Annotated in this window: 49 protein-coding genes and 3 pseudogenes (2 of these 52 only partly in view); 19 read left to right on the forward strand and 33 right to left on the reverse strand. The window is 43.9% G+C overall.

Annotated features, from left to right (window positions below):
* The 3 genes from CP943_RS19595 to CP943_RS19605 form a co-directional block, all read right to left on the reverse strand.
* On the reverse strand, window positions 1–686 hold the 5' portion of the coding sequence (locus tag CP943_RS19595) for an N-acetylmuramoyl-L-alanine amidase (RefSeq protein ID WP_105981258.1). It extends 802 nt beyond the left edge of the window; the window shows 686 of its 1488 coding nt (coding positions 1–686); the start codon lies at window positions 684–686; its stop codon lies off the left edge, out of view.
* 84 nt (window positions 687–770) lie between these two features.
* Entirely contained in the window at window positions 771–2915 is a 2145-nt protein-coding gene (locus CP943_RS19600) for a SpoIID/LytB domain-containing protein (RefSeq protein WP_105981259.1), read from the reverse strand.
* A 29-nt stretch (window positions 2916–2944) separates the two neighbouring features.
* Window positions 2945–3265: a hypothetical protein gene (locus tag CP943_RS19605; RefSeq protein WP_026580185.1), complete on the reverse strand. Its 321-nt coding sequence runs from the start codon at window positions 3263–3265 to the stop codon at window positions 2945–2947.
* Between the two features lie 197 nt (window positions 3266–3462).
* Between CP943_RS19605 and tagU the strand changes: the two genes are divergently transcribed.
* Window positions 3463–4383 carry a polyisoprenyl-teichoic acid--peptidoglycan teichoic acid transferase TagU gene (gene tagU, locus CP943_RS19610; protein ID WP_026580186.1) on the forward strand — a complete coding sequence of 307 codons (921 nt, stop codon included), beginning with the start codon at window positions 3463–3465 and terminating at the stop codon, window positions 4381–4383.
* 30 nt (window positions 4384–4413) lie between these two features.
* Here tagU and wecB read toward each other — a convergent pair whose 3' ends face one another.
* Window positions 4414–5553 (reverse strand): non-hydrolyzing UDP-N-acetylglucosamine 2-epimerase, encoded by a 1140-nt coding sequence (gene wecB, locus CP943_RS19615; RefSeq protein ID WP_026580187.1) that lies wholly within the window; start codon window positions 5551–5553, stop codon window positions 4414–4416.
* Window positions 5554–6390: 837 nt separating this feature from the next.
* Between wecB and galU the strand changes: the two genes are divergently transcribed.
* Entirely contained in the window at window positions 6391–7269 is an 879-nt protein-coding gene (galU, locus tag CP943_RS19620; RefSeq protein ID WP_026580188.1) for a UTP--glucose-1-phosphate uridylyltransferase GalU, read from the forward strand.
* Window positions 7270–7319: 50 nt separating this feature from the next.
* Here galU and CP943_RS22905 read toward each other — a convergent pair.
* The 6 genes and pseudogenes from CP943_RS22905 to CP943_RS22910 all read right to left on the reverse strand — a co-directional run.
* Window positions 7320–7619 (reverse strand): annotated as a pseudogene (locus tag CP943_RS22905) (hypothetical protein); the annotation flags it as partial.
* Window positions 7620–8131: 512 nt separating this feature from the next.
* Window positions 8132–10834, reverse strand: a complete 2703-nt coding sequence (locus CP943_RS19635; protein WP_026580189.1) for a poly(glucosyl N-acetylgalactosamine 1-phosphate) glucosyltransferase — start codon at window positions 10832–10834, stop codon at window positions 8132–8134.
* Window positions 10835–10930: 96 nt separating this feature from the next.
* Window positions 10931–12271 carry a glycosyltransferase family 2 protein gene (locus tag CP943_RS19640; RefSeq protein ID WP_026580190.1) on the reverse strand — a complete coding sequence of 447 codons (1341 nt, stop codon included), beginning with the start codon at window positions 12269–12271 and terminating at the stop codon, window positions 10931–10933.
* A 533-nt stretch (window positions 12272–12804) separates the two neighbouring features.
* Entirely contained in the window at window positions 12805–12888 is an 84-nt protein-coding gene (locus CP943_RS22865) for a hypothetical protein (RefSeq protein ID WP_257007265.1), read from the reverse strand.
* A gap of 115 nt (window positions 12889–13003) precedes the next feature.
* Window positions 13004–13183, reverse strand: coding sequence for a CDP-glycerol glycerophosphotransferase family protein (locus tag CP943_RS22870; RefSeq protein ID WP_245117679.1), 180 nt, complete (start codon window positions 13181–13183; stop codon window positions 13004–13006).
* A 181-nt stretch (window positions 13184–13364) separates the two neighbouring features.
* Window positions 13365–13563 (reverse strand): annotated as a pseudogene (locus tag CP943_RS22910) (hypothetical protein).
* Window positions 13564–14076: 513 nt separating this feature from the next.
* Here CP943_RS22910 and CP943_RS19650 point away from each other — a divergent pair.
* Window positions 14077–14476 (forward strand): annotated as a pseudogene (locus CP943_RS19650) (sugar phosphate nucleotidyltransferase); the annotation flags it as partial.
* 71 nt (window positions 14477–14547) lie between these two features.
* On the opposite strand, the gene tagH reads toward CP943_RS19650, so the two are convergent.
* On the reverse strand, window positions 14548–16131 hold the full coding sequence (tagH, locus tag CP943_RS19655; RefSeq protein ID WP_026580191.1) for a teichoic acids export ABC transporter ATP-binding subunit TagH: 1584 nt from the start codon (window positions 16129–16131) through the stop codon (window positions 14548–14550).
* 19 nt (window positions 16132–16150) lie between these two features.
* Window positions 16151–16978, reverse strand: coding sequence for an ABC transporter permease (locus CP943_RS19660; RefSeq protein ID WP_026580192.1), 828 nt, complete (start codon window positions 16976–16978; stop codon window positions 16151–16153).
* A 105-nt stretch (window positions 16979–17083) separates the two neighbouring features.
* Between CP943_RS19660 and CP943_RS19665 the strand changes: the two genes are divergently transcribed.
* Entirely contained in the window at window positions 17084–17332 is a 249-nt protein-coding gene (locus CP943_RS19665) for a hypothetical protein (protein ID WP_035337816.1), read from the forward strand.
* Between the two features lie 30 nt (window positions 17333–17362).
* On the opposite strand, the gene CP943_RS19670 is transcribed toward CP943_RS19665, so the two are convergent.
* Complete coding sequence (locus CP943_RS19670; RefSeq protein WP_026580194.1) at window positions 17363–19477, reverse strand: CDP-glycerol glycerophosphotransferase family protein; 2115 nt, start codon at window positions 19475–19477, stop codon at window positions 17363–17365.
* 142 nt (window positions 19478–19619) lie between these two features.
* Entirely contained in the window at window positions 19620–20009 is a 390-nt protein-coding gene (gene tagD, locus CP943_RS19675; protein ID WP_026580195.1) for a glycerol-3-phosphate cytidylyltransferase, read from the reverse strand.
* 364 nt (window positions 20010–20373) lie between these two features.
* Here tagD and CP943_RS19680 point away from each other — a divergent pair, with 364 nt between their 5' ends.
* Together CP943_RS19680 and CP943_RS19685 are read left to right on the forward strand one after the other, a co-directional pair.
* The gene (locus CP943_RS19680; protein WP_026580196.1) at window positions 20374–21153 is read left to right on the forward strand and encodes a WecB/TagA/CpsF family glycosyltransferase; all 780 of its coding nucleotides are present in this window, start codon (window positions 20374–20376) and stop codon (window positions 21151–21153) included.
* A gap of 19 nt (window positions 21154–21172) precedes the next feature.
* Complete coding sequence (locus tag CP943_RS19685; protein ID WP_026580197.1) at window positions 21173–22336, forward strand: CDP-glycerol--glycerophosphate glycerophosphotransferase; 1164 nt, start codon at window positions 21173–21175, stop codon at window positions 22334–22336.
* Between the two features lie 19 nt (window positions 22337–22355).
* On the opposite strand, the gene CP943_RS19690 is transcribed toward CP943_RS19685, so the two are convergent.
* The 8 genes from CP943_RS19690 to CP943_RS19725 all read right to left on the reverse strand — a co-directional run bounded on the left by CP943_RS19690 (window position 22356) and on the right by CP943_RS19725 (window position 32705).
* Window positions 22356–24995, reverse strand: coding sequence for an N-acetylglucosaminidase (locus tag CP943_RS19690; RefSeq protein ID WP_105981260.1), 2640 nt, complete (start codon window positions 24993–24995; stop codon window positions 22356–22358).
* Between the two features lie 128 nt (window positions 24996–25123).
* Entirely contained in the window at window positions 25124–26074 is a 951-nt protein-coding gene (gene manA, locus CP943_RS19695) for a mannose-6-phosphate isomerase, class I (RefSeq protein WP_039073051.1), read from the reverse strand.
* A 375-nt stretch (window positions 26075–26449) separates the two neighbouring features.
* Window positions 26450–26896 (reverse strand): anaerobic ribonucleoside-triphosphate reductase activating protein, encoded by a 447-nt coding sequence (gene nrdG / locus CP943_RS19700; RefSeq protein ID WP_075212721.1) that lies wholly within the window; start codon window positions 26894–26896, stop codon window positions 26450–26452.
* Complete coding sequence (locus tag CP943_RS19705; protein WP_103749400.1) at window positions 26893–28761, reverse strand: anaerobic ribonucleoside triphosphate reductase; 1869 nt, start codon at window positions 28759–28761, stop codon at window positions 26893–26895. The genes nrdG and CP943_RS19705 overlap by 4 nt, the downstream gene beginning before the upstream one ends.
* A 158-nt stretch (window positions 28762–28919) precedes the next feature.
* Entirely contained in the window at window positions 28920–29915 is a 996-nt protein-coding gene (gene kdgT, locus CP943_RS19710; RefSeq protein WP_023857166.1) for a 2-keto-3-deoxygluconate transporter, read from the reverse strand.
* Window positions 29916–30000: 85 nt separating this feature from the next.
* Window positions 30001–30615 carry a bifunctional 4-hydroxy-2-oxoglutarate aldolase/2-dehydro-3-deoxy-phosphogluconate aldolase gene (locus tag CP943_RS19715; protein ID WP_020453160.1) on the reverse strand — a complete coding sequence of 205 codons (615 nt, stop codon included), beginning with the start codon at window positions 30613–30615 and terminating at the stop codon, window positions 30001–30003.
* A gap of 5 nt (window positions 30616–30620) precedes the next feature.
* Window positions 30621–31586 carry a sugar kinase gene (locus CP943_RS19720; protein WP_105981261.1) on the reverse strand — a complete coding sequence of 322 codons (966 nt, stop codon included), beginning with the start codon at window positions 31584–31586 and terminating at the stop codon, window positions 30621–30623.
* A 102-nt stretch (window positions 31587–31688) separates the two neighbouring features.
* Window positions 31689–32705 carry a LacI family DNA-binding transcriptional regulator gene (locus CP943_RS19725; protein WP_023857164.1) on the reverse strand — a complete coding sequence of 339 codons (1017 nt, stop codon included), beginning with the start codon at window positions 32703–32705 and terminating at the stop codon, window positions 31689–31691.
* A gap of 255 nt (window positions 32706–32960) precedes the next feature.
* Between CP943_RS19725 and kduI the strand changes: the two genes are divergently transcribed.
* Complete coding sequence (kduI, locus tag CP943_RS19730) at window positions 32961–33788, forward strand: 5-dehydro-4-deoxy-D-glucuronate isomerase (RefSeq protein WP_020453163.1); 828 nt, start codon at window positions 32961–32963, stop codon at window positions 33786–33788.
* A 15-nt stretch (window positions 33789–33803) separates the two neighbouring features.
* Entirely contained in the window at window positions 33804–34568 is a 765-nt protein-coding gene (kduD, locus tag CP943_RS19735; protein WP_023857163.1) for a 2-dehydro-3-deoxy-D-gluconate 5-dehydrogenase KduD, read from the forward strand.
* A 42-nt stretch (window positions 34569–34610) separates the two neighbouring features.
* On the opposite strand, the gene CP943_RS19740 is transcribed toward kduD, so the two are convergent.
* Complete coding sequence (locus CP943_RS19740) at window positions 34611–35744, reverse strand: zinc-dependent alcohol dehydrogenase (protein ID WP_026580202.1); 1134 nt, start codon at window positions 35742–35744, stop codon at window positions 34611–34613.
* Between the two features lie 141 nt (window positions 35745–35885).
* Between CP943_RS19740 and CP943_RS22530 the strand changes: the two genes are divergently transcribed.
* Window positions 35886–36023: a hypothetical protein gene (locus tag CP943_RS22530; protein WP_023857161.1), complete on the forward strand. Its 138-nt coding sequence runs from the start codon at window positions 35886–35888 to the stop codon at window positions 36021–36023.
* A gap of 71 nt (window positions 36024–36094) precedes the next feature.
* On the opposite strand, the gene CP943_RS19745 is transcribed toward CP943_RS22530, so the two are convergent.
* Window positions 36095–37453 (reverse strand): sugar porter family MFS transporter, encoded by a 1359-nt coding sequence (locus tag CP943_RS19745; protein ID WP_026580203.1) that lies wholly within the window; start codon window positions 37451–37453, stop codon window positions 36095–36097.
* Between the two features lie 298 nt (window positions 37454–37751).
* Here CP943_RS19745 and CP943_RS19750 point away from each other — a divergent pair, with 298 nt between their 5' ends.
* The gene (locus CP943_RS19750) at window positions 37752–38708 is read left to right on the forward strand and encodes an LCP family protein (protein ID WP_026580204.1); all 957 of its coding nucleotides are present in this window, start codon (window positions 37752–37754) and stop codon (window positions 38706–38708) included.
* A 188-nt stretch (window positions 38709–38896) separates the two neighbouring features.
* Window positions 38897–39757: a Cof-type HAD-IIB family hydrolase gene (locus tag CP943_RS19755; RefSeq protein WP_026580205.1), complete on the forward strand. Its 861-nt coding sequence runs from the start codon at window positions 38897–38899 to the stop codon at window positions 39755–39757.
* Window positions 39758–39795: 38 nt separating this feature from the next.
* On the opposite strand, the gene CP943_RS19760 is transcribed toward CP943_RS19755, so the two are convergent.
* From CP943_RS19760 to pgsB, 5 genes are all read right to left on the reverse strand, one after another.
* Window positions 39796–41040 (reverse strand): C40 family peptidase, encoded by a 1245-nt coding sequence (locus CP943_RS19760; protein WP_035337836.1) that lies wholly within the window; start codon window positions 41038–41040, stop codon window positions 39796–39798.
* A gap of 444 nt (window positions 41041–41484) precedes the next feature.
* Window positions 41485–41652: a hypothetical protein gene (locus CP943_RS22535; RefSeq protein ID WP_023857159.1), complete on the reverse strand. Its 168-nt coding sequence runs from the start codon at window positions 41650–41652 to the stop codon at window positions 41485–41487.
* A complete protein-coding gene (locus CP943_RS19765) occupies window positions 41649–42818 on the reverse strand; it encodes a CapA family protein (protein ID WP_105981262.1) in 1170 nt (389 codons plus the stop codon). The genes CP943_RS22535 and CP943_RS19765 overlap by 4 nt, the downstream gene beginning before the upstream one ends.
* 19 nt (window positions 42819–42837) lie before the next feature.
* A complete protein-coding gene (pgsC, locus tag CP943_RS19770) occupies window positions 42838–43287 on the reverse strand; it encodes a poly-gamma-glutamate biosynthesis protein PgsC (RefSeq protein ID WP_003185831.1) in 450 nt (149 codons plus the stop codon).
* 15 nt (window positions 43288–43302) lie between these two features.
* The gene (pgsB, locus tag CP943_RS19775) at window positions 43303–44484 is read right to left on the reverse strand and encodes a poly-gamma-glutamate synthase PgsB (RefSeq protein ID WP_023857157.1); all 1182 of its coding nucleotides are present in this window, start codon (window positions 44482–44484) and stop codon (window positions 43303–43305) included.
* Window positions 44485–45303: 819 nt separating this feature from the next.
* On the opposite strand from pgsB, the gene CP943_RS19780 reads away from it, so the two are divergent.
* From CP943_RS19780 to rbsB, 6 genes are read left to right on the forward strand one after another with little or no spacing between them, the layout of a single operon-like run.
* Complete coding sequence (locus CP943_RS19780; protein WP_023857156.1) at window positions 45304–46284, forward strand: LacI family DNA-binding transcriptional regulator; 981 nt, start codon at window positions 45304–45306, stop codon at window positions 46282–46284.
* Window positions 46285–46286: 2 nt separating this feature from the next.
* Complete coding sequence (rbsK, locus tag CP943_RS19785) at window positions 46287–47168, forward strand: ribokinase (protein WP_023857155.1); 882 nt, start codon at window positions 46287–46289, stop codon at window positions 47166–47168.
* Complete coding sequence (gene rbsD / locus CP943_RS19790; RefSeq protein WP_023857154.1) at window positions 47165–47560, forward strand: D-ribose pyranase; 396 nt, start codon at window positions 47165–47167, stop codon at window positions 47558–47560. The genes rbsK and rbsD overlap by 4 nt, the downstream gene beginning before the upstream one ends.
* Before the next feature lie 37 nt (window positions 47561–47597).
* A complete protein-coding gene (locus CP943_RS19795) occupies window positions 47598–49079 on the forward strand; it encodes a sugar ABC transporter ATP-binding protein (RefSeq protein ID WP_023857153.1) in 1482 nt (493 codons plus the stop codon).
* Window position 49080: 1 nt separating this feature from the next.
* Complete coding sequence (rbsC, locus tag CP943_RS19800; RefSeq protein ID WP_020453175.1) at window positions 49081–50043, forward strand: ribose ABC transporter permease RbsC; 963 nt, start codon at window positions 49081–49083, stop codon at window positions 50041–50043.
* Window positions 50044–50057: 14 nt separating this feature from the next.
* Window positions 50058–50972, forward strand: a complete 915-nt coding sequence (gene rbsB, locus CP943_RS19805) for a ribose ABC transporter substrate-binding protein RbsB (RefSeq protein WP_020453176.1) — start codon at window positions 50058–50060, stop codon at window positions 50970–50972.
* An 8-nt stretch (window positions 50973–50980) separates the two neighbouring features.
* On the opposite strand, the gene CP943_RS19810 is transcribed toward rbsB, so the two are convergent.
* Window positions 50981–51922, reverse strand: coding sequence for a LysR family transcriptional regulator (locus tag CP943_RS19810; RefSeq protein WP_026580207.1), 942 nt, complete (start codon window positions 51920–51922; stop codon window positions 50981–50983).
* A 110-nt stretch (window positions 51923–52032) separates the two neighbouring features.
* On the opposite strand from CP943_RS19810, the gene CP943_RS19815 reads away from it, so the two are divergent.
* On the forward strand, window positions 52033–52800 hold the full coding sequence (locus CP943_RS19815; protein ID WP_095291491.1) for a class I SAM-dependent methyltransferase: 768 nt from the start codon (window positions 52033–52035) through the stop codon (window positions 52798–52800).
* 88 nt (window positions 52801–52888) lie between these two features.
* On the opposite strand, the gene budA is transcribed toward CP943_RS19815, so the two are convergent.
* On the reverse strand, window positions 52889–53650 hold the full coding sequence (gene budA / locus CP943_RS19820; RefSeq protein ID WP_023857150.1) for an acetolactate decarboxylase: 762 nt from the start codon (window positions 53648–53650) through the stop codon (window positions 52889–52891).
* A gap of 52 nt (window positions 53651–53702) precedes the next feature.
* Complete coding sequence (alsS, locus tag CP943_RS19825; protein WP_023857149.1) at window positions 53703–55421, reverse strand: acetolactate synthase AlsS; 1719 nt, start codon at window positions 55419–55421, stop codon at window positions 53703–53705.
* Window positions 55422–55581: 160 nt separating this feature from the next.
* On the opposite strand from alsS, the gene alsR reads away from it, so the two are divergent.
* The gene (gene alsR, locus CP943_RS19830) at window positions 55582–56460 is read left to right on the forward strand and encodes an acetoin biosynthesis transcriptional regulator AlsR (RefSeq protein ID WP_023857148.1); all 879 of its coding nucleotides are present in this window, start codon (window positions 55582–55584) and stop codon (window positions 56458–56460) included.
* A gap of 85 nt (window positions 56461–56545) precedes the next feature.
* On the opposite strand, the gene ggt is transcribed toward alsR, so the two are convergent.
* Window positions 56546–57671: the 3' portion of a gamma-glutamyltransferase gene (gene ggt, locus CP943_RS19835; protein WP_105981264.1), read on the reverse strand. The gene runs 452 nt beyond the window's last position; only the last 1126 of its 1578 coding nucleotides appear in the window; its start codon lies beyond the right edge, outside the window; the stop codon is at window positions 56546–56548.

Here is a 57671-nt window from a genome sequence, read left to right on the forward strand (position 1 = left end):
TTGCTGCCGCCGATTCGCGTCGGAGAAGCAAGCTGTTTATATACGGTGTTGGAGATGCTGACTTCACCGCCTACGACAATGGTCGATGTTGTTCCTTTGCTCTTCATTGCATTTTTTGTCGCTGTCGGGATGGAATTGGACGATGTTAAAAGGATCGGGATGCCGTTTCTCGCGGCATATGCGCCGATCGCAAGGCTGTCAGCATAGGCCGTTCCGTTGGCGATGACAGCTTTTGAATTGCTCGGCAGCTTATTCGCAATATTTGCCGCAACCTCGTAGCGATTTGCCCCGCCGATGCGTTCGACAGATGACACACCAAGCTTTTTAATCTCGCTTACGACGCCGTTTTGAACGCTGACGGTTCCGCCGATTACAATCACTTTGCTAGGTTTTAACTGACTGATTCGGTTTTTAGTGGCCGTTGGCAATTTGGACGCTTCCGTTAATAGGACAGGCGCGTTGTTTCGGTAAGCAAATGGAGTCGCTGAAAGGACGTCGGCATATGCCTTTCCATTTGCAACAATGACTGTGCTTGCACTTGACCATCCCTGCTTGGAAACATTCACCGCAACCTCATAACGGTTTGCACCGTCTAATCTTGTGACAGAGTTGGCTGCAAATACATTAGGTACAAACAAAAAGAACCCTAACAACAACATAGGTACAGCTTTAAGAAAGACCCTCAAAAAAATAACCTCCAAAAATGTAAATGTTATGTTTTCCCCTGAACATGAACAGAGGAGGCACTGCTGCCTCCTGTTCTAACTCTATTAATAGCTTGATAGAGTCGTATTTGGATAATAGAAACTTAAGATTTTCTTGTAATCGTGCCCGGCAGCAGCTCTGGCATTTGCTCCGTACTGACTCATGCCGATGCCATGGCCGAATCCTTTACCGCTGAGAACAAAAGCGTTCGTAACGTTGGATACCGAAGCATACGTGCTCTTCATATTCATGCCGCCCAGCATCGATCTTAATTGAGTCGTCGTCACGGAAATCGTCGCTGTTTTTTCTGAGAGATTTCCGTTTGACAGAACATAGCCGTTTGATTTTTCTTTGACAAAGTAAGAAAACTTCACCTCTGCTGTTTTCGGCCGCTGACCGGCAGTTTTCGCGCTGCTCAAGGTCAGGCTTGAGATTTTCGTGATCTTAATGGATTCTGCACTAGGATATTTATTGGTAATAAACCAGCTTTTCAGCCCAGACAAATAGGCAGAGTTCGTTTCATTTGTCGTATTCCACCATGTGCCAGGGCTCTTTAGGTTTAAGCCGCTGGTATTGATCTGCGTTTTATTCAAGGATATCGACCAGCTGTTTTTCGGGTCGTATGTATCCGCTTTGGCGATTAAATATGGAACATTGCCGCCCCATACCTCTGCGCTTGCTTCCGTATATCCCCCGTTGCTCGATGAGTAAACAGCCGAAATCAAGTTGCCGTTATATTTTAAAACTTGTCCTTTTGTTGTATTTACAACGCTGGATGTCTTCGAATTCCAGTCGTATCCCCCGTAAACCTGAAACGCTTGCGTATCGGCCACTACTTTTCCTGCGGAACCGACCGAATATGTTCTCGCTGCCACCGCTTGGGCTTTTAACGCTTCCGTCTGCCAGCTTGCCGGCATTTCGTGCGGCACAACACCTTTCAAATAATCTTCGAACGGAATGTTTTCGTTTATCGGCCGAACATATTTGCTTGATTCAATCGTAAACTTCATATTGCCTAAATAAGGCCTTCCGTTGATGCTGATGGAATTTGATGTCGAGTATTTTTTAGGTGATGCCGTAAATGTCGTTCCAAGCGTTTTGACAGCTTTATTATTTTTGTAGAGTACAAGCTTTCCGCTTGATAGATTAACAGAGTATCCATCTCCGGTAAGCATGTCTGCCAGACTATTTTTCAATGAATCCGTGATTGAAGTGGTCCCCCCAAGCAAAGCAAAAGACTGGGTTCCTTTTTTCGCGACTACATCTGCTACAGGAGTCGGCAGGCTGCCCGATTGGACAAGCAGCAAAGGATGCTTTTGTTTGGCTGCAAGAACGGAACCGGCCAATGCATCTGCAAAAGTCGTTCCGTTAGACATGAAAACCTTTGATGCGTTCATGTTAAGCGTGTTGACAATATTCGCCGACACTTCGTATCTGTTCGCTCCGCCGATGCGGGTAACAGACGCTTTTTTCTTTAATGTGTTTTCAACGCCTGTGCTGACACTCAACGGACCGCCGACGATCGTAACCTTGCTCGGAATATTGTAATCGCTTCGGATCGTATTATTCCCTGAAAGCAGTATCGGATAACCGTTCATTGCCGCATAAGGCGCGATCGACAGAGCGTCGGAGAAGACTAGACCTGTGGCAACAATCGCCTGGCTGTAGGACCCCATCCGGCTCGCGATGTTTTTGGACACATCATAGCGGTTGGCGCCGCCGATGCGGTCAATGGCCCCATACTTTTTCAGCGTGTTTTCAACATTTTTGGAAACGCTCGCCGTTCCCCCGATAATTAAGATGTTATCAGGCTTCATCTTGGCAATTTGAGTTTCGGTTTTCGCCGTCAGCGCGCCCGCATCAGTTAATAGAATCGGCGCATCGTACTTCTTTGCAAGCGGAGATGCAGAAAGCGCATCCGCAAAAGCGTCCCGATTGACAATCACGACAGTGCTCGGGTTCGTCCATCCGGCTGATGCAACATTGTTTGCCACATCGAAGCGGGTCGCCCCGCCGTACCGCTCTGTCGCGGAAATTCCCGAGCCCGGAATTTCGTATGCGCCGGTAATGCCGACATCAACGCTTGATTTATTGCCCAAATAATTGCTTAATTTTACCGAGATTGTTTTGTCGGCAGCCTGGGCAGATTGTGTAAACATCAGAGCTGCAGCAGTTACTGACGACAGAAGCAGAAGCTTCATTTTTTTCAAAACGTTATAAACCCCCTTGATTCAGCTCTTTATTTTGTTTCGATGCTTTTCAGCTCCAAAACGCCATTTCCGCCTTTTTTATATTGGACTTCTACTTTTTTGCCTTCTTCAATGGAATTGACTTTATCCTGAAGATCTTCATCGACTTGAAGCGTTGTTTCTTTGCCATCGATGTTCACCGCAATTGTGTGGCTGTCAGCCAACCCCACGAATGAGCCTTCTTTAGTGACGGTTTCTTCAGATGCCGCATTTTTATTGTTTGTGCTTGACTTGTCCTCCGATTGGCCCGAAGTGCCGCAGGCTGACAACAAAAGCAGCATTGATAATGTTAGAACTATGAGTTTTTTCATCTTCTTCACCTCTCCCTTTTTATCGACAAATTCCAACAGATTCTTTAATTATAGCGAAAAATTTTGCAGATTGATTGGTTTTTTTGAAACATTTTTCTAAGGATTTCGTCTATCCAAAAGGACACATATAACTTTTTGTTGTTTTTGAATTTTAAGAAACTTATAATCAAAGTAGAACATTAAAAGGTGAGGGCTATATGAGAGCTGAAAAGAGGAAGAAAAAGAAAAAAATTTTTTATACAATTATCGCTTTGATTGGTATTTTTGTTCTCAGTACAGGCAGTTACGCCTATTACTTATGGCATAAAGCGGCATCTACAGTAGCGAGCATTCATGAAAATATTAACAAATCAAAAAAACGCGATTCAGCTGTTGACATTGATAACCATGACCCGTTTTCCGTGCTTCTCATGGGTGTCGATGAACGGGACGGTGATAAGGGGCGCGCAGACTCCCTCATCTATATGACGGTGAACCCGAAAACGAAAACGACTGAAATGGTCAGCATCCCGCGGGATACGTATACTGAAATTATCGGCAAAGGCAAGTTGGATAAAATCAACCATTCATACGCATTCGGCGGTGTTCAGATGACGGTAGACACGGTTGAGAACTTCCTCGATGTTCCTGTCGACTACTTTATCAAAGTCAATATGGAAAGCTTCAGGGATGTCGTAGATACGCTTGGCGGCATTACCGTGAACAGTACGTTTGCTTTCAACTATGACGGATATTCATTTGGCAAAGGCGAGATTACGCTGAACGGAAAAGAAGCGCTCGCTTATACGAGAATGAGGAAAGAAGACCCGAACGGCGACTTCGGACGCCAGAACAGGCAGCGTCAAGTCATCGAAGGAATCATTAATAAAGGCGCCAATATATCGTCTATCACGAAATTCGGAGATATGTTCAAAGTGATCGAAAACAACGTTAAAACGAATCTCACGTTTGACGATATGTGGGATATTCAATCCGGCTATAAAGAAGCCCGCTCAAAAGTCATCCAGCATGAGCTGAAAGGCGACGGCACAAAAATCAACGGAATCTATTATTACAAAGCTGACGAAAGTTCCCTTTCCGACATTACAGCCGAACTGAAAGAAAGCCTTAATAAATAAAAAAAGCTTCCTGAAAAGGAAGCTTTTTTATTAGTCTTTAAACACGTCAGGCCGCGCGCTTCGATATCCGTACCGATAAAGCAGCGCCTCTGCAATTCGCCGCGAAGCCTGTCCGTCCCCGTATGGGTTTGAAGCCCGTGACATTTTGCGATATTCATCTTGATCGGTCAACAGCTGTTTAGTCAGCTGATAGATCTTATCTTGATCCGTGCCTGCCAGCTTAAGTGTCCCGGCCTGAACGCCTTCGGGCCGTTCCGTCGTATCTCGAAGCACGAGGACCGGCTTTCCGAGCGACGGCGCTTCTTCCTGCACCCCGCCCGAGTCAGTGAGGATGAAATGAGCTTCAGCCGCAAAGTTGTGAAAATCAATGACTTCAAGCGGCTCTATCAGATGGACCTTCTTCAGATCACCGAAATGCTTTGCAGCCGCTTCACGAACAGCGGGATTGAGATGAACGGGATAAACAACCTGTACGTCGTCAAATTCTTCGACGATCCGCCTGATTGCTTTAAACATATTTTCCATCGGCTCACCTAAATTTTCACGGCGGTGGGCGGTAAGCAAAATCATCTTGTCATTTCCTATTTTTTCAAGAATGGGATGTGAATAGCCGTCCCTCACTGTTGTGTGAAGCGCATCGATTGCCGTATTTCCAGTGACGTAAATCGTCTCCTGGTCTTTATTTTCACGGAGCAGATTCTTTTCGGCCTGCTCTGTCGGCGCAAAATGAAGATCGGCAATCGATCCCGTCAGCTGCCTGTTCAGCTCTTCGGGAAACGGCGAGTATTTGTTTCCGGTCCTGAGTCCCGCCTCTACATGGCCGACGGAAATCTGGTGATAATAAGCGGCAAGACTTCCCGCAAATGTCGTTGTCGTATCACCGTGAACAAGCACAATGTCCGGTTTGATAGACTGAAACAGCTCGTCCAGTTTCACAAGTGCATTAGACGTAATTTCAGCCAGCGTTTGCCTTTCTTTCATGATATTCAAATCAAAATCAGGCTTTATATTAAAAGCTTCAAGCACCTGGTCAAGCATTTGCCTGTGCTGTGCTGTAACCGTCACATAAGACTCAATTTCGGGGTGTTTTCTTAATTCAAGCACAAGCGGCGCCATCTTAATGGCTTCAGGGCGCGTGCCGAAGATGGTCATGACTTTTAATTTTTTCACTATTGTCACCTTTTTCTTAAAGTAATTGTTTGTTAAATAGAATATTGAATCCTTCTCTTTAATAAGTTTACTTACTTTTATTCCTATTAAAGAGAAGCTTTTTTTCGATTCAGGGTGCTATTAAAACGGCGGAACATGCCCTTTGTTCTAACAGCATAAAATACTCGACCAAAACCTTTCAGGATCCTTCGAAATAAAACACACCGTTCCAATCATGATAAAATATCTTTGAGCTTCTTCACACTAGAATGGGAAGATTAAATAAGGAGACATCCTCTCCCTGTTTATACACCTGTCCAAACAGCATAAAAATCGACAAAAACTGCATAAAGGAAGAATACTCTTCTTGTGCCACCTTCGGAAAGCGATTCAAGCTTATTATGTACGTACGGAGGTTAAAATAATTTGTCCAGCTGAAACAATGTCCTCTTTTTGTTTCTAGGTCAAAAAAACAACCGTTTTGCCGGCTTTCCGCTGTTTTGCAGAAGGTAATCGACCTATTTACAGCCAAACTTTTCTCTTACTGAAGAGCTGCAACAGCGCGCCCTTCTCTAACAGGTCAGGTGAATCAATACTATTATATAGAATCTTTATTTACACTATCTTTTTATCGTTTCAAGCATGTTGACGTTTATCATTCGCATCCATTACCATAGCAATCCTCTCTATTGATTTCAAGTTTTAGTACTACCCTATATTACTTGTTTAAAGTTCGTTTTTCTTATATGATAAAAAGTGTTAACAATATGAAAAATGGGTATGTTCAATAAAGACATTAAAATACTTGCGATTCATTGAATTTGATCGTAGACATTGTATAAGGAAGGTGTACTGAACATGAAAAAAGTACGTAAAGCCATAATCCCTGCCGCGGGTCTCGGAACGAGATTCTTGCCGGCTACAAAAGCAATGCCGAAAGAAATGCTCCCTATCGTTGATAAACCAACTATTCAATACATAATTGAAGAAGCTGTTGAAGCAGGTATTGAAGATATTATTATCGTCACAGGTAAAAGCAAGCGTGCGATTGAGGATCATTTTGATTACTCTCCTGAGCTTGAAAGAAATCTAGAAGAAAAAGGTAAAGTAGAACTCCTTGAAAAAGTGAAAAAAGCTACGAATCTGGCTGATATCCACTATATCCGCCAAAAAGAGCCTAAGGGACTTGGGCACGCTGTATGGTGCGCTCGCAACTTTATCGGTGATGAGCCGTTTGCGGTTCTGCTTGGAGACGATATTGTTCAAGCTGAAAAACCCGGATTGCGCCAGTTAATGGATGAATACGAAAGAACGCTTTCTTCTATTATTGGTGTTCAGCAAGTGCCAGAAGAAGAAACACACCGCTACGGCATTATCGATCCGCTGACAAGCGAAGGCCGCCGTTATCAGGTAAAAAACTTCGTTGAGAAGCCGCCTAAAGGCACAGCTCCATCTAATCTTGCCATCTTAGGCCGTTACGTATTCACGCCTGAGATCTTCATGTACTTAGAGGATCAGCGGGTTGGAGCCGGCGGAGAAATCCAGCTGACAGACGCCATTCAAAAGTTGAATGAAATTCAAAGAGTGTTTGCGTACGACTTTGAAGGCAAGCGTTATGATGTTGGTGAAAAGCTTGGTTTTATCACCACAACTCTTGAGTTTGCGATGCAGGATAAAGAGCTTCGCGAGCAACTTGTTCCATTTATGGAAGGTCTACTAAACAAAGAAGAAATCTAAACAAAAAGGCTATTGGACATTCATCCAATAGCCTTTACTTATTTCGATATTAAGGTCGGCCTGTCGCTTAAAGACAATGAGGCTGGAGTAACGAGAGAAATGTTATAAAAAACAAGCTCTGATGCTTTATCATTCTCCAGTACATAGCTGCATTTTTTCATTATCTAAATCCAGCGTCCTGCTGCCGTCAGCTTCCGCTTTGAATCTTGATCCTTTCAAACAGATGCGTTTTCAAATGCAATAAACTCTTGCTTGTTGTCTGCGAAGAAGCGTTCCTCTGTCTTGTCCTTTGCATCGCCATGATGGTTCTACACTTCATTTTGCGGAAAAGCGCCAAACGAAGTGAATGAAAACATAAATACAATCATACAAATTAAATAGGAAATATATTGTATCCATGGGTAAACACCGCTTGCTAAAAAAGCGACATAAACACTCATCATTACAAAATTAACTAAATAAATTTGAAGTAGCCGCGACAGAAGGCATTGAACTGGTTGGGCAACTACATTGATCCACTTAAACACACTGTTTGATCCATCAAGAATAGTCGGTCTAATAAAAAGCCACGGAATCAAACCAGCCATCATCCAAACAATAAAAGGCACTTCTCCGATACCTATTATGACTTACTTACTGTCGCAGATTCCCATACCAAATACAAACAAACAGTACGCCAGTATTTTAAAAACCGCCATAATATCCCAAAGATAACTTTTTGGATCTTTCGGTAAAAGAAATTTGAAAGCACCGGTGAATATTGTAAGAGATGTTGAGTCTTTTTCCCTTTTAAAAAAGTAAGGAGAAGTTCCGCAGAACTTCTCCCATAATTTTAAAGTGTCATTAAAGATCAAATTTAAGCTCATTTAGCAATTTTGCTATTGTCTAATTGCAATATTGCATTATAAATCCGATCCCTATTATTTTTATCAGTATATGCAAAGAAGTTATCCACTCTTTTTCTATACTTATCTTCCATACGACCATTATTTTTCATATAATAGATAACTTTATCAATTAAGCTGTTATGATCTTCTATTACATCGCCAAATCCCATTTTCTTATAATCATAGTAATCAAGTTTAAAATGGTATGACTTTTCGTATTGATAATAGATCACAGGCTTTTTCTCGTATGCAAAATCAAATGCAACAGATGAAAAATCAGTAATCATTATATTAGAAGAATTAAATAACATTTGATAGCTGCTATTATAATCTGCAAACTTTACATACTCATGTTTTTCAAAATCTACGATCTGTTGTTGAATGTCCGGATGCGGGAAAAAGGTTATCTTATAATTATTATCCTTAGCAAATTGAATTAGCCGTTCATCATTAATCAAAGCATTATACCTAGCAAAGTATTCACTTTCTTTAAATTTCGGATTGTACGGTCTTACTCCTTTTGCCTGATCTTTAGGTAATACAATATCTTTTCTCCATGTAGGCATGATTAGAAGCTGCTTTTCCCCTTTACTCTTCTTAAGATTATCATATCTTGGAAATCCACCCAACAAGATATTTTCTTTATTATAATTGTAATTCCCTTTCACAATAGACTGATATTCTGGTTTCGCTGAAGTTACTAATAATTTGATATTCTTGCTGTATTTGTTTAACCATTTAGAATGATCTGCCATTGTTATTCCATGTTGTAAAAAGACAAACTCAAAATTAAATAAATCTCTAAAATAAATCTCCATATTGAAAAATGGATTTACAACCCAATTATCCGCATGTGTAGATATTACCTTGGAGGAGGATAAGGTTAAAATTTTATGTCTAAAAGATCTGTATGGTATAACCTTTCCGTATTTTTTAATTCTGACATAATCCTTGCTATCTTTTTTTATTATAAAGTATTTTTTTACCCCATCATTCTTGTTGGTTGCGTATTTAAAGAGGTGCTCGGCATTATCATCAGCTTTGTCTTGTCTGTCTATGAATAACCATACTGGTTTTCTATTAAAAATCGTGAAAACATGGTATGCCATTCTTGCCACCAATGCCTTCTTAATAGCTGATTTTCGTTTCTTTGATTTCCCCCCTGATTTATGAAGAGATTTTAAGAAACGAAACTCTTTTATAAATCTATTTTTAATATTGTTTTTTTCATACATTAATTTTTTGTAATTATAATAAAAAATATAATCTTTTTTAGCTGTATAAGAATTATATAGATTGCTTGACAAACCTGAATACTTGAAAAAGCGAAGTTTTGTTATCTTCATTTTTTCACCCTTAGCTATATAAAATTCAATATGTTGATTGTCTGCTAGATAGCTTTTGGGAATATCTATAGAAAAACCAGGATATTTTTTTATTACTTCTCCTAAACTTATATAGTCATTATGCGGTCTTTTTATATGCTTTGCTTTTATTTTTGTTTCGCCAATTTTAGCATAAAAATTAAAACCTTCGGAATCAAACAAAGAGCTCCAAAAACCTTCTACGTGAATAAAATTCTCATTTTCTTCTAAAATCTCAATAGTTAGAGTTTGATCCGATAATTTCGAAACAATTTTATCTTCTCTGTATAAATAATAATCATATTCGGTTTCACTTTTATATACATACCTACTATAATTTTCACCGTGTTTTAATTTTAAAGCATGATATAAATAGAAATGGCTGATACTTTTTGTTTTAATGATGACATCGTCGTCGATATACGATAATACTTCTCGAATCAATGTTAAAAATTCGCGGTATTCATTTTCGTCTAAAGGTGTTTCACTAATGTCTTTAACCAATAATTTCCATTTCAAATCATGCATAATCATATATTGAAGAAACAAAGGTATTTTCTGTTCATGGTTTTTTGTGATATCGATTAAATTCTTAGAGAAAGTGATAAGTGAATGGTTAAACCAATTCTTATTTGCTTTAGCAGTCTGCATGGCAGATGATCCATCTTCTCTAACTCTATAATGGTATTTTGCCTCTTTAACTAGACCATACTTTTTCTTTTGCGATATGATTAAATTAACTAGTTTGGCATCTTCTCCTATTTTACAATTTTCATCAAACCTGATATTTTTCAAGGCATCTTTTTTTATAAATGTAGAACAGCAATGAGTTAATATATAATGCGGTTCTTTTTCTACATCCAATATTCTTGTAGAAGAAAACTTATTATTTAGATTGTGTTCTCCTGTTCTTCCTTCTGCAAAAAAAATAGGGATTGCTACAATATCAATTTCATTCTTATGCTGGTCAAAGAAGTTTAAAACATTTTCGAAGGTTCCTTCTGAAACAAAATCATCCGGATCCAAAAATTGAATGTATCTACCTTCAGCATATCTTAAGCCATAATTTCGAGCACTGCTCACTCCGCCATTCTGTTTTTTTACATATACAATGTTATTGGGATATTTTTGTGCATATTCTTTACAGATGATTTCACTTTTATCGGGGCTATCATCATTCACAAGTATTAACTGAATATTCTCAAAACCTATAGTCTGGTTAATGATACTTTCTATAGCATCAGTTAGATATAACTCAACATTATAAATCGGCATTATAACACTGAAATCATAGTTAAAACTCTTTTCATTCATAAAAGATCACTCCTAAACAAAATGTTTATATGAATAAGAATCCGAGTAAAAAAGAAAAACCAAAGGGAGTGCCACTCTTAAAAAACAGGTTTAAATCTACCTTTTTTTAAAAACCCTTGTAAGCAAACTTTTAAAAATGTTTACATGGTTAAGTTCTAAAACATCATTTGGTGTTTTAAGGACAAAGTCAAATGCAAAAGCCCAAATTGGTATTTCAACAACAAAGCCAGCATATCTAAAATCTCTTAATTTATATCCCCATACTTCAATCGTTTTTTTCAGTTCTTCTCGTTTGCATTTTTTTAATCTATTAAAATATCTTATATAAATTTCATCGTTTTCTTGCATCTCATAATACTGGTTAATAAAGTGCCCTGTTAATTCAAGCTTAAATCCTTTTATTTTTGTCGAGGTAATAGTACATGAACTTTGTAGTACTCTTTCTTTTTTTATGTTTTCAAGAGCTTCTGTATTTGCTTCTAATAAGTGATACATAAATTCTTTATAATACATGGGCATATTTTGTTCTTTTATAATTTGTGGTTTAATATATCTTAAAATTTTAATAAAATCATCAACAAATTTTTTTTGTTCTTGTTGATCTAAAACAGACTTATAAATATCTCTATAGTTCTGATATAAAAACAGTTTCATATGATATACAATTAAAAATTGCAAATAAGGCAGAACTATATCATATTGTTTAATTGAATCCCTCAACAAAGTCATATAACATGTATTCAACAAATATGTGTACCTTTTTTTGTTAAACCATGAACGATCAACTAATGAGTTCTTTTCCTTTCGTTTTCTATAATAATACTTTCCTTCTGCAACTGCTCCGTATCTTTTTTCTTTCAGCAATAACTGGTTAAAAAAGATAGCGTCTTCCCAAAACTTTATAGTTTCATCAAACTTGGCGGTACTATTTAGTATATGTTTTCTATAAAAAGTGCCGCCAATATAAAAATGAATAGCCTTATAATCGTTGAGGATATTTATAACTCTTGTTCCTTTTTCAAATCTATTATTTAATTTATGTCCGCCTTCTTTTTTACCTGTGTAATAAACAGGTAATACCGCAATGTTTACATCTTCGGAATCACAAAAAAAATTATAAACACTTTGCAGCGCATTTTGAGAGAATGTATCGTCAGAATCAAGAAAACCAATGAATTTGGATTTTTCACTTACATTTGATAACCCACAATTTCTTGCAGCAGAAGGTCCGGAATTTTCAATTCTCAAGATTTTAATATTATTAGGATATAGATCTTTAAAGAATTCACAAATTTGAGGACTGCTGTCAACGCTGCCATCATCTATTAATATCAGTTCTATATTCTCCTTAAATCCAATTGACTGGTTAATGACACTCTCTATTGAGTCCCTTAAATAATTCTCAGAATTATATATTGGCATTATGATAGAAAACATGTAGCACCTCTTTATTTAGAAGTTAAAGGATTGTTTCAATTACTCTTTTAGAAGCCTTGACATCTTCTAAATTATAAAAAGCTCATAGTTAGATCTATATAGATTATGTGTAACAACTTTTTTACTGTTTTTATAAGTTCTGCCTTGTTTGAACTAAGTTTTCTGATGTTTTCTGTTGAAAATTAAAGTAGAAAATATTTAAGGGAATCCGATAAGCCGAAAGATCAAATGCAAAAAACACAATGGGTTTTTTAATTAATATATCAGATCATGTATTCTAAGAAGAATAACCACAGAGTCTCCAAGATTCCCTCTTCATTTCCCCTAAATCATTGGAGTTTAAATTTATACTGGCCAGCTTTCTTAAATTCATTATCCCTCCAAGTTGGTGCACATATAAAATTTTTTTATTTTCTCTAATCTGACGAAAATTGAATGTCATTTATTGTATAACCAACTTTAGAAATTTCCATTTTGAATATTGAAGAGCACAGCACGTTTGAAAATTTCAGTCGAGTATGCATTAGAGAAATTCAATAATCCCATTTGCTGGCTTGCTGCAGAACATTCTGTTTATACTTTTCAGTTGTGGTTCCGGGTATGTGCACTTCATCCATATCATTAGCTAGTTTTTTTAGCGGAGTGCCGTGCCACGTTTGCAAATACTTGTGTAATCCATAAGAGGCAGTCAGCTGTTTGTAATTCAATACTTAGCTGTAGGCAAGTACCAAATCATTTAAGAGAAAAACTTTTCAAATATGCATCAACGCCGTCTAATGCCGACAGATATCGTTTATCAATGCTCCATATCAGTTTGTGACCATATTGGTCTTTATTTTCATACATATATTCGTAAATTGCTCGAGGGTTGCAGTGAAACTGTTTTCCAGAATAGCTTTCAAATAAAATCAATTTATTGTTTCTCGGAAGAAGAGCAAAAATCTTAATCAGAACTGAATAAGCCCTAACTTATAAACTTCTGCATTTGGTTATCATAAAAAAATTCCATCATGAACTCCTTAAAGAGTGAAGATTAATACTTGCGCAAACAAGAAAAAAAGAAGCAACTGAATTTACTTCAAGCCTCTTTTAGTTAGAGCTTCATTAAACTAGCCATGTCTTTTTTGACTTGGGTAGTTGAAATGCCTTCTGTTCTCGGAAGGTAAATGATCTCACAATATTCCTTTGTAGATCTTACGATAAAGTAATCACCCCGATTTTTTGCTCTCTCCGGCAGCTTCATATATCCGTAGTGAAATAAATCAATGTTCCATACGTATCACTTTCTTCATTAGATAACATCACCTTCTAACCGTTTTCAACTAACAGATTGTTTATCATTTCGACATATTTTTTACGCATCATTAATAATAAACAATAATAGCATAAGTTCCTATAAAAGTTAAGGCTCTTTCAAAATGTCAATCCTCAGTATTTTTTGGTATCACCGTTGTATTGATATATATTTTTTTTCAGGTCTAATATCTTAGCTATACCTATTATAACAAGTTTTCTATTTCGGAAAATTCGATTCTTTTATTGCGTTTTTAAGTGTAACGATTTTCTTTCTGCTGTGTTATTTATTTTGTACGCCTTCCTCATATTAATTCATCGTCAAAACGTGAAGGAATTGTGATATTAAAGTTAAAAATGTGTTCCTAAAAACTTGGTGGTAAGGTAGAGTAAAATCTTTTCAGGTTACTAAGAGGCTCTAATCCAACTATACGATGACACATGTTTTTTATAGTAGAATTAATACGATACAAGCGAAACTCATTAATCAAATTAGAAAAAGTGAAAAATGAAAAAAGCTTTCTAGCCTGGATGATATTAACTATATCCGCCAAAAAGAGCCTAAGGGACTCGGGCACGCTGTATGGTTCGCGCGCAACTTTATCGGTGATGAGCCGTTTGCGGTTGTTTTTAGAGACGATATTGTTCAGACAGAAACACCAGAATTGCGCCAATTATGAAAGAACCTTTCTTCTATTATCGGTGTTCAGCAAGTGCCAGAAGAAGAAACACGCCACTACGCCAATACTGACACGCTGACAAGCGAACGCCGCCGTGATCAGGTAAAAAACTTCGTTGAGAAGCCGCCTAAAGGCAAAGCGTTATGATGTTGGTGAAAAGCTTGGCTTTATCACCACAACTCTTGAGTTTGCGATGCAGGATAAAGAGCTTCACGAGCACCTCCTTCCATAAATGGAAGGTCTACTAAACAAAGAAGAAATCTAAACAAAAAGGCTATTGGACATTCATCCAATAGCCTTTTCTTATTTCGATATCAAGGTCAGCGTATGCTCTTCGTTATCAACTGCAAAGACCCGATCAGCTGTATTCACAAGAAAACGATCCTTGCTGCTGTCATACAGTACATCACTGTCTCTTAAAGACAATGACGCCGGAGTAATGGGAGAAATGTTATAAAAGACAAGCTCTGATGCTTTATCATTCTCCAGCACATAGCTGATTTTTTTATTATCATAATCCAGCGTCCTTCTGCCGTCAGCCGTATTACCTTCAGTATAGCCTTTCAATTTCGATTGAATGCTGGTTCTGCTGTCTCCCAGGAAGTCCAGGAAGTATTCATAGGTAGAAGTTCCCGTTTGCGGAACATAAGGCGTAAAGGCCGCAGCATGCAATTCAGCATGTTTCATATTTATTGCAATAGCGCTCTGTTTTACAAAATAAGAATGCTTGTTAAACTTTATTTTTGCTGTTTTTTTGCCTTTTGAAGCTACCATCACCTCGGTACCGAATGGAAGAGTAATGTCAGTCTTCTGTTTTAAAGCTTGATCCTTATAAACAGACACTTTTTCATCTACAATAAACCCCTGCTTATTGACTTCAGTTAAGCGTTCCTCTGTCTTGTCCTTTGCATCGCCATCATGGTTCTTCACTTCGTTTTGCGGAATAGCGCCAAACGAAACAATGGTACGAAGCGGGGTGTTAGAGAACATTGTTCCTGCGGTAAAAACCGTCAGGATAGACAAAATAGCAATTTGAATGGCATTAGCCAGTGATTTCGGCTTTTTTTTCTTTTTGCGAGAATGGGCAAACGCTTCAGGATCTTCTTTCTTCCGTTCTTCGGTTTGCTCTTTTTTATATGTTTCTTTTTCTTTTTTCGACAGCTTATTAAACCAATCAATAAACGCTTTGTACTCTTTGACAACCGTTTTTGTTTCACCAAACATGCGAAGCTCGCCGTAGTGCATCCAAGCGACGCGATCACACATCTTTTCAATCTGGCCGATGGAGTGACTGACAAAGAAAATGGTTTTTCCTTGCTTTTTAAACTCATTCATTCTGTCTAAACACTTCTGATAAAACGTTTGGTCCCCTACGGAGAGCGCTTCGTCAATAATTAAAATATCAGGATCCATATGCACTGAAATCGCGAAACCGAGACGTGATTTCATACCGCTGGAATAGTTTTTAACCGGCTGATTAATAAAATCGCCAATCTCGGCAAATTCCACGATGCTGTCATACATTTCATCAATTTCTTTATTGGTTAACCCCATCATCAAACATTTGAGCCGGACATTGTCCCGGCCCGTCAATTGATTATTTAAACCAGCCGCAATCGCAATCAGCGACGGCTGGCCGTTCATTTCAATTTCACCGCTGGTCGGCGGAATAATTTTAGCCAGCAGGTTAGACATGGTCGATTTTCCTGACCCGTTTATCCCTACAAAACCGATTGTCTCTCCCTCATACACGTCAAAGGAGACATTCCGCACAGCAAAAAAACCATTATCCTTAGCCGGAAAAAACAATCCTTTAATCTTGTCCGATTGTTTTTGATACAAATGATACTGCTTTGAAACATTTCGAAACGAAACTTTTAGTTTCATCGTACAATCTCCTTACGTATTAAAGAAAGTCAACAAACTTGTCTCTGAATTTCATATGCAGGATAGAACCTACAGTCAAGATCAATAATGTCAAAGCCCAGAAATACAGCGTGTAAGTTACATCTTCGAAAAACCAATCTCCGCCGAAAAAACTATTTCTGAATCCATCGATAATATAAAAAAGCGGATTCAGCTTAATCACGCTCAACATTGTCGGATGCTTGTCCCCCAGCTGCGTAGAAATATCCCAAAAAATCGGCAGCAGGAAAAACATCAGCCTTGTCGCCGATTGCAGCAGGAACTGATAATCTCTGACCAGTACACTGATTGTTGAATTAAACAAACTGAAAGCGAACATAAAAACAATCATGCAAAACAAATAGTAAATATATTCAAGCCAGTGAAGATTTGGATAAATCCCAAACCCAAGCAGCCCAATGACATAAACCACTATCATCACAAAGTAGCTGAACAGGTTAGCCGCAATCGCCACTGAAGGAAGAGAGCTGATTGGAAAATTCATTTTGGCCACCATGTTGATTCGCTTATATACACTGTTTGAACCGTCAAGAATCGTCGGACTGATAAAAAACCAAGGGATCAAACCGGCAAGCATCCAGATGATGAAAGGCACTTCACCGACGCCCGTAACCACCTCACTGCTCTTTCTGATTCCGATCCCAAATACAAACCAATAAGCCAGCATCTGAATGAGCGGATTCAAAAACTGCCATAACACGCCCAAATAGTTCATTTGATATTTTGATTTTGTTTCATATGCCGCCAACCTGATGATTAAAGGCAGCGATAAAAACTGTTCTTTTAACACTCTTAGTAATGCTTTCATGATTTATCTTCCTTAGCCTAATATAATAGCTGTTACCTCGTGCACCGATTAATTGTAACAAATTTTATTCGTTATTGCTATTCAAACAAATATCTAAGAGAATGCGTGCCTGTTATAATAGGAAAAAAACGACACAAATGGTTATTCCCAAAACAAGCAGCACGAGGATTTCGCCCCAATATTATCGGAGTGCTTGTTGAAAATATCGAAGAAGCACTTACTGAAGCTATGAAGAAATATATCACCGAAGGTATTGAATATCGCACTTTGATTATGAATCATATAACAATCATGCACCGCAGCCCTTTTATAAAAATGTGTGTCAGTCCTAGCTCCACACAAAAAACAGCTTGAGTATAAACTCAGGCTGTTTTTTCATGAAGATTAAAATATAGATTTGACGACCCGCTCAGAAGCTTTGCCATCTTCAAACGAACAAAATTTTTCATAAAATGACTCGTAATTCTTGTGTAATTGAGGGTTCCTAAGTACCCTTTCGATCTCTTCCATAAGCTCGGATTCATTGTAGACCAATGTCCCAGGTGCTTCTCTTTCAAGATCAAAATAAAATCCTCTTAAAGTGTCCCTATAACTTTCGATATCATAAGTATAGAAAATGATAGGTCTTCTTAAATTTGCATAGTCAAAAAATACAGACGAGTAATCCGTAATTAAAATATCACTGATGACATACAGCTCTCTAATGTCGGGATACATTGAGGCATCGTATATAAAACCTTCATACTGTTCAAAATCAAAGCTTTCAGCTACTAGATAGTGCATTCTCAACAGAATAACAGAATCTTTCCCAAACTTTTCTTGCATCTTGTCTAGATCCATTTGAAGTTGGAATTTGTATTTTCCCTTAGCATAAAATTCATTATCCCGCCATGTCGGTGCATATAAGATGACCTTTTTATTCTCGGGAATATTCATTTTTCTCTTTATGGCCTTCATCGTTTCTGGGCGGTTGTCTGTATACAGAAAGTCATTCCTCGGGTAGCCGGACTCAATCATTGTTTTGTTAAATTGAAAAGCGCGGGCAAAGATTTCGGTTGAATAACGATTCGGGGATATTAAATAGTCCCACTTCGATGCTTCTTTAGTGAAATTTTGCTTGTACTTCTCAGTGTTGGTACCCGGCATGTGCACTTCTTCCATATCGACGGCAAGCCTTTTCAGCGGAGTCCCGTGCCATGTCTGCACATATGTCGTGTGCTTTGGTTTAGGAATCCATAAAGGAAGCCGGCTGTTTACAACCCAATACTCCGCTCTTGCCATGGCAAACAGCCACTTCAGGGTGAATCGGTGAATATAAGGAACGTTTTTTTCTTCGAAAATCTCTGTATAACTCGGGTTTACACTCCATATTAAGTTGTATTCCGGATGATGTTCCTTCATATATTCGTAAATGGCTCTCGGATTGCAGCTGTACTGCTTGCCGGCAAAGCTTTCAAAAATGACGGTTTTCTTTTTAACAGGCAGTTTGCCGGCCAGTCCAAAAGTAAAATAGTAGGCTCTCTTCACAATGCCCGAAATCTTTTTCTTTACTTTATTCTTGTCTCTGCGAATGACTGACATCAGCCTTTTGCTTTTTCCTTTAGCAAAATAAACTGCACGGGTTTTGATCGTATAGTCGTTCATTCTTAGGCGCATGCCCCTTTTTCGTTTCTGCGGATAGATGTGAAAACGGGCAGGTCCTTTTTTTGTGTCAATAATTGAAAAACAGTCTATATCATCTCTAAGCCTGAATGCCCTGCTTTTTATAACGATTTCCTCCCCTGTTGCAGCATCTTCACCTACGTATTCTATAAAAAATTGAAAGAAAGCAGGCATCCTGTTCTCTTCATAAAGCTTTTTCAAATCAATTTCCGCCTCGAATCCAACGGCATGACCTGAATCACCGCGCTGAACGTCTTTTAAAGGAAAATCAAAAACCCTTTCCTCATCTTTTTGACTAATTTCCTTTAAAACCAGCCTTCTGCTTTTTATCATCGAACGTTCTTCCGCATCTAGCAGAAAAGTATAGCCTTGGATCATTAGTTTTCCTTCGGAGCTTAACTTAATGCCTTCCGCCTCCGCCACTGCTTTTCTTCGTAGAACATCAAGAGCGAAATGGCCTTTACGGGTCGTATATGGCAAATAAATGAACTGATTGGCTCGATCCCGATGCCAAGACAGCTCTATTGGTTTTGAGGCTGTGTAAATCCTCTTTTTACATTGATTTTTTTCATTATTTTCATATATCACATAAAAATCAATGAGCGTTTCGTCTATCATCAGATTAGATAGATCATCTAAAGATATCTCCACTGCTTTTAACTGCTTTGAATCGTTTATTTTGTTACAAGTTACACGCATCTCTTTTTTCGAATTGCGGTTAACTGCCAAAACACCGACATGTTCAAGAGAGGCAGAACTTTCGAACGCAAAATAGAGGCAAGCATCGTTAATTTTTATTTCCCGCAGCTGAAATTCTATCGGAATTGCACTATCCATAAGATCAGTCTACTCCTCTTTTTTTATTCAAAAGCAAAGCTGTTCATACTTATTATATTAAAATGACTCGTATACGAAACAAAAAGCACTTCTTATCTTTTTTAAGAAGTACTTTTTGAATTTTTATAAAGCTAAGCTTACATTAAAGGTTCGCGATTTCCTCTTTAATCTTCGTCGTGGAAATCCCTTCAGTTCTCGGAAGGTAAACAACTTCGCAGTAATCCTTCAGGAAATCAAATTTTCCTTCCCAGTCATCCCCCATGACAAAAACATCGATGTCATGGTCGATCACATCTTGTACCTTTTGATCCCAGTTTTTTTCCGGGATGACTTCGTCTACGTAGCGGATCGTTTCAAGAATGAACTTGCGGTGCTCATAGCTATGATATGCTTTTTTCTGCTTTTGAAGATTGAATTCGTCAGTCGAAATCGCGACGACGAGATAATCCCCCAATTGTTTTGCCCGTTCCAATAACTTGATATGTCCCCAATGCAATAAATCAAACGTTCCATATGTGATGACTTTCTTCATTGTCATGCGCTCTCCTTTCTAATCTTAAGGCGAAAAGCTATATTGACATGTAGAAAACAATCGATAAGTTACATTCATTTCACAGGTCTTTACTGATCATTCATTATAGCACATCGCCTATCAAACGTTAAGTATTGTTTACGGTAAATGGCATTCCAAATTTTCCCCTAAGAAATCGATCCCTTTCTAAATAAGACGTAAAAAATCTTAATCTATTGTAAAGATATTGTTAAGCTTTTATGAATGATCTATGCTAAAATATACGTTAGACCTCCTGAATTTTTGGGCTGGTCTCTTAAACTTCGACTTTCATACATTTCGTATATACTTACACTTCTTAACCGGAAGGAGGAAAAAAACTATGCTGCAAACGGAAACGGTTCATCATCTTGCATATGTTAACGGGGATTTGCCCGGATTTTTGAATCATCTTGAAGAATCCTTTATCGACCGCAATGAGGGGGCATTTATCGCAACGGTAAACCCTGAGATCGGGTACGCGGCTGCAAAAGACAAGGATTATTATCAAACAGTTTCATCTGCTGACTTTATCCTGCCGGACGGAATCGGCATCGTCCTAACGTCAAGGCTGATCAACAGCAGATTAAAATCGAGGATCGCGGGGTACGATGTATTTATTAACCTCTTGAGCCTGGCTGACCGCAAAAAGAAAAGAGTCTTTTTATACGGGGCCAAACAAGAGGTTATTCAAGCGGTTGCCGATCGGCTTTCAACCGAGTATCCCGGAATTGAGCTGGCCGGGTACTCACACGGCTATGTCAAAGACAAAGGCAAAGTTGCCAAGCAAATCGCGGCAGCCAAGCCCGACATGGTTTTTGTGGCTCTCGGATATCCGCATCAGGAAAAGTTTATTTATGAACATAAGCATTTATTTCCTCAAGCGATTGCGATCGGCATCGGCGGGAGCTTCGACGTGTTCAGCGGAAAAGTGAAAAGAGCACCGAAAATGTTCATCAAGCTGAATCTTGAATGGATGTACCGTCTGCTGACCAATCCGACGAGGTGGAAGCGGATGCTGAACATCCCGAAATATGTCCTTTCCGTTTTGAAAGAGGAAAGAGTTCAAAAACAGCGGCACTACTATCCGGAGCAGATCAAAGAGCAATCCAAAATCGATTTGTAGAAAAGAGTCTGGGTAACGAATGAATATACGTTCTTTATTGGTTATGATTTACTCGGCCGGTCTCGCTTTGACCGGCTTTATTTTCAAAAGGATAAAAGCACGCGACAGAGCTTTGTTGCTCGTTTCCTTTCCGGATAATGCGCGCGCGCTGCTGGATGAGTATGTCAGCAGCAGCAGGCCGTTTGAAATGGAAGTCCTTTATACAAGGCACGCCGTTTCCCTTGCAGATGAATATCCTTCCGTTCGATCGCAAGTGATCAACGAGAAAAATCCGATTCATCTCATAAAGGCCGTATACCGGATGTTTAAGTGTAAATTCGTGTTAACGGATAATTATTTTCTGCTGACAAGCGTATTGAATAAACGCCCTCAGACGACGTGCATTCAAATTTGGCATGCGTCCGGCGCTTTGAAAAAGTTCGGACTCGAAGATATCGGAAACCGGTATCGATCCGCCGCCGATATCAAGCGGTTTAAAAAGGTGTATCGTTCTTTTGATTACATCGCCGTCGGCTCGGAGAAAATGGCGGATATTTTCAAGCGGTCATTCGGCGTGAAAGATGACCGTTTTTTGCGGACGGGTGTTCCGTTAACTGATGAATATTTTCATGCCGGAAGACAAACAGCGGACCGTCCGGACCAAAAGATTATTCTGTATGCGCCGACATACAGGGACTATTGTTTGACGTCCGTTCGCCTCCCTTTCTCTAAGGAGCAGCTCTCCGGGGAACTGAAGGGAGAATTTCTGCTTTTGGTCAAACTGCATCCGGCCGTGCGGGAACAGGTTACTTTTGAAGAACATGAAGGGCTGATCAAAGATGTATCAGACGTTCCGCTAAAGGATCTGCTGATGGAATGCGACATTCTGATTTCCGATTATTCGTCAGTCGCCTTTGAGTACGCTTTGTTAAATAAACCGATTTTGTTTTTCACGTATGATATGGCAGAATATAATGAAAAGCGCGGACTGATCGATGATTTTGAAGCAGTGATTCCCGGCAAAGCCTGCATGGACAGCGACATGCTGCTGAAAGAAATCAAAGAAATGTCCATCACAAAGGAAGAGATCAAGAGGTTTGCACAAGAATGGCATCAATATTCAACAGGCGATGCCAGCATGCGCCTGTTGAACTTTTTAAGCGAGCATATGACGGCAAATGAAAAAAGACCGGCCGGTTCCTAATGGAACATGGCCGGTCTTTTTATGATGATGACCGATAAACCGGCACATCATAGTACAGCGTATATTGATCGAGCAATGTATAAAGACTGTACATTCTCCCCACCTGCTTATAAGCCCAGCCGACATCTGTCGCATATTGGTGAAGGGCGTTCGGAGACCATCTCATTTTATAGAGGGTATCCTGTTTGTAAGTCGGGTGGTGAATGTATTTTTCACCGATGAATTTGGCTCCGCCCATAATGGCTGCCTCAGGTGTGAACCACCCTTGTTCATAGGCGTATTTTGCACCGTAGTAAAGCGGATTGCTGTCGTAAGCCCCGACGCCGTACATATTGTAAACCTTTTTGCCGTTGAACATCGTTCCTTTTGCCAACTCGGAAGTTCCGTTGCCCGTCTCAAGGAGCGAGTGCGAAATGAGGTACAGTTCATTGATGCTGTATGCTCTTGCCGCGTCGATGAACGCTTGGCCTTTGCCTGTCAAAATCCCTTTATTATAAAGGATTTTCGCATTGACTTCGGCGGCATTCAAGCCGGCCGTTTGCGAGAGTTTTAAAAATTGGAAGTATGCCGAGCTGTCTTGTGTAAAGTTTTGCGGGTTGACATATTTTTCGACTTCTTCTCTGCTGGCATTACGCCAATTCATTCTGATTTTTGCCCAGCCGTTTTCCTGGGAGATGATATTGACTTTATCCCCTTTTTGCAGCTGTCCAATGATGTTCCCGCTTGTCACAAGGGGGCTTGACCTGATATTCAGCAGATCAGCCGTAACGGTTTGGTTCGCCGTATTGATGTAGCTTAATGAAACATAAGCCGGCGCATCCGTTTGCGGGCTGACTTTCATCTGTTTGTCGACCATCTGGCTGAGCGTGATTCCGTAGTCAGTCGTTGTGATTTGCGGGCCGTTTTTCACTTTGATGACATTCACCGGCCAGCCGTAATTCGTTTTAATCCGATTGGCGGCAGCATCCGCACGGTCTTTCCCTGTAAATAGTTCATTGATTGAGATATGAAACAGGCTGACCGTCTTTGTTTGGTAAGTTGCGCTGATATTGTTCTTTTTAAAGACATTCAGTCCCTTGTCGAGATCTGCTTTGCTTGTAATCTGACCTGTCGTCACCCGGTACTGCCTGTAGCCGTACTCACCCGTTTGTTCAATCTTGCCCGGTATACTCCGCTTGCTGAAAAATTCAAGCGCATGCTGTAATTTCTCCGAGCCGATCAGAGCTTCCGAACTCAGTTTGTACCGGCTGTAATACTGGCCGGTCTTGACGGCCTCTGCGTGAATGCCTGTTTCTTTAAAGAAATTGAGCGCCTTCGTCACTTTGTCCTGTTCGTATACGGACTCCGTTGTCAGCTGATAATGGCTGTACACTTTTTTTCCCGTCGGTCCGGACGTTCCCGCCGCACCGTTTTTCTTGAAGAATTCCAGCCCTTTATTGATTCGCGCTTGGACGGCTGTTTCGCCGGACGCGATCCGGAAGCGATTGACGGTCGTACCGCCGGCGTTTTGGGCGGAAGCCTGAATGTTTTTGTTTTTAAAAAACCGGATGCCGTCGTTTGCTTTCTTTTGATCTGAAACCGGGACGGAAACGATTCTGAAAGATGTCTGCTTTCTCCCTGCCTTTGCAGCAGTATAACGCCACGTTTTCTTTTTAAAAAAGGCGTCGACTTTTTTAAGGTTTTGGCTGTCTACGCTTTTCATGCTGACGATCCAGAAACGCGTGCCTTTTACCTTTTCCGTGCTTGAGGTGAGACCGGTATTCTTTTTAATTTGGCCGGCGGCATTTTTCGCGGTCTTTTCGTCATTAAAATATCCCGATTTCACATTGTAAAGCTGCGCCGGCTGACCGGCGGCTTCATATGCCCCTTTGACCTTGAGCTCTTTTTCAAACTGCTTCAGCAGATTTTTTGCGTTTGTTTCGCCTTGTATCGCACCTGTCACAATTTTATATCTGGGCTGTTGTTTCTTTACTGTTTCTATCGTTCCTTTAAGAGCGGTTTCTTTTTCAAATTGGACAAGCAGGCTTTTCGCTTTGCTCTCATCTGCGATTTCTCCTGAATAAAGCTTGACGATCGCTTGTCCCGCTCCGTATGGTGCGTACGACGCTTTGAGGCCGGTCGCTTTTTGAAAACGATCGAGGATGGCTTTCGTGTTGTCTTCGCCTTCGATTCCTCCGGTGGCAACCTTCACGTATGCTTCCCTGTTCCCTGCAAGTGTATATGTTGCTTTCAGCCCCGTTTCTTTTTCAAATTGGAGCGCCCATTCCTTGGCTTTTGCTTCACCGGCAAATTCCTTTGATACCGCTTTGGAAAACGGTTCTTTCTGTCCAATCGGACCATAGGACGCCTTCAAACCGGTTTCTTTTTCAAACTGCAAAAGCAGATTTTTTGCTCTGCTCTCCCCTTCTATCCCCCCTGTTGTCAAAACGTAAGTTGTGCCGTTTTTCCCTGAAGGTTTGACCTCGGCTTTCCATCCCGTTTCCTTTTTCAGTTGTTCGGCTACTTTGAGCGCCTCGCTTTCGCTATTAAACTCTTTTGTTGTTTCGATTTTGTAGACGGAAGTATCGGTATATGCTGCTAAAGCAGGGATTGCCGGGACGGCCGTATGTATGAGCAAAATGATTGCAGCAAAAATAACGGTTTTTCTAATGTTTTTCACATTCTCTACTCCCCTCGACTATAAGCCTCCTAATTTCAAAAACTTGCTTTCTCTTTTTATCGGCGAGCCGGACTATTTTTTCACAATAAAAAAGCTTAACGGCCTTCTTTTGAAGACCGTTAAGCTTTTTATATGTGAGACACGATTAATTCGCATGTTCCTTCTATCGTAAAGTCATTCGTTTCCGCCGGCAGGATAAAATTTGCTCCTTTGCTGATCGGAAATAATTCTCCGCCCTGAGTGAGCTTTCCTTCTCCTTCAATCACACTGCATAACAGGAAAGGGGCATCCTGGGTCAGCTCAACGGCACCGTCGATCTCCCATTTGTATACGGAGAAGTATTCGGCTTCTACAAAAGTCTTAATGGTAATCCCTTTTTGAGTTTCTGTCGATTCGTCAACATAGCTGTCAACGTGCGGTACTGTTGTGACATTGATCGCCTGTGTCAGGTGAAGCTCGCGCTTTTCTCCATTTTGATCGGCCCGGTCATAATCGTATACCCTGTACGTCGTATCAGAGCTCTGCTGTGTCTCCAAAACGACCGTCCCTTCGCAAAGAGCATGAATCGTGCCGCTTGGCACATAATAAAAATCGCCCGGCTTGATTTTGATCCGCCTTAACAAGTTGTCCCAATCACCGCTGTTGATCATGGTGACCAGCTCTGTCCGCGTTCTCGCCGTATGGCCGTAAACGATCTCGGCACCTTCTTTGCAATCGATGATATACCAGCATTCCGTCTTACCGAGTTCCCCGTTTTCGTGTTCGCCCGCATAGTAGTCATCGGGGTGGACTTGAACGGAAAGGTCTTGATTGGCATCAAGTATTTTCGTTAACAGCGGGAAACGGTCTCCCTCTGCACCGCCGAACAATTCGCGGTGCTCGTCCCAAAGCTCGGCAAGCGTTTTTCCTTTGTAAGGACCCGAAGCAACGATGTTCGGCCCGTTTGGATGGGCGGAAATGGCCCAGCATTCACCTGTCAAATCAGAGGGAATGTCATAGCCGAATGTCTCGCGCAAAGCCGCTCCCCCCCAGATCCTCTCTTTAAACTCAGGCTGCAGAAATATCGGTGATTGAGTCATGAAGCCATCTCCTCCCTTAATTCACGATTATCTTATGTAAATAAAACGCTTTCTTTTATTGATAGACATGTATGATAAAATATAAACCTTTTCATATTTATTATGACGTTATCTCGATAGAAGTCAATGCCGGAAAGGAAAAACAGAAGCCCCAGAGGCTTCTGTTTTAGATTGTTGACAAAATCCCAAAACGGCTTTTTGTTTTGGGATTTTGTCATCCTTTCAGCGTGATTGAAAACCCTTGCAGTCTAGGAAGGCCGAGCATCGGAGCGGAGCGAATGTTGGAAATCGTGAGCACCGACGCGCAGGCCTGACAACGAATGCGAGGGTTTGTCGACACGCTGAAACAGAAGCCCCGGAGGCTTCTGTTTCAGATTATGCCAGCTCGATAATGCGCTGATTTGAGCTTCCTCTGTAAAGGAGCGTCAAGTCCCTTTTTTTGATTTCGAACGGGCCGTCTACCAGGACATCACAATAGGCCAGCAAAGCGCTGTGCTTTTCATTTTTCAAGATTTGTTCGTACGTATAGCCGCTGTAAAGCCAGATGTCTTTTTCGGATTGCTGCTTAATTCTCTCAGACAGTTCGATCAGTTCGCTCGCATGCAAAAGCGGCTCTCCTCCTGAATAGGTGACGTTTGTAAGCGGGTTTTTCATAATTTCCTCAAATACTTCGTCTACACTCATATCAAATCCGTTATTGATATTCCAGCTTTGTTTATTATGGCAGCCTTCACACATATGCGGGCAGCCCGCTAAAAACACGACTGTTCTCAGTCCTTCTCCGTCTACGATGCTGTCATGGATAATATTCATCACTTTCATAGGTGCTTCACTCTGTCCTTTTCTTCTTGTCTTTTCGCCGAATTCCACTTTGACATATCTCCGACTAAATATCCCGTAATCCGTCTGATCCGTTCAATCAAAGCCTCATCTCGATTTTTGCACTGCGGGCACTCGTTATCGATGATTCCGGTAAATCCGCACGCCTTGCAGTGGTCGACAGGATGGTTGATCGAGGCGTAGCCCATGCCTGACCGGCGCATGGCGGTTACAATCATGTCCATCGCTTTAATGTTTTTTTTCGGGTCTCCGTCCAGCTCAATGTAGCTGATATGCCCGCCATTGCACATCAAATGGAACGGCGCTTCTTTTCTGATCTTTTCAACCGCAGTCAGCTTATAGTGAACAGGGATGTGAAACGAGTTCGTATAGTAGATCCGGTCTGTGACATTGTGGATCGAACCGAACTCCAATTTATCTTTTTTGACAAATTTCCCTGAAAGTCCTTCTGCCGGTGTGGCGATCAAAGAAAAGTTCAGCTTGTGTTTTTCTGTGGCTTCATCGGCCTTATCTCTCATCGACTGAACGATTTTTTTGCCGAGTTCAAACGACTCTTCGCTTTCTCCGTGATGTTTTCCTGTCAATGCAGTCAAAGCTTCAGCCAGTCCGATAAATCCGATGCTCAATGTTCCGTGCTTTAGCACATCCTCGAGCGTGTCCTCAGGATCAAGCTTCTCGCTTTCATGCCAGATGCCTTGCGAATACAGGAACTTAAAGTCTTTTGCTCTTTTTTTGCATTGAAAGGCGTACCGTTCAAGCAGCTGTTGAATCGTTAATTCCATGTAGCGGTTCAGCAAAGCAAAAAACTGTTCAACATTTTCGCTGAGCAGCGCTATTTTGACAATGTTGATCGAGGTGAATGACAAATTCCCTCTGCCGATGCTGTTTTCTTTCCCATGAATATTGGACATGACGCGCGTTCTGCATCCCATATAAGCGATTTCGCTTTCCGGTGTTCCGTCATAAAAAGGTTTATTCACGGGCGAATCGATAAAGCTGAAGTTCGGAAACAGCCTTTCAGCGCTCGTTTCCAATGCAAGCCGGTACAAGTCATAGTTAGGGTCTGTTTGATCGACGTTGACGCCTTCTTTCATTTTGAAGATCTGAATCGGAAAAATCGGCGTCTCCCCCTTGCCGAGACCTGCTTTTGTCGCCTTCAGAATATTTTTGATCAAAAGGCGGCCTTCCCTTGACGTATCCGTGCCGTAATTAATTGAAACAAACGGAACCTGTCCGCCGCCCCGCGAATGCATGCTGTTGGCATTATGTATAAAGGCTTCGCACGCTTGGTAAGTTGTGTTGTCCGTTTCTTCCCACGCTCTTTCCCTTATCTCTTCTTCTGTCAAAGTTGTCGGGTATTGTTTGATTTTCACCAGATGCTTTTCGTACGTTTTTCGGACGTAAGGCGCCAGGTCGTAATCGAACATCGGAAATGACTGGCCGCCGTGCTGCATATTTTGATTCGATTGAAAAATGATGGATGCGAGTGACAATGCGCTCATAATGTCCTTCGGTTCCCTGAGAGAGCCGTGGCCTGTATGGAATCCGCCTTTTAACAGCCGGCCCAAAGGGATCTGGCAGCAAGTCGTTGTCCCGCTCGGCATATAGTCTAAATCGTGCGGATATATCAAGTTGTCATCGACTGCTTTCTTGATTTCCGGCGACATTAAGTACTGGAGCGCATAATGTCTGGAACTCTCGGATGCAAACCGGCTCATTTGCCCCATCGGAGAGCGGCCGTCTACGTTGGCATTTTCCTGCATAATATCGTGATCTCCATACCCGACGATATCATGAAATGTTTCTGTCAATTGCAATAATCCCTGTTCTTTAAAGCCTGTTGTCATCCTAATCTCTCCTAAAAAGTAGCATATATAGTGTCCGAACTTCCACAGGACACTATATATTGATATTAGCACAAATGATACCCGTTAAATTTAGCAATTTGGTGACGTTATTTCAAAACGGTCATAAAAAAACGCCCCGGACAAAATGTCCCGGTGCGTCAGCGGCGAAATGACTTGTAATCGATCGTCATTTGTTTCGGAGGTTTTCTTTGTTTTGTCCGTTTTTCGATCCAGACGGTTGCAAGCGGCGTCAGAAGCGAGGTGACAATGACGCTTGTCGCGATGATCGCGGTCGCTGAATCAGCCACCGGCGCAAACACGGGGTTTGCATCGGCAAGCGCATACGGCACGGCTACCGCAGCCCCGGCCGTTGACGATGCCGCGACGCCCGCAACGCCGTCTCCTCTTGCGACAAAGCGGTCCAGCAGGTATAGAGAAGCACCCGAGAGAACGACGACTGATACGCCGACAACAATACCTAAAAAGCCGGATTGGATTAACATTTTAAAATCGAGCGTGTTTCCCAGTGAAAATGCGAAGAACGGAATGATCGCCGGTACGACTTTTCCGAACAAATCGCGCAATTCAGGGTCAAGGTTTCCGAGAATACAGCCGAGTAAAAACGGGATGACGGTTGCAGCCAGCGTCTCCCAGGGAAATGCTGCGAGCCCTGTCACACCGAAAGTGACCATCGTCATAAACGGGCCCGATTCCGTGCTGATAAAGGCGAAAGCACCGGCGTCTTCCTTTCTTCCCATGTGGTTCATTAACGCCAAATACAGACCGCCGTTCGTTTCATTCATAACGGCTACAATAGCAAGCACTGACAGTCCGGCAAAAAACCCGCTTTGAATGCCTTCATCTGGAATGAACTGCGCTGCGATCAAACCCAATAATGCGGCAATGCCGACTTTGCCGATCAGAAGTGTCAGTCCCTTCCTCGCAATATATCCTGAAGAACGAAAATCTATTGTTGCACCAACGCAAAAGATAAATACTCCTAAAATCGGCAGCGTTCCGGTAATCAGGGCGCCTGTAAATCCGCCGAAAAACTCCGCGGTTCCCGGAGCAAACGTATTCAGCGTTGCGCCCAGAAAGAGCGGAATGATCATCATGCCGCCCGGCACACGTTCAATCGTTGCTTTAATTTTCATCATTTTTTCTCCCATTCTAGAAATTAATGAAAAAACAAAGCTGTCGATCTTGCAAAATCTGAAGTCTTTTCACGCTGCGCACGCTTTAATTCTGCCGAATCCGACGCTGAAAGATACGCTGGATATCCGCTTCTGACACTTTGTTCAGCTGGCTTCCCACTCCAACTGCCAATGCTCCGGCATCGAGCCATTTCTCCACATCGCCCGGATGGATCCCCCCGGTTGGTATGAAACGAACCTTCGGAAAGGGGCCCGCGAGGTTTTTCATGTAAGGAATCCCGGAAGTCCCCCCTGGAAACAGCTTAAGAACCCGAAAACCCTTTGAGACCGCTTCCATAATTTCGCTCGGTGTTAATACGCCGGGAATAAAAAATGTATGCAATGAGGCGGCTTCCTCAGCCAATTTTTCCGAAAAACCCGGACTGACGATGAATTTTGCCCCCGCTGCCGCGGCTTCCCTCGCCTGTTCGCTTTCAACCACCGTTCCGGCTCCGACAAGGAGGCCGTCTTTTCCTGCAAATTTTTCAATCAGCTCAGACGCTCCCGGCGTCGTATATGTGATTTCAATCGCAGTAATTCCTTTGTCGATCAATCTGTGAATGCTTTCCTCAGCAGCTTCCTTATCGCCTGCGCGGACGACCGCGATCAGCCCGGCCTCGGCCAGCTGCTCCTGCACTTTTCCGATCATAGACATTTCCATTACGGTCAACCTCCTGTTTTTTGGTTGTTTGCCTCTGCGGCCATAAAAGCTTTCAATTGATCCCTTGACGGCAGACCGTCCATATCACCCGGAGCCATGACGGCCAGAGCTCCGATCGCATTTGCCCTCTGAACTGCTTCTTCAAGCGGCAATCCGTCTAATAGACCGCTGATCATGCCGACGGCAAAACCGTCACCAGCGCCAACGGTATCAACAACCTTTTCCACCTGATAACCCGGCACATAACCCTCTTTGTCCGGTGTCCGGTAATAAGCCCCCTCTTTTCCAAGCTTGATGACAATGACCTTGACCCCCTGCATCACATAATATTTAGCGATATCCTCGGGAGAATTGCAGCCTGTCAGGAGTTTTCCTTCATTGATCCCAGGCAGAAACCAGTCTGCTTGCGCGGCGATCTCATGAATCGTGTGAACCATTGTCTGCTGGTCCGGCCAAAGCTGGAAGCGGAGATTCGGGTCAAACGAAATCGTCTTTCCATCTTTTTTCATCTGGTGAACGGCGTGGCGGGCGAAGCCCCGCATTTCCCTTGAAAGGGCAGGAGGTATGCCTGTCACATGCATATGTTTGGCTTCTTTGAAATACTCTGCCGGGTAGTCATCAATGCTCATCGTGCTTGCGGCTGATCCTCTGCGGTAATACGTGACATCAGGGTCCCCGCTTTCAACCTTTGACTTGAGCAGGATGCCTGTCTGCTGGTCTGCACTGCGTTTGACTTCAGAGATGTCGACGCCTTCTTTTTTCAATTCATTTAAAATAAAAGTTCCAAGCGAATCGGCGCCGACCTTGCTCATCCAGCCGACTCGAAAGCCCAGGCGCGACAGTCCGACGGCAACATTTGTTTCCGCTCCGGCAAGAGCCTTGGAAAACGAAGAAGCCTCATGCAGTCCGCCTGTTTCATTTGCGTAAAACATAGCCATCGATTCTCCGAATGTCATCACATCAAGCGACATGATTTCACTCTCCTTTCGAAATGGTACCGGTTTCAGAAAAAATTGCAGAAAAACACTCTCCCCTAAATTGTCGGGTGTATGAGTGTCTCCATTTGACGAGTTCTACAGCGACTGTCTGAGAACAAGCTCTGCCTCAAGCTGAATCGTCTGCGGTGCACTTTCATCTCCTTCAATCCGTTTGATGATCCGCTCCATGGCGGCTCTGCCCATTTCATGCGACGGCTGGGCGATGGTGGTAATGCCCGGACCGATCAATTTATACCATTCCGTATCATCAAATCCGGCAATTCCGACGTCTTCCGGAATCGAAATGCCAAGCTCATAAAGGCAGCTGATGATTTTCAGCATCAGAAGCCCGTTGTTTCCAAGAATGGCTTTTTTCCCTTCTTTCATTTCTAAAAAGCTTTTGACGGAATGTAAAAGAGATTCTTTGTCTTTGACATCTGCCTCATATACAAGGGGATTGCCGCCGGCATTGCGTTTAAGCGCGATTTCTGTATAGGCGGAAACCCTTTCCTCCCTTGGACTGATCCCTTTAATCGGCTCGGTAAACAGACCGACCTGGGCATAGCCTTTGTCATACATGAGATTGACGATTTGACTTGTCACTTCTCGGTTGTTCGTTGTAACTGCATCGATTTTGAGCCCGGGCACTTTCCGGTCAACGAGCACAATCGACACATCCTGGCTGATTAAATCCATGAGCACATCGTTATTTCTTCCCGTCGTATTAATAATCAGCCCTTCAATGTAATGCGCGTTCAGCTTGTGCAGCATCTCCCGTTCTTTTTCAGGACTGTTGTCCGTGTTGCAGACCATGATGCTGTACCCGTACTGATCGCAAACCTCTTCCACCCCTCTCAAGGTGGCGACTGAAAACGGGTTTGTAATATCGGCGACCAAAAATCCGATAACCTTGCTTTTTTTCACCTTCAGCCCCTGTGCCATCTGACTGGGGCGGTAATTAAGCTCCTCGATCGCTTTTTTGATGCTTTTCACCTTTTTCGGTGAGATGGCATCAATCTTCCCGTTGATATAACGGGAAACCGTTGATTTTGATACACCTGCATGTGCGGCTACTTCGTTGATGGTTACTTTCGCTGTTTGCTTATCCCTCATTCAAGTACTCCTATGACCTTATGATTTGAAACCGATTTCAAAAACTTTATACCATCAGCATATCACATCATTTAAAATTTGGAAGAGTCTTTTTTAATATTTCAAGATTGACCTTGACAATATTCAGAAAAAAGTGAAAAGACTGTTGACGATTTCCATTATTTACTTTACAATTCATGTTTGAAACCGTTACCAAAAACTTTGGTCCCTTCATTCAAGTCAGTCTAAAAACGTCCAATTCAAGGAGGAGAAGGTATGGAAAATCGTTATTCTGTTCATCCTGAACAAGCGAAACGATTCACAACCGCAGAGCTTCGCGAGCATTTTTTAATAGAGTCATTGTTTGTTGAAAACAAACTGAACATGGTTTATTCGCATGAAGACAGAGTCGTGATCGGCGGGGCCGTTCCAGTGAAGGAATCCATTGCGCTCGATGCCGGCGATTTTTTAAAAACGGACTATTTTCTGGAACGGCGCGAAATCGGAATTGTAAATGTCGGGAAACCCGGTGCGGTCAAAGTTGGTGATGAAGAATACGTACTGGAGCACAAAGATTTTCTGTATATCGGCCTGGGAAATAAAGACGTTTCTTTCTCAAGCTTGAATGAAGGCGGAGCCAAATTTTATTTCATCTCAGCGACCGCACACCAAAAGTATCCGGTGCAAAAAGCTTCGCTTTCAGAGCTTCCATACGATCATTTAGGAGAAGAAGCCTCTTCAAATGTCCGCAATCTATACAAAGTGATTCATGCAGACGGCATTCAAAGCTGCCAGCTGATGATGGGCATTACATTTCTTGAACCCAATAACACATGGAACACGATGCCGGCGCATGTTCATGACCGGCGGATGGAAGCTTATCTGTATCTTGACCTTGCTGAAGATGCAAAGGTGTTTCATTTCATGGGCGAACCGACGGAGACAAGGCATCTCGTCGTCGGCAACGAACAGGCAGTCATTTCACCCGCGTGGTCTGTCCACTCGGGCTCCGGCACATCCAACTACTGCTTTATATGGGCGATGGCCGGAGAAAACTACACATTTAAGGACATGGATGCTGTCCCGATGAATGTCATACGGTAAGGGCGTGAACGTGAGATGGGATATCTTGAATCGTATTTTTCACTTGAAGGCAAAACCGCGCTTGTCACAGGCCCGGGAACTGGAATCGGCAAAGGAATTGCCGAAGCGCTGGCAAAAGCGGGAGCGGATATCATCGGCACTTCACATACGAGCGGGCTTGATGAAACAAAGCGGCTGATCGAAGAAACCGGTAGAACGTTTACGTCTTATCAGCTTGATATGGGCAGTCTTGACGAGGTTGAAGCCTTTGCAAAAGAGGTGCTTGACCGTCATCAAATTGATATTCTCGTCAATAATGCCGGGACGATCCGCAGAGAAAAAGCGGCTGATTTTTCCCGGGAGAACTGGGAAGCGGTGATCAATGTCAATTTGAACAGCTTATTTTTGCTGACGCAGGCTGTCGGCCGGCAGATGATTGAGCGAAAGCAGGGGAAAATCATCAATATTGCCTCGCTTCTTTCATTTCAAGGAGGCATTCTCGTCCCTGCATATACGGCAAGCAAGCATGCAGTAGCCGGATTGACGAAGTCTTTTGCCAATGAATGGGCGGCGCACAATGTCCAGGTCAATGCAATTGCGCCGGGCTATATCGCAACGAACAATACAAAGCAGATCCGCGAGGACCAAAACCGCAATGCCGAAATCTTAAAACGGATTCCGGCCGAGCGCTGGGGTCAGCCGGATGACATTGCCGGAGCCGCCGTATTCCTTTCGGCGCCGGCATCCGATTATGTGAATGGACATGTGCTGGCGGTCGATGGCGGTTGGCTGGCAAGATAATGCACGCAAAGGCTGCCGGTAGCTCGGCAGCCTTTATCATAGCTATGGCTTCAAAATCACTTTAATGCAATCATCTTCATGGCCGTTGAACAATTGGTAAGCGCGGCCGGCTTCTTCAAGCGGAAGCTGATGCGTAATGATTTCCTTCGGATCAAATTGATTCTCTTCAATCTTCTTGTAAATCTCAGGCATCAAATGGATAACCGGGGCCTGCCCCATTTTTAGTGTAATATTTCTGGAAAAGAACGCGCCGAGCGGAAACATATTATAATTGCTTCCATATACCCCTGTAATCTGTACGGTCCCGCACTTTCTGACCGCCTTTGTAGAAATTTGAATCGGTCCGAGCGTGCCGCCCTGAAGCTTCAGTTTTTGCTCCAGATACTCAAGCGGAGATTTTTTGCCGTCCATCCCCACGCAGTCGATCACGACATCCGCCCCGCCTTTTGTAATCTCCTTTAAATGCTCGCCCATGTCAGGATATTTTGTAAAGTCAAATACTTCGACGCGGTTTAACGCTTCAGCCTGCCTTAGGCGGTAGTCCAAGTAGTCTACTGCAATGACCCGCTTCGCCCCTTCCATCCAGGCAAACTTCTGCGCCATTAATCCGACCGGTCCGCAGCCGAGAACAATGACGGTGTCTCCCTTTTTAACGCCAGCGTGAAGCACGCTCCAATACGCGGTTGGCAGGACATCTGATAAAAACAGGAGCGACTCGTCCTCCATCTCGCATGATTCAGGGATGACAAACGGCGTGAAGTTGCCAAACGGCACTTTTAAATATTCGGCCTGTCCGCCAGGGTGGTTTCCGAACTTTTCCGAGTAGCCGAAATATCCGCCTGAATCATAATGGGGATTGGCATTATCACACTGGCTTTCCAGCTTGTTTTCGCAATAAAAGCAATGTCCGCATGCAACGGTAAACGGGATGACGACCCGGTCCCCTTTTTTCACTTTTGTTACATCAGGTCCTGTTTCTTCTACAATTCCCATCGGTTCATGGCCGAGCTGGAAGCCTTTCGGAAGAGGAAAATTCCCTTGATAAAGATGGAGGTCTGATCCGCAAATCGCCGTAGAAGTAATTCTGACAACGATATCATCGCTTCTTTCTATTTTGGCGTCCTCCACCTGGCTGACTTTAACATGCTGAGGCCCTTGAAACGTTACAGCTTTCAAATCGTCACACTCCCATTATCGTTCAGTTGACTTTAGTGTGAGATAAACCCGGGTTCTTATTCAGTTTTTTAAACAAACGTTTCATTAACCGTCATGCAGAGCGGTCATGATTCATACATAGAAGAAAACGGAGGTGTTGGGATGCTGCTGCAAATACTAGTCGGAGGGCTGGTTGTTTTCGTTATTTTCTTTCTCGTGTTTCGGGCGATCAGAACGGGTAATCTGCCGCGCCATGACGATTCGCAGCCAGAAGACGGAGAAAACAGAGATCAGCCATGATTGGCTTGGCTGGCCTCCTCACACAAAAAAGGATGGGGCCATGCCCATCCTTTTGCCTATCGTTCAACCGGCTACGTGTCAGTTCCCGTGATTCCGCCGTGCCTGTCCCGTAAATCCTGCTCGATTTCTTCAAGGCTTTTGCCTTTTGTTTCTGTTACTTTAAAGAAAACGAACAGGAAGGCCGCGATTCCGATGGCCGCATAGCACAGGAACAGGTAACTGATGCCCATCGCTTCCATGAGGACCGGAAAACTTAATGTCACAATTAAGTTCCCTGCATGAAGCATTAAAGTCGATACTCCGGTTCCCACCCCTCTGACATGAAGGGGGAACAGCTCAGGCAGCACCACCCAGACGATCGGTCCCCAGCTGACGGCAAATACGACAATGAATACACCTAAACAGATGACAGTCGTCCATGCCGCACCAGTCGTATTGCCAAAAAAGATATTGGTGAAAGAAAGCACGATTAAACTGATGACCATGCCGGCATTTCCAAATAATAAAAGCGGCTTCCGGCCAATCCTGTCAATAAAGCGGATCGCCACAAGCGTCATCAGAACATTGATCATACCGATGCCGACTGTCCCCAAAATGGCCGCCGAATCTTCAAATCCGACATTCGTAAACGTTTTTGGGGCATAGTAAATAATCGTGTTGGTTCCAATAAATTGCTGGAGAAACGCCAGTCCGACCCCTGCGATTAACGCCGGGCGCACCCACGGTTCCAGCAGCTCTTTCAAGCCCCCCTGCTCCTGCTTTTCCGCTTCCTTAATTTCTTTGATTTCCTGATCGACCTGCTTTCCTCCCCTCATCTTGGACAAAACCCGTCGCGCTTTCTCTTCTTTTCCTTTTGTTAAGAGCCAGCGCGGGCTTTCCGGCATGAAAAAGATACCGATTAAAAGGCCGATTGACGGAATAAGAGCCAAGCCCAGCATCCAGCGCCATGCACCTGCATCACTAAATGCATAATTGATCAAATAAGAGACCAGAATCCCGATCGTAATCATCAGCTGATTTAATGAAGAAAGCGCGCCCCTAGATTCCTTCGGCGCAAGCTCTGAAAGGTACAAAGGAACAATGGTCGTTGAACAGCCAACCGCAAGGCCGAGCACGATCCTGAAAACCACCATATATTCCGTGCTTGGCGCCAGGGCCGTTCCGATCCCCCCAATGCAATACAGCACAGCCGCTGACATAATCGCCCTTCTTCTCCCGAAGCGGTCTGTCAGCCTGCCGGACAAACCCGATCCGAAAATAGCCCCGATTAAAATTGCGCTGACAACCAGCCCTTCTGTAAAGGCATTGAGCCCAAGCTCATCTTTCATAAATAAAATCGCCCCGGAAATGACGCCCGTATCATAACCGTAGAGCACACCGCCCAAGGCTCCAAAAAAATAAAGCCAGGCATTCGATCTTTTTCCCTTCATCAGTATATCCTCCTAACAAGGCTTGTCTTTTATAATCTTTAACCTTGTCTCGCTTTCTTCAAACCTAAGAAACTCGGAGTACCATTAAAAGGAATTTAAAAATATGAAACATTTTATCTGTTTCATCGTCTTATTTAAGGCGGCAAAATGATCAGATCCCGCGGAATTTCCAGAGAATCCCCATATGCAAAACAGCAAATATCTTGTAAAATCCAAGATTGGGAAACCATTTTTTTATTAAAATTTAGACTTATTCAACAATTGTACGTTTTAATATAAATAAAAGAGGAGCTTATACATGCTACGATCGCAACGAACGAAGAAAAAGAGACTAAGAAAATGGGTGAAATACTCATTGTTTTTCATTGCTTTAATCCTGACGGCGACAGCAGCCGCAGGCGGCTATGCGTACTACAAAGTGGCGAACGCCTCCAAAGATGCGCAAGTCACCCTTTCCAGAGGAGAACAGTCCGTCAAGCGGATTAAAGAGTTCAATCCTAAAAAAGATAACTTCTCCATCCTGTTGATGGGGATTGACGCCCGTCCCGGACAAAGCATGGACAAAGAACGAAGCGATGCGATGGTTCTCGCCACGTTCAACAGAAAAAACAAATCAGTGAAACTATTAAGCATCCCGCGGGATTCCTATGTTAACATCCCTGGACGCGGCTTTGATAAAATCACGCATGCCCACTCATTAGGCGGGCGCGACCTCAGTACAGAAACCGTCGAAAACCTGCTCGACATTCCGGTTGATTACGTCATGGAAGCCAATTTTTCAGCTTTCAAAGAAGTAGTTGACGAGCTCGGCGGTGTACCGATCACAATCAAAGAAGACTATATTGTCCGGCAGATTAAAAAGGATACGAAAGGCAAAGTCAATCTCCAAACAGGTGAGCAAACGCTAAACGGAGAAGAGGCCCTTGCTTATGTAAGAACGAGAAAAGCCGATACGGATTTGAAGCGCGGCGATCGCCAGATGGAAGTCATCAAATCGATTATCAACAAATCCAAATCGCTTACTGCCATTCCGGCTTACGACGATATCCTTGATACAGTCGGAAAGAACGTATCAATGAACTTGTCGCTGAATGATGCTATCGGACTTATCCCGTTTATGACGTCCATTCAAACGATCGATACCCTTCAAGTGAAAGGGAGCGATTATCAACCGGGCAAAGTCTACTATTTCCAGCTTGACCAGGAAAATCTCAACGAAATCAAGCAGGAATTAAAACAACAGCTGGATGTATAATTAGAAAAAGGATGAAGATGATTCATCCTTTTTCTCTTTAATGAAACTCAAGATTTACTATTGAAAAAATCTAAATTTAGGTTTAGCCTTTTACATAACATGTCCTTTTAGGGAATACTGCCGAAGAGAGCTGTTTTTCGCCTCCCGAAAAACGGCAAACTGCTCTTACAGGAGGTTATCTTTACATAATGAGGTTAATTGCGATCGATTTAGACGGGACTCTTTTAAATACCGAAAGCCAAATATCCGCAGAAAACCGGGCCGCTATCAAAAAGGCGCTCATCTCAGACTGCATCGTAACCATTTGCACGGGACGGGCCACATTTGACGTCAAAGCGCTTCTGAACGATTTGGATATTCCGATTATCGCCGCAAACGGGGGAACGGTTCACGATTTCAACTATAAACTCCTAAGCAGAACGTTAATGGACAAGGAAGCGGGAAAAAAGGCCGCTCAATACTTAACAGATCATCAAATCTATTTTGAGGTTTATACGGACGATGCGCTGCTTTCTCCTTATGACGGAGAGCAGAAGCTTGAAGCAGAGCTCGATATCGTCACAAGCGCCAACCCTGATGAAGACAGGGATACGCTTTGGCAGGGCGCACTGACTCAGTTTAAACAATTCGGCATCAAGCCGGTCCCCGACATTCGCGAGGTTTTTAACGGAGACGAACATATTTATAAGCTGTTGTGCTTCTCATTTGATATGGAAAAACTGAAAAAAGCAAAAGAAGACCTTGCAGCCTTTCCAAAATTGGGACTCACATCTTCCGGAAGACATATCATCGAGATTCTGCCTGATGAATCCGGCAAAGGCCGCGCTTTAAAAGAGCTGGCCCGTCACTATGGAATCGAGAAAAAAGACATCTACGCGATCGGCGACAGCCCGAACGACCTGTCAATGTTTGAGGAAGCCGGGCATCGGATCGCGATGGGCAATGCAATCGATGAGCTGAAGCATATCAGCACGTTTATCACGAAAAGCAATGACGAAAACGGCGTCGCTTATTTCATTAATAAACTGCTGGAAAATGAATATCAATAATTAGAAAACCGCTCGAAGATGACTCGAGCGGTTTTCTGCTACTTAATTCTGACGCTTCCGGCGTATTTCTCTTTCCAATAGGCGCTCGTCTCCATATCTGCTGTCGTCACACCGGCAGACAAGGTGACAAGAACGACCTGGCCATTTCCGATATAGATGGCGGGATTCAGAACAGTGGTTCCTTTAAAGAACACGATGTCTCCAGGCTCCAGCTCCTTTTTTGTGATTTTCTTACCTGTACTGTATTGTTTATCAGCGTACCGCGGAAGTTCCACTCCTGCCGCCGTTTTATAGACATATTGGATAAAACCCGCCGTATCAAAGCCTTCTTTAGGCGATGTACCGCCTTTTTGATAACCGACTTCGCCGATATGCCTGATCGCTTCAGATACAATCGGATTTTTCGGCAGGGACATGTTGTCAAAACGTCTGACTCCTGTGAACTTCTTCTGCCAGTAGGAAGCCGACAAGTAAGAGATCGTCACTTTATTTGAACGGCTCGCATGGATAAACCGGCCGCCCCCGGCATAGATGGCGTTATGGGATATTCCCGGTTTGTACGTATTGCTGAAAAACAAAACATCACCCGGCCGGATATCTTCAAGCTTCACCTTTTGACCGACCGCCCATTGCTGTTCCGCCGATCTTGGCAAATAAACACCGAGCACCTCTCTGAAAACGTATTGGGTCAGTCCTGAACAGTCAAACCCGAGATCCGGAGAGTTTCCTCCAAATACATATGGAACACCGACATAGCTCTTCGCTTTTTGAACGACCGGGTCCATAGAAATCTTAGGCTCTTTTGTGATCCTTTTCGCTTTAAGATACACCGAGCTCCAGTAAGAACTGCCTTCGAGCTTTGTCACGACAACTCCGTTTGATTTTGTGCTGTGGATGATTTGATCATTTCCCATGTAGATGGCGACATGAGTCGGTCCGTCCGATTCCAGCTCGGCATTCTTGAAAAAGACAAGATCCCCCTTTTCGAGCTGCTGACGGCTGACGCTGCTTCCAAGGGTCGATTGCTCCTTTACCGTTCTCGGGAGCGTAATATCGAGCGATTGAAACACATATTGTACAAAGCCTGACGAGTCAAACCCCGTTTTCGGCTTCTCTCCGCCGTAGCTGTATTTCGCACCCTCAAGATGTCTGGCGGTTTCTGCTATTTTCTCGCCGATCGTATCGGCGTATACGTCATTGTGATTCGTTAAAAATAAAGACATCAAAAACACCGCAATTCCACAAAACAAAACCAACTTTTTGTTTGCCGCTTTTTTTATCAATTGTTCTGTTCCTCCTCTTCTTTCCTCTTTCATCGTCATTCAATTGAGATATTTGAAGGACTTTTTTTGCGTGTACAGCAGCGTCATACGAGAAGAAACGCGCAGCACAGCATGATCAGCTTTTTCACCTAAGCGCGGATTAAATGGATGAAGGGAAATATTCTAAAGAGGTCATGAACATGAGTTGCAGTTCCCATTCCGAATTGGTCAGGTGATGCATGTTTGAAGCTTAGTCGAAATTTGTCAGTTTTTATTCCCTTCAAAAGAATACAATAAACACGAACCCCAAAACCATGTATATATTCTCCTGATTTTCTATAAAACTTTATACACTGACCGATTAAGAAAATTGTCGTGTTTCCCAGCCGCTTTTCACAGGTCTTTTATAACCGGAATCAGCACACGCAAAAAGAGAGTGCCGGCGGCACTCTCTTTTCTGCACTGTTATTGTTGGTTTTCCGTTGTTTGATCCTGCTGATTCACTTTTTGGATTTCCGTTGAGATTTTAGCTTTTTCATCGTTTGACAATTCATCAGAATACTTGAAAGCAGACATGAATGCAATGATCAACACTAAACCTACGAACGGCCAAATGGCTCTGACAAATTTCATTTGTTCACCACTCCGTTTTTGTTATTTTTCAGTTTGTCCGCATGATCGACTTCAAACGTCAATTTTCCGTTCTCTTCTTTCCAGTCAAGGTTTGTTCCTTTTGTCAATTGACGGAAGATCGCTTTTCGTTTTAAGAAATCGCTTTTGCCTAAAGGCGTCGGCGTTGCTTCACGAATGTTGAGAGGTGTTACCTCAAAGCGCCCTTTGCCGTCATTCATTAAATGGTATTGTACAAGCGCGCTGTCCCGTGTTCTTGACCAGCCCTGATCAAACACAAAGTTACCGAGGCTGTAGAAAATCACAGTGCCGTTATACACTTCAATCGGTTCGAGAACATGGGGGTGAGCGCCGATGATGACATCTGCTCCGGCATCCGCAATCGCTTTGGCCAGATCCTTCTGTCTGTCGTTCGGTTCATTGTCATATTCTTGTCCCCAGTGCACATGAACAAGGACAAGATCCGCCTTTTTGGATGCTTCCGCGATCATTGGAATAAAGATTTTCGGGCTGAGCGGCAGCACTCCGCCTCTGTTCTTTTTGGCTGTAAAGTTCTTCGTGTAGACGTCTGTAAAACCGAGCGTTGCGATTTTAACACCGTTCACATCCTGATAGGATACGTGCTGTTTCGCGTCTTTGAGATTATTCCCTGCTCCGACAAGCTCCAAGTCCTCATTTAAGAATTTATTCAGTGTATCCTTCAAACCGTCTTCCCCGTAGTCCATCGCATGGTTGTTGGCAAAGTTCAGTACGCTGAAGTTCAGCTTTTTCAATGTTTCGACTGATTCTTGATTCGTTTGCAGATGGATGTTCTTTTCTGCCTCTTGATAGTCCTTTGCATTTGTTACAGGGTTTTCAAAGTTTCCTGTGATAAAATCTGACACATTAAAGTATGGCTTCACATTTTTGAAGACACTTTCCGAACCGTGCAAGTTTGTCACTTTTTCTACGTTTCTTCCCATCATGATATCGCCCACAAAAGTAGCTGTAAGCTTGGCATCTTCTTTTTTGTCCATTTGCGAAGGAGTTTTGGCGCTTCCGACCCAAGTAAAGACAAACATTAAACAGAAAATAACGGGCAATACGATAAAGACGTGCTTGTTTGTTTTCTTTTTCTCCTGCTTCGTCAGCTTCAGCAGTTTTTCCTGAAAGTTCAGTTGTTTTTTCATCGATTTGACACACCTAACTTTAGATTAGATAGTAAGCATACATAATGACGAATGTTGCTCCGCTCAATAAAAGCGTACTTCCAAGCGTAATCGTTAATCCCTGTCTTTGAATGGTATTCGCGATCAGCCCCGGCACAATAATTCCGATTCCCCTGAATTCGGCAATCTCAAACGGCATCACCGGATATATAAAATCAAAACCGATTTTCAAAAGAATTCCCGTTATCAACATCGCTGCGAATTTTCTGCGTCCGTATAGAATCATAATTTTGGAAAGTCCGAATTTCACGATGACATACGTCAGCAAACTGACAAAAAGAACGAGTAACATGAAAATCGGCTGATTGAACACAAGTCCCAAATAACCCGGTACGACGAGGCCGGCTGGTACAATTCCCGTTTTCTCTGCAAAAATCAAACTGAGTAAGACTCCTAAAATGAGGGCGATATATAAATCTGATCCAAACATTGTGTTTTCTTCCTCCTAGCTAACGAGCTGCTTAATCTTGTAATCTTGTATTTTTTCAATGAGAGGCTCCGCTGCTCCGTGGATATTTCCGACTCCGTAAATGACGCGGCCCTCAAGCTTGTTTTTCAGCATGAACATGATTTCTTCCGTTGATTTGTGCTCAAAATCAAACAGCTTGTCCGCAGGAATTTTGCCTGCTTCATATGCTTTGACGATCGGCTCTGTTGTTTCTCCAATCAGCACAAGTTCACTTGCTTCAATATAAGGAAGGACATCATCCGCAAACTGCTGTGTTCTGTCTACCCTGTCGGCGCGGCAGTTCATAATGACGATCGGCTGATCCGTAGGATAGCCTATTTCTTTTACACGCTTCCATATGTTTAAAGTGGAAGCTGCGTCATTGGCCGCAAAACCGTTGACGAAATGTCCGGGATTTTTGGCGTTCATCAGCGGCAGAATTCTCATGGCTCCCGGATCAGGCGGCGCATTCAGCATGCCTTTAAAAGCGGTTTCTTCGTCAATGCCCAACGCTTGAGCCACACCGAGCGCAAGAGACGCATTATCAGGGAATACCATGTACTCAAACTGTCTGAGGTATTCATCTGTTATTTTAGAATTGTCTGCGACGATGACTTTTGTATTCCTTTCTTTTGCAATCTGCTTAAAGAAATCGGTATACTCACTATCAGTGATAACTAAATGTCCATTATAAGGAATGGTTGCTGTAAAAGCTTCTGCAATTTCATCCAAAGTCGGTCCCATCACATCCATGTGATCTTCCAGCACGTTCACGATCACGCCGATATTAGCCTGAAGCAATTCTTCCTGAAAGATGATTTGGTAATCAGGGTTAACGGCCATACACTCACTGACAATCGCATTGGCCCCTCTTTCCACCGTTTCTTTCATAACCTCTTTCTGTTCTCCGATATTCGGACCTTGAGGTTTCCTTTTGATCGGTTTCTCTTCCGGTGTGTCCCAATAAATCATCCTTGCGTCTGTCCCGGTTGTTTTTCCTACTGTTTTGTAGCCTGCCTCGATTAATATCCCTGTTGTTAATCTTGTCACCGTGGACTTTCCGCGTATCCCGTTGATGTTCACTCGGACAGGCAGCGCATCGATGTTTTGCTGGTGGCGCCTTTTTTCATAAATGCCGATCCCAACAACGATTACACAGGCTAATAGCATTACCCACATTGTTTGTCTACATCTCCTTCTTGGAATCTGATATGTAAATTCATTCATCAGTATATAGGTTCACTATGAAATCACAATCGGCATTATGTAACAGAAGACGACGAAATTTTCCGTGACAAAGATCACCTCGTCCGAGTTAATAATGCCTATCTTTTTATTGATATTTTTGGCAATCGAAAGTTCTTAATTCCTATCAGTTTTTTGTCAGCGTTTTAAGTATACGCTTTCAAAATTCGACATTATGATTTTTGTACTTTTCTCCCTATTTCTGATGAAAGATTGAAGGATGAATTCAGGGTCTCTTTTTCCCCCGGATGAAATCCCCTAGAAATGGGCTATCAAACGGGATATCCCTTTTATTTTTGTATTTTCGCTCTTTTCCAACAGGTTAAAAAGTCACCAATATGCCCTCTTCAAAACAAATACGTCCTATGACAATCAGATTACCTATTAAAAAATGAAAATCTTTATTAGCATAAAGCGGGATTCATTAACAAATCCAAATTTTTTGTGAGCCGTTCGATTCACCTTGTTTCTTCAGATTTTAGGTTAAAATCCTAAGATTTAAAAAGCCATTAATTTTTTTCAACGATAATTCATCAAACTTTAACATTTTTAATTTTTCTTACTATTCTCATTGTTACTGTATTCGCCAATTTATGCCGAATGAAGGTTATTTTCTATTCAACACAACTGTATATGTCTCTATATCCCAACCCGGCTAAAAATTTCAGTGCCGGACCTTTTTTTATTGAGATTTTAAAAGGATCATGATAATCTTTATGTAAACGGTTACACAAATGGAAAGGAGAAGTCTTTTTGGCTACGATTAAAGACGTCGCACTTGCTGCAAAAGTATCTGTCGCTACGGTTTCCCGGGTATTAAATGAGACGGGATACGTCCATGAAGACACGAGGACACGCGTGTTAAAAGCGATGGAAGAACTGAATTACCACCCGAATGAAGTAGCCAGGTCTCTCTATAAAAGGGAGTCCAGACTGATCGGACTGCTCCTGCCGGATATCACAAACCCGTTCTTTCCTCAGCTTGCGCGCGGCGTTGAAGATGAAATCCACCGCCTCGGCTTTCGGCTCATCTTCGGAAACAGCGATGAAAATTTGGAAAAAGAGCTTGATTATTTGCAGACGTTTAAACAAAATCATGTGGTCGGAGTCATTTCAGCGACCAATTATCCGGATGCGCCAAATTATCAAGACTTGTCCATGCCGATCGTCTTCCTTGACCGGACGGGCGAGAATGCGCCGGCTGTATTCGCGGACAGCCGCGAAGGCGGCAGAATCGCAGCGGCTGAAATGGTCAGGAGAAACGCGAAACGAATTACGCTGATTAAAGGACCGGCCCACCTTCAGACTGCAAGAGACCGTTTCAACGGAGCGCTGGAGATGCTAAGCGGGGCCGATATCGATTTTCATGTTATGAAAACCGAGACATTTTCATTTCCGGAAGCTCAAAAACGGGCAGCGGAGCTGTTTGCCACCTATCCGGAAACAGACGGCGTAATCGCAAGCAATGATATTGTGGCGACAGCCGTTTTGCATGAAGCCTTAAAACGGAAGATCAAAGTTCCCGACGAACTGCAGATTATCGGCTTTGATGACATTCCGCAAAGCGAATTGCTTTTCCCCTCTTTATCAACGATCAGGCAGCCCGCCTATGAAATGGGAAAAGAAGCGGCAAAACTGCTGCTGAAATTAATGAAAAATGAATATATTGAACAATCGGCAGTGCAGATGCCGGTTGCCTTTATTGAAAGACAAACGACAAGAAAGGCGGAATGACAATGAGTAAAATATGCGTGATTGGCAGCTCTTCGATGGATTTAGTCGTGACATCGCCCAAGCGGCCGGCTGCCGGAGAAACGGTGCTTGGCGAATCTTTTAAAACGGTTCCGGGCGGAAAGGGCGCCAACCAGGCAGTCGCTGCGGCCCGGCTTGGTGCAGAGGTCCATATGATCGGCTGCGTCGGCGATGATCATTACGGAAAAGCCATCCTCGACAATTTTCAAGCGAACGGTGTTTTGACAGACTATGTGGAACCGGTTACAGATCAGGAAAGCGGCACCGCACATATCGTTCTCGCAGACGGCGACAACAGTATTATCGTCGTCAAAGGGGCAAATGACCATGTCACACCTGAATACGTTCAAAAAGCGCTGCCTGCGATTAAACAGGCAGACATCGTTCTGATTCAGCAGGAGATTCCGGAAGAAACCGTCGATTATGTCAGCGGACTGTGCAGCTCACTCGGCATTCCTCTCCTGCTGAATCCGGCACCAGCCCGTCCGCTTTGCCCGGAAACGGTCGAACATGCGGCCTACATCACACCAAACGAGCATGAAGCTTCGGTACTGTTTCAGGGCATGTCCCGGGATGAAGCGTTAAAGCGCTATCCGGAGAAGCTGTTCATCACAGAAGGAAAAAACGGGGTCCGCTATCACAATGGTCTAGAAGAAAGGGTCGTTCCTTCATTCCCTGTCAATGCGATTGATACGACGGGAGCCGGAGACACCTTCAATGCGGGGTTGGCCGTTGCGCTTTCCGAAGGACAAAGCATCGAATCTGCCTTGCGCTTTGCGAACCGGGCGGCTTCCCTCTCGGTTTTGAAATTCGGCGCGCAAGGCGGCATGCCGAAACGCGATGAAGTGGAGCGTGAATTGTCATGAAAAAACACGGGATTTTAAACAGCCATATCGCAAAATTACTGGCCGATCTCGGGCATACCGACACCGTCGTCATCGCGGATGCCGGCCTGCCCGTTCCTCCCGGCGTCCCCAAAATCGATCTTGCACTGACATTGGGTACGCCCGGATTTCAAGAGGTCACAAAGCTCATCGCTGATGAAATGGCCGTCGAAAAAGTGACGGCAGCCGAAGAAATAGAAAGCGTCAATCCCGATCAAGCCGCGTTTTTAAAAGCGGAATTTTCAAACCAAAAAATTGACTATATTCCCCACGAAGCATTCAAAAAAGCGACGAGCCATGCAAAAGCGGTCATTCGCACAGGGGAAGCAACACCTTATGCAAATTGCATCTTGCACGCGGGAGTGATCTTTTAGATGTTTACATTCTACATCTGGAAAGAAGGGATAGCCCATGCATATTAAAATGAAGGACATTTATAAAGCTTTTGGCCAAAACCAGGTGCTGTCCGGCGTTACTTTCGAACTTCAGGAAGGTGAAGTCCACGCTTTAATGGGAGAAAACGGCGCCGGAAAGTCGACACTCATGAATCTGTTGACTGGACTTCACAGGCTGGACAGCGGAACGATCGAGATCGACGGAAAAGAAATGTATTTTTCAGATCCAAAAAAAGCCGAACAGAACGGCATCGCCTTTATCCATCAGGAGCTGAACATTTGGCCTGAAATGACCGTTTTGGAAAATTTGTTTATCGGCAGAGAGCTTTCTACCAAACTTGGATTTTTAAATAACAAGAAAATGAAAGCGCTAGCAAAAGAGCAGCTTGAAAGACTTGGAGTCTCGATTTCTCTTGAAAAAGAAGCCGGAGACTGTTCTGTCGGACAGCAGCAAATGATCGAAATCGCAAAAGCCCTTATGACAGACGCGAAAGTGATCATCATGGATGAACCGACGGCAGCGTTGACAGAAAGAGAAATTGAAAAACTGTTCGGCGTCATTAGAGCATTAAAGAAAAACGGCGTCTCCATCGTCTATATATCCCACCGCATGGAAGAAATCTTCACGATTTGCGACCGGATCACGGTGATGCGCGACGGAAAAACAGTCGACACGAAACGGATTCCCGACACCGACTTTCATGAAGTGGTGAAAAAGATGGTCGGACGGGAGCTGACCGAACGCTATCCTGAAAGACAGCCAAATCCGGGACGCGTCGTTCTCGAAGTCAAGCAGGCATCCAAAAAAGGCGTCTTCCAAAATATCAGTTTTACCGTCCGCTCCGGTGAAATCGTCGGGATTTCAGGACTGATGGGTGCAGGGCGCACCGAGCTGATGAGGGCGGTTTTCGGGCTCGATCCGCTTGATTCGGGAGACATTTTCATCGAAGGCAAAAAAGCGACGCTCAAAAAACCGAGCGATGCCGTTCAAAAAGGAATCGGTTTTATTACTGAGAACCGCAAGGATGAAGGACTTGTGCTCGACACGTCCATCAGGGAAAATATCGCCCTTCCGAATCTCGCCAGCTTTTCACCGAAAGGATGGATCGACAAAAAAAGCGAGCAGGAATTTGTCGACCTTCTGATCAAGCGGCTGACGATCAAAACGGAATCGCCGGAAACCCACGCGCGAAACCTTTCAGGAGGGAACCAGCAAAAAGTGGTCATCGCCAAATGGATCGGAATCGGTCCTAAAGTGCTGATTTTGGATGAGCCGACGCGAGGCGTCGATGTCGGCGCGAAAAGGGAGATTTATCAGCTGATGAACGAGCTGACAGACCGCGGCGTCGCGATCGTCATGGTCTCTTCAGAGCTGCCCGAGATTCTCGGGATGAGCGACCGCGTCCTTGTGATCCATGAAGGAACGCTAAGCGGTGAGCTATCAAGAAATGATGCCACGCAAGAACGAATTATGACACTCGCTACAGGAGGGCGGTAACATGAAAACTCAACCGGCTGTGAAAAAAAGCCTTAATGTCGATTCTGTAATGCAAAAGCTCGGTCCGTTTCTCGGCCTGATTATTCTCGTCGTCATCGTATCAGTATTAAACCCGAGCTTTTTAGAACCGTTAAATATTTTAAACTTGTTAAGACAAGTCGCTATTAATGCGCTGATCGCGTTCGGCATGACCTTTGTCATTTTGACCGGCGGCATCGACCTTTCCGTCGGAGCGATTTTGGCGCTGTCGAGCGCATTGATCGCCGGCATGATCGCCGGCGGCATCGATCCTGTTTTTGCCGTCATCATCGGCTGCCTAATCGGAGCCCTGCTCGGCTTGGTCAACGGGCTGTTAATCACGAAGGGCAAAATGGCCCCGTTCATCGCAACACTTGCGACAATGACGATTTTCCGCGGATTGACGATGGTTTACACAGACGGCAATCCGATTACAGGGCTCGGCAATCACTACGGCTTCCAGCTTTTCGGACGCGGCTACTTTTTAGGCATCCCCGTCCCTGCCATAACTATGGCGGCCGCCTTTATCATCCTCTGGGTGATCCTTCACAAAACACCTTTCGGCCGCCGCACGTATGCAATCGGCGGAAATGAAAAAGCGGCCCTGATTTCGGGCATTAAAGTTCCACGCGTCAAAATGATGATTTATTCTCTTGCCGGCCTATTATCCGCGTTGGCTGGAGCCATCTTGACGTCACGGCTAAACTCAGCCCAGCCGACGGCAGGCACTTCCTACGAACTCGACGCCATTGCCGCGGTTGTATTAGGCGGTACAAGCCTTGCCGGAGGAAGAGGACGAATTGCCGGCACACTCATCGGCGTTCTGATCATCGGAACGTTGAACAACGGCTTGAACCTGCTTGGCGTCTCTTCCTTTTTCCAAATGGTCGTCAAAGGTGTCGTCATTTTGATCGCAGTCCTGCTGGACCGCAAGAAATCCGCTTAAGGAGGGCTATACTGATGAAAAAAACATTAACGGTTTTCACCGCATTGGCGCTTCTGTTTCTGTCCGCCTGCTCGCTGGAGCCGCCGGAATGGGCAAAGCCAAATAAAGAAAAAGGAACGGATATCAAAATCGGTTTATCTGTCTCGACTTTGAAAAACCCGTTTTTCGTTTCATTAAAAAACGGAGTTGTCAAAGAAGCCAAAAAACAAGGGATTGAAGTGATTGTCGTCGATGCACAGGATGATTCAGCAAAGCAGACGAATGATGTCGAAGATCTTCTGCAGCAAGGCGTTGACGCTTTATTGATCAATCCGGCCGACTCCTCCGCCATCTCAACGGCAGTCCAATCGGCCAATTCGCTTGGCATCCCGGTCGTCACCCTTGACCGCTCCGCCGAAAACGGAAAAGTAGAAACGCTCGTCGCTTCAGATAACGTAAAAGGCGGGCAAATGGCAGCAGACTTTATCGTACAGCAACTCGGCAAAGGCGCAAAAGTGGCTGAACTTGAAGGCGTCCCCGGCGCATCGGCAACAAGGGAACGGGGCTCAGGGTTTCATAAGACCGCTGACGACAAGCTGAATGTGATCGCCAAGCAAACAGCCGACTTTGACCGGACAAAAGGGTTGAACGTCATGGAGAACCTTCTTCAAGGAAATCCTGATATTCAAGCGGTTTTCGCCCATAATGACGAAATGGCGCTCGGCGCGATTGAAGCGATCAGAAGCTCAGGGAAAGAGATTCTTGTCGTCGGCTTCGACGGCAATGAAGATGCGGTTAAGGCGGTTCAGGCCGGAGACATGTCGGCCACGATTGCCCAGCAGCCTGAATTGATCGGCAAGCTCGCCGTACAAGCGGCCCGCGATATTTTGAACGGTAAAAAAGTTGAAAAAACGATACCCGCACCGCTCAAACTGGAAACGAAAAAGTAACGACAAAATCAGACCTCTTCATACATGGAGGTCTGTTTTTTTTTGGCCATCTCCATAAACGCTTTTGCCGCCCGGCTCAAATAGCATGTTTCCGAATAAGCAAACACAAGCGTCCGGGACGGATCGGATTGTAAAGGAACATAGACGATTCTGTCAGACTCTTTTCGCATGACCATCCGGGGCACGACCGTGACCCCCATTCCGTGTTCAACGAGAGATTGGGCGGTTTCAATGCTGCTTGTTTTGAAGGTCACTTTCGGTTGAAACCCTTCCTCCGCACATAAATCGAGTACCATTCTACGGAAGCCGTAGCCTTCTTTTAATAAAATAAACGGCACATCCTCGACAGTTTTCAAAGCAAGAGGGGAATTTTCGGGATTCGACCGGACCGAATCGATGAGCTTCGGCAATTGGCCGGTCATCCAGCTCTCCCTTTCATTTGGAATCGCCAAAAAAAGCGGCTCGGTCAGTATCGGCCGGATCGTGAGCCTGTCATTTTCAATCGGCAAAGGGAGAATCGACAGATCCACCGCTCCGTTTTCCGTCATGTTTTCCAATGCCGCCGGCGAATCTTCTATCAGCTGAACCTGTACGTTCAGATGCTTTTTCAGAAAGGCTTTCAGGAGCGGCGGAAGAAGATATCCTCCCGTGACAGCGGGAACGCCGATCGATAATTCCGTCCCCATTTCCTCGAGCTGATCGCGCATTTCACACAGCAGTTCATCTCTTGACCGCAAAATATCCTGTGCTTTTCGGATGAAGCGCATCCCTTGAGGAGTCGGCGAGACCCCCTCTCTGTTTCTGTAAAACAGCGGAAAGCCAAGCTCGCTTTCCAGCTTTTTTATTTGCTGGCTCAGTGAAGGCTGAGCGATATGCAGGCTGGCAGCTGCCTTTGTAAAACTGCCTTTTTTGAAAATCTCTGCCGCGTATTCAAAAAGCCTCATATCCAATACCCGCACCCCCATAGTTTCCGCCTATCATTTTCATACATTTTATATCTTAGACTGATGGCTGTCGACTCCCCTAATATAAATACATAGCCGATAGGAGGATGATACAAATGAAAACTAGCGCGCAACGGCAATTTTCAAAAAACCCGGAGCAATATCGCGATGAGCCGCTGTTCTCATCGGGAAAAGATCTTGATGCCATGGTCAGCTGCCGAATTCTGACCGGTGGTGAAACCCTGCTTGATATCGGAACCGGAGCGGGACATACGGCCATTGCCTTTTCGCCTTTTGTCAAACATTGCACAGGAATCGATATTACAGAAAAAATGGTTCAAACCGCCGCTCAATTTGCCGAACAGAAAAATGCTGAAAATGTGGTTTTTCTTCAAGGCGATGCAGCACAATTGGATTTTGCAAGCGAGTCTTTTGATATTGTCACATGCCGGTATGCAGCCCACCATTTTCCGGAGATCAGCCGGTCCATCCAGGAAATAGCGCGCGTCTTGAAAAAAGGCGGCTCCTTTCTCCTCATCGATCATTGTGCGCCGGAGGACGAAGCTTTAGACCGATTTATAAATCGGCTCAATCAATTGAGAGACCCGTCACACGTAAGGGAATATTCAGAGAACGAATGGCAGAAGCTGTTTGAAGAGAACGGACTCGATTTTGCCGTCCTGGAGAGATGGAATCTTCCGATCGATTACGAGAGCTGGCTTCGAAGAGGCGCCGTGCCTGAACAAAGAAAGGCAGCCATCCACGCCCATTTGTCAGAACCGTCCCAGTCTTGCCGTGACATGTTTAACATCGTCCACGATGAAAACGGGCATCCGGTGTCTTTTTGTCTGAAAGCGGTTTTGATTGCCGGAATGAAAGCATAAGCTAAACGGCCCGCCGGATTCCGGACTTTTTCGCAACCGAATTTTTAAAGAAGAAAAAGCCCCCTTTTTAAAGAGGGGGCTTTTTCATTTACTCGGGATTGCCTTCGGCCGCTTCAATTCCGGCTGCAAGATCATGTTTATTGAGATCCGCTTTAAAGAAATCTTGCGTATTCGGCAATCTGAGATTCATATTAAGTTTTTGAGAAATTTGTACCGTGCATTCTTCGATTTCATAATCGAAAACGTGTCCGCCGACATTGCGGTCTTCATCAATAAAGTGAAGATGGAAGCCGGAAACTGCGATTCCGTTGGCATATTGCGGCGTCCAAAAGCCGACGATCGTCCCTTTAATATCATTAAAATCAAAGATCGGCTGCGATTTTACCGCATCGACCATCGGCACGTACGGTTTTTCCTGCAGTTCAACCGTTCTCGTTTTGACTTTCTTAAAGATTCCGTCCATGCGGATCGCGTAAAACAGGTTTTCACTCGGCATGATCCGTTTCATTTCTTCCTCGAACGCCTTAAGCGGCATCCGCTGCTTGATTTCGTGATAAATATCTGGTCGGAAGAAAGCGAGCGAGCAAAACGGAGAACAATCGCTTCCTTGAACAGGATAGGCTTTGCCATCGGAACGAAGACGGTAAAACTCACCGTCAAAACCGATCAGCTCACCGTCGAGCCGATTGAACGTTCCGATTCCAAAGTCTCCGTGATCCTTTGCTTCAGACATGTAAAAATCCCCGTCATAAATTCCGTCCAATAACGATATCATCGTTGAGACCTGAAAGACCTGGTCAAGGTTCTTGTCAACGGGCTGAACCACTTTTTGTTTGCTTGCACTTTTCATTTTCCTCGTTTCACTCCCTTGATTTTGTTTGTTATGACTGGACTTGCTGTGATCAAGATTGCTTAGAGGCTTGTTTACTAAAATGTTCCTCAAAGTTTTTTGGAAAACGCTGATCAGCCAAATGAACGTTGTCGCTGTAATCAACCGGAATATCAATGACAACCGGACCCTCTGCATCAAGACCAGCTTTAAGCACCTCTGCCAATTCGTCAGGCGAATTGACCCTTAAACCTTTTGCTCCAAAGCTTTCAGCATATTTTACAATATCGATTCCGCCGAAGTCGACTCCGGACGTCCGCTTGTATTTCATCTCCTGCTGGAACGCAACCATATCGTATGTGCTGTCATTCCAGACAATGTGAACGATCGGCGCTTTCAATCTGACCGCTGTCTCAAGCTCCATCGCGGAGAACAGGAAGCCTCCGTCCCCGGAAACAGACACGACTTTCTGTCCCGGATTGACCAGTGTTGCTGCGATCGCCCACGGCAAAGCAACGCCCAGCGTCTGCATGCCGTTTGAAGTCAGCAGTCCATACGGACGGTATGTGCGGAAATATCTCGACATCCAAATCGCATGGGAGCCGATGTCACAAGTCACTGTGATGTCATCACTCAGCAATTCACGCAAATCGCGAACGATTTGCAACGGATGAACAAGATCCGTTTTTGTTTCTTTAGGGGGCTCGCTTTGCTCCTCCAGCGCTTTCTTCAAATAATCAAGCACAGGTGCAAATGATTCATCGATGGAAACCGGCAAAGAATCATGTTCAATATGGTTTAATGTCTCTGCGATATCGCCGATCAGCTCAATTTCAGGCTGATAGTCATGATCGATATCGGCTTGTATTTCATCAAGATGAATCACACTGCGCTCGCCTTTTCCGTTCCAAAAGACGGGGTCGTATTCAATCGGATCATAGCCGACCGTCAAAACGAGATCCGCTTTTTCCAACAAAATATCTCCGGGCTGATTGCGGAATAATCCGATCCGGCCGAAGTACTGGTCTTCCAAATCGTGAGACAGCGTACCCGCTGCTTGGTATGTTTCAACGAACGGCAGTTTCACTTTTCTCAGCAGACGGCGGACCGCTTCAACCGCTTCAGGTCTTCCGCCTTTCATCCCTACAAGCACGACGGGAAGGTTCGCATTGTGTATTTTGGCGATAGCCGCGCTGATTAGTTCATCCGGAGCCGCGCCGAGCTTCGGCGCCGGCATGGTTTTCACCGGCTTGGCAGTTGCCGGACCGGCCGTAACGTCCTGCGGAAAGCTGAGAAACGCTGCCCCGGCCTGTCCGGAAGCTGCCGCTCTGAATGCATTGGTTACCGCCTCAGGGATGTTGTTCGCATCTTCCACTTCTGCGCTATATTTTGTAATCGGCTGAAACAACGCCGCATTATCCATCGATTGATGAGTTCTTTTGAGACGATCCGCTCTTTTTACAGCACCCGCCAGGGCAACAACCGGATCTCCTTCTGTATTGGCTGTTACAAGACCGGTCGCTAAATTAGACGCTCCCGGACCCGAAGTCACCAGGCAAACACCGGGCTTTCCAGTCAATCGTCCGACTGCCGCCGCCATAAATGCTGCATTCTGCTCGTGACGACAAACAATCAGTTCAGGCCCCTTGTCTTTCAATACGTCATACACCGCATCGATTTTCGCTCCCGGAATACCGAAAACATGAGTGACACCTTGCTGAATGAGACTATCCACCACAAGCTCTGCTCCTCTTACAGTAAGAGTTTCATTTTTAGCGGCTACATTTTTCAAAGCCCTCACTCCTCCATTTTCATTCGTTTACAATGAATTTTTAATAAAATTATTGTATTATTAAATATACATCTTGTGGAAATTGTTTTCCAATACTTCTTTGTCTTACAATTAATATGTAAAACGACTGAAATCGCATTCAGAAAGGAATGAGTGAATAATGGAGCTGCGCCATCTTCGTTATTTTATGGTTGTTGCCGAAGAACTGCATTTCGGAAAAGCAGCTCTTCGGCTGAACATGACTCAGCCTCCGCTCAGCCAGCAGATTAAACAGCTAGAAAGTGAAATAGGCGTCACCTTGCTGAAGAGGTCAAAAAGAGCCGTCAGGCTGACGGCGGCAGGCGGGGTCTTTTTAAAACAAATCAAGGAAGGACTTTCCCAGATTGATCAAGCCGTCGACATGGCTCAGCGGACGGCCCGCGGGGAGCTGGGCAGACTCGTGATCGGCTTTGTCGGCTCCGCCACATACGAGATCATGCCTCCCATCATCAGGGAATACCGAAACCGGTACCCGTCCGTCCAGATTGATCTTCGGGAGCTTTCAACCCCCAATCAGGTCAATGCACTGCTAAACGGACACATTGACATCGGAGTGCTGCATCCCCCGTTGGGAAACGACGAGCTAAAGTCATACACAGTGAAGAAAAGCCACTGTGTCCTTGCACTTCCGAAACACCACCCGCTGTCAGAAAAACCCCGGGTACATTTGAAAGATCTTGAAGACGAATCGCTGATCGTCATTGCCAAAGAAGCGTGGCCCTCTTTATACACGGAATTTAATTTCTTGTGTGAAAAAGCCGGGTTTATCCCCAACATCGCCCAGGAAGCTACAGAATACCAAATGGTGATCGGCCTCGTGACAGCCGGAATGGGAATCGCCGTTGTGCCTACAGCGGCTAAACGATTATTTAACCTCGATGTTGTATACAAAGAAATCGAAGACTTTCCCCTTCGCGCAGAATGGATTACCGCACATCGAAAAGACAACCGCAATCCGGCGCTTAAACATTTCATCGAAATCTCGGATCAATACTCATAGCCGGATAGAAAAAAACCCGCGGACAAATCCTCCTTGTTCACGGGTTTTTTTCTCATATTGACGTTTGCGCGTTTTGAAAACGGAGTTAACTGCCGATTGCCGCTCCATCGCTTCTCGGATCGCTTCCTCCTCTCAGGAAACCTCGATCATCAATCTCGATAATGCCGGCATGACCCATCACACCGTCAAAGTCGCCGACAACGGTTACATGATGCCCATGCTTACGCAGTTTTTCAATCACTTCGGGCGCCACTCTGCTTTCTATTCTTACACCTTCCACTCGTTCTCCCCATGTTCTGCCCCACAGCCATCTCGGTTCATGAACGGCTGTTTGCGGATCCATTCCGTAATCTATCATTCTCGTGATAAGAGCCGTCTGCGTCTGCGGCTGTCCTTCTCCCCCCTGCGTTCCGTAAAGAAATTTCGGCTTGCCGCCTTTGAACGCCATGGCGGGCATCAGCGTATGAAAAGTTCTTTTTCCCGGCTCCAGTGTATTGACATGGTCAGGATCAAGCGAGAAAAACGACCCTCTGTTCTGCAAAATGACGCCGGTATCTCCAGCTGTCACACCTGAGCCGAATTCGAAATACAAACTTTGGATAAACGAAACAGCATTCCCGTCTTCATCTACTGCTGCAGCATAAGCCGTATCACTGCCGAGCGGCCGGCTCTCCGCCTGAAGAGCCGACAGTCCGATTTTTGCGGCCAGCTCCCGCGCATACCCTTTGTCAAGCAGGCGCTCCAGCGGTATTTGGGAAAATGCCGGGTCAGTCAATACTTTATTGCTGTCGGAAATACTTAATTTCAATGCTTCGATGAGCAGGTGATAATATTCGAAAGAGCCGTGCTCGATCATGCCAAAGTCGTAGTTTTCCAAAATATTCAATGCCATAAGACCGGTAAATCCTTGTGAATTCGGAGGCATTTGATAGATCGCATATCCTCTGTATGTAGAGGAAAGCGGAGATACCCATTCCCCTTGATGCCGCTCGAAATCTTCCAGGGTCAAGATGCCTCCGTTGTTTTGCAGATAGGCTGCTGAAGCTTGGGCAATTTCCCCTTTATAAAAGGCGTCTCTTCCTTTCTCAGCGATCATCTCCAAAGTGCGCGCGAGCTCTTTTTGCACAAAGCGCTCACCTGGAGTGGGCGGGTTTCCTCCCGGAAGATAAATATCTGCAGTGGTCGGCATACCGGAAAGCCACTCAGCGTTT

Origin of the sequence: Bacillus paralicheniformis, from assembly GCF_002993925.1 — a bacterium.
GTDB lineage: Bacteria > Bacillota > Bacilli > Bacillales > Bacillaceae > Bacillus > Bacillus paralicheniformis.

Excerpts from the sequence above, each read along its gene's own strand:
- CP943_RS19605 (WP_026580185.1), bottom strand. The coding sequence starts at position 3,265 with ATGAAAAAACTCATAGTTCTAACATTATCAATGCTGCTTTTGTTGTCA.
- tagU (WP_026580186.1), top strand. The coding sequence starts at position 3,463 with ATGAGAGCTGAAAAGAGGAAGAAAAAGAAAAAAATTTTTTATACAATT.
- galU (WP_026580188.1), top strand. The coding sequence starts at position 6,391 with ATGAAAAAAGTACGTAAAGCCATAATCCCTGCCGCGGGTCTCGGAACG.
- CP943_RS19635 (WP_026580189.1), bottom strand. The coding sequence starts at position 10,834 with ATGAATGAAAAGAGTTTTAACTATGATTTCAGTGTTATAATGCCGATT.
- CP943_RS19640 (WP_026580190.1), bottom strand. The coding sequence starts at position 12,271 with ATGTTTTCTATCATAATGCCAATATATAATTCTGAGAATTATTTAAGG.
- CP943_RS22865 (WP_257007265.1), bottom strand. The coding sequence starts at position 12,888 with ATGGATGAAGTGCACATACCCGGAACCACAACTGAAAAGTATAAACAG.
- tagH (WP_026580191.1), bottom strand. The coding sequence starts at position 16,131 with ATGAAACTAAAAGTTTCGTTTCGAAATGTTTCAAAGCAGTATCATTTG.
- CP943_RS19660 (WP_026580192.1), bottom strand. The coding sequence starts at position 16,978 with ATGAAAGCATTACTAAGAGTGTTAAAAGAACAGTTTTTATCGCTGCCT.
- CP943_RS19670 (WP_026580194.1), bottom strand. The coding sequence starts at position 19,477 with ATGGATAGTGCAATTCCGATAGAATTTCAGCTGCGGGAAATAAAAATT.
- tagD (WP_026580195.1), bottom strand. The coding sequence starts at position 20,009 with ATGAAGAAAGTCATCACATATGGAACGTTTGATTTATTGCATTGGGGA.
- CP943_RS19685 (WP_026580197.1), top strand. The coding sequence starts at position 21,173 with ATGAATATACGTTCTTTATTGGTTATGATTTACTCGGCCGGTCTCGCT.
- manA (WP_039073051.1), bottom strand. The coding sequence starts at position 26,074 with ATGACTCAATCACCGATATTTCTGCAGCCTGAGTTTAAAGAGAGGATC.
- nrdG (WP_075212721.1), bottom strand. The coding sequence starts at position 26,896 with ATGAAAGTGATGAATATTATCCATGACAGCATCGTAGACGGAGAAGGA.
- CP943_RS19705 (WP_103749400.1), bottom strand. The coding sequence starts at position 28,761 with ATGACAACAGGCTTTAAAGAACAGGGATTATTGCAATTGACAGAAACA.
- kdgT (WP_023857166.1), bottom strand. The coding sequence starts at position 29,915 with ATGAAAATTAAAGCAACGATTGAACGTGTGCCGGGCGGCATGATGATC.
- CP943_RS19715 (WP_020453160.1), bottom strand. The coding sequence starts at position 30,615 with ATGGAAATGTCTATGATCGGAAAAGTGCAGGAGCAGCTGGCCGAGGCC.
- CP943_RS19720 (WP_105981261.1), bottom strand. The coding sequence starts at position 31,586 with ATGTCGCTTGATGTGATGACATTCGGAGAATCGATGGCTATGTTTTAC.
- CP943_RS19725 (WP_023857164.1), bottom strand. The coding sequence starts at position 32,705 with ATGAGGGATAAGCAAACAGCGAAAGTAACCATCAACGAAGTAGCCGCA.
- kduI (WP_020453163.1), top strand. The coding sequence starts at position 32,961 with ATGGAAAATCGTTATTCTGTTCATCCTGAACAAGCGAAACGATTCACA.
- kduD (WP_023857163.1), top strand. The coding sequence starts at position 33,804 with ATGGGATATCTTGAATCGTATTTTTCACTTGAAGGCAAAACCGCGCTT.
- CP943_RS22530 (WP_023857161.1), top strand. The coding sequence starts at position 35,886 with ATGCTGCTGCAAATACTAGTCGGAGGGCTGGTTGTTTTCGTTATTTTC.
- CP943_RS19745 (WP_026580203.1), bottom strand. The coding sequence starts at position 37,453 with ATGAAGGGAAAAAGATCGAATGCCTGGCTTTATTTTTTTGGAGCCTTG.
- CP943_RS19750 (WP_026580204.1), top strand. The coding sequence starts at position 37,752 with ATGCTACGATCGCAACGAACGAAGAAAAAGAGACTAAGAAAATGGGTG.
- CP943_RS19755 (WP_026580205.1), top strand. The coding sequence starts at position 38,897 with ATGAGGTTAATTGCGATCGATTTAGACGGGACTCTTTTAAATACCGAA.
- CP943_RS22535 (WP_023857159.1), bottom strand. The coding sequence starts at position 41,652 with ATGAAATTTGTCAGAGCCATTTGGCCGTTCGTAGGTTTAGTGTTGATC.
- CP943_RS19765 (WP_105981262.1), bottom strand. The coding sequence starts at position 42,818 with ATGAAAAAACAACTGAACTTTCAGGAAAAACTGCTGAAGCTGACGAAG.
- pgsC (WP_003185831.1), bottom strand. The coding sequence starts at position 43,287 with ATGTTTGGATCAGATTTATATATCGCCCTCATTTTAGGAGTCTTACTC.
- pgsB (WP_023857157.1), bottom strand. The coding sequence starts at position 44,484 with ATGTGGGTAATGCTATTAGCCTGTGTAATCGTTGTTGGGATCGGCATT.
- rbsK (WP_023857155.1), top strand. The coding sequence starts at position 46,287 with ATGAGTAAAATATGCGTGATTGGCAGCTCTTCGATGGATTTAGTCGTG.
- rbsD (WP_023857154.1), top strand. The coding sequence starts at position 47,165 with ATGAAAAAACACGGGATTTTAAACAGCCATATCGCAAAATTACTGGCC.
- CP943_RS19795 (WP_023857153.1), top strand. The coding sequence starts at position 47,598 with ATGCATATTAAAATGAAGGACATTTATAAAGCTTTTGGCCAAAACCAG.
- rbsC (WP_020453175.1), top strand. The coding sequence starts at position 49,081 with ATGAAAACTCAACCGGCTGTGAAAAAAAGCCTTAATGTCGATTCTGTA.
- rbsB (WP_020453176.1), top strand. The coding sequence starts at position 50,058 with ATGAAAAAAACATTAACGGTTTTCACCGCATTGGCGCTTCTGTTTCTG.
- CP943_RS19815 (WP_095291491.1), top strand. The coding sequence starts at position 52,033 with ATGAAAACTAGCGCGCAACGGCAATTTTCAAAAAACCCGGAGCAATAT.
- budA (WP_023857150.1), bottom strand. The coding sequence starts at position 53,650 with ATGAAAAGTGCAAGCAAACAAAAAGTGGTTCAGCCCGTTGACAAGAAC.
- alsR (WP_023857148.1), top strand. The coding sequence starts at position 55,582 with ATGGAGCTGCGCCATCTTCGTTATTTTATGGTTGTTGCCGAAGAACTG.